Origin of the sequence: Mucilaginibacter terrigena (assembly GCF_004168255.1) — a bacterium.
GTDB classification, from domain to species: domain Bacteria; phylum Bacteroidota; class Bacteroidia; order Sphingobacteriales; family Sphingobacteriaceae; genus Mucilaginibacter; species Mucilaginibacter terrigena.
Genome location: NZ_SEWG01000001.1, coordinates 288,358 through 346,028 on the forward strand (window position 1 = coordinate 288,358; position 57,671 = coordinate 346,028).

The 57,671-nt window shown below is 45.8% G+C and carries 42 protein-coding genes (2 of these 42 only partly in view); 29 read left to right on the forward strand and 13 right to left on the reverse strand.

Translation table 11 applies throughout. The features are described 5' to 3' along the window. Nucleotides 1-64, reverse strand: the start of a protein-coding gene (locus EWM62_RS01230) for a M20/M25/M40 family metallo-hydrolase (protein WP_129874823.1). The gene continues 1,487 nt to the left of window position 1, outside the view; the window shows 64 of its 1,551 coding nt (coding positions 1-64); its start codon is at nucleotides 62-64; its stop codon lies beyond the left edge, outside the window. A gap of 212 nt (nucleotides 65-276) precedes the next feature. Here EWM62_RS01230 and EWM62_RS01235 point away from each other — a divergent pair, with 212 nt between their 5' ends. After that, entirely contained in the window at nucleotides 277-930 is a 654-nt protein-coding gene (locus EWM62_RS01235) for an OmpA family protein (protein ID WP_129874824.1), read from the forward strand. Nucleotides 931-946: 16 nt separating this feature from the next. After that, nucleotides 947-1,435, forward strand: a complete 489-nt coding sequence (locus tag EWM62_RS01240) for a PRC-barrel domain-containing protein (protein ID WP_129874825.1) — start codon at nucleotides 947-949, stop codon at nucleotides 1,433-1,435. A gap of 131 nt (nucleotides 1,436-1,566) precedes the next feature. On the opposite strand, the gene EWM62_RS01245 is transcribed toward EWM62_RS01240, so the two are convergent. Both EWM62_RS01245 and EWM62_RS01250 read right to left on the reverse strand, forming a co-directional pair. Next, nucleotides 1,567-2,145 carry a cysteine hydrolase family protein gene (locus EWM62_RS01245; protein ID WP_203234954.1) on the reverse strand — a complete coding sequence of 193 codons (579 nt, stop codon included), beginning with the start codon at nucleotides 2,143-2,145 and terminating at the stop codon, nucleotides 1,567-1,569. Nucleotides 2,146-2,255: 110 nt separating this feature from the next. Continuing rightward, nucleotides 2,256-4,415: an FUSC family protein gene (locus tag EWM62_RS01250; RefSeq protein ID WP_129874826.1), complete on the reverse strand. Its 2,160-nt coding sequence runs from the start codon at nucleotides 4,413-4,415 to the stop codon at nucleotides 2,256-2,258. A 189-nt stretch (nucleotides 4,416-4,604) separates the two neighbouring features. Between EWM62_RS01250 and EWM62_RS01255 the strand changes: the two genes are divergently transcribed. Beyond that, a complete protein-coding gene (locus EWM62_RS01255; RefSeq protein WP_129874827.1) occupies nucleotides 4,605-7,178 on the forward strand; it encodes a phosphoenolpyruvate carboxylase in 2,574 nt (857 codons plus the stop codon). A 293-nt stretch (nucleotides 7,179-7,471) separates the two neighbouring features. Continuing rightward, entirely contained in the window at nucleotides 7,472-7,996 is a 525-nt protein-coding gene (locus EWM62_RS01260; protein WP_129874828.1) for a DUF4142 domain-containing protein, read from the forward strand. On the opposite strand, the gene EWM62_RS01265 is transcribed toward EWM62_RS01260, so the two are convergent. From EWM62_RS01265 to EWM62_RS01275, 3 genes are all read right to left on the reverse strand, one after another. Beyond that, a complete protein-coding gene (locus EWM62_RS01265; RefSeq protein WP_129874829.1) occupies nucleotides 7,988-9,190 on the reverse strand; it encodes a DUF763 domain-containing protein in 1,203 nt (400 codons plus the stop codon). The two genes, EWM62_RS01260 and EWM62_RS01265, sit on opposite strands and share 9 nt — an antisense overlap. A 184-nt stretch (nucleotides 9,191-9,374) precedes the next feature. After that, nucleotides 9,375-9,830, reverse strand: coding sequence for a DUF4268 domain-containing protein (locus EWM62_RS01270; RefSeq protein ID WP_129874830.1), 456 nt, complete (start codon nucleotides 9,828-9,830; stop codon nucleotides 9,375-9,377). A gap of 127 nt (nucleotides 9,831-9,957) precedes the next feature. After that, nucleotides 9,958-12,108, reverse strand: coding sequence for a glycoside hydrolase family 3 N-terminal domain-containing protein (locus EWM62_RS01275; RefSeq protein WP_129874831.1), 2,151 nt, complete (start codon nucleotides 12,106-12,108; stop codon nucleotides 9,958-9,960). Between the two features lie 135 nt (nucleotides 12,109-12,243). On the opposite strand from EWM62_RS01275, the gene EWM62_RS01280 reads away from it, so the two are divergent. After that, nucleotides 12,244-13,770: an alpha-L-fucosidase gene (locus tag EWM62_RS01280; RefSeq protein WP_129874832.1), complete on the forward strand. Its 1,527-nt coding sequence runs from the start codon at nucleotides 12,244-12,246 to the stop codon at nucleotides 13,768-13,770. Then, entirely contained in the window at nucleotides 13,770-14,666 is an 897-nt protein-coding gene (locus EWM62_RS01285) for an SMP-30/gluconolactonase/LRE family protein (protein WP_238989252.1), read from the forward strand. Before EWM62_RS01280 ends, EWM62_RS01285 begins: the two co-directional genes overlap by 1 nt. Nucleotides 14,667-14,751: 85 nt before the next feature. On the opposite strand, the gene EWM62_RS01290 is transcribed toward EWM62_RS01285, so the two are convergent. Both EWM62_RS01290 and EWM62_RS01295 read right to left on the reverse strand, forming a co-directional pair. Then, nucleotides 14,752-15,927 carry a glycosyltransferase family 2 protein gene (locus tag EWM62_RS01290; RefSeq protein WP_129874834.1) on the reverse strand — a complete coding sequence of 392 codons (1,176 nt, stop codon included), beginning with the start codon at nucleotides 15,925-15,927 and terminating at the stop codon, nucleotides 14,752-14,754. Then, on the reverse strand, nucleotides 15,924-16,847 hold the full coding sequence (locus EWM62_RS01295; protein ID WP_129874835.1) for a glycosyltransferase family 2 protein: 924 nt from the start codon (nucleotides 16,845-16,847) through the stop codon (nucleotides 15,924-15,926). The genes EWM62_RS01290 and EWM62_RS01295 overlap by 4 nt, the downstream gene beginning before the upstream one ends. Nucleotides 16,848-16,905: 58 nt before the next feature. On the opposite strand from EWM62_RS01295, the gene EWM62_RS01300 reads away from it, so the two are divergent. The 6 genes from EWM62_RS01300 to EWM62_RS01325 all read left to right on the forward strand — a co-directional run bounded on the left by EWM62_RS01300 (nucleotide 16,906) and on the right by EWM62_RS01325 (nucleotide 20,619). After that, entirely contained in the window at nucleotides 16,906-17,406 is a 501-nt protein-coding gene (locus EWM62_RS01300) for a hypothetical protein (protein WP_129874836.1), read from the forward strand. A gap of 9 nt (nucleotides 17,407-17,415) precedes the next feature. After that, nucleotides 17,416-18,549, forward strand: coding sequence for a fused response regulator/phosphatase (locus EWM62_RS01305; protein WP_129874837.1), 1,134 nt, complete (start codon nucleotides 17,416-17,418; stop codon nucleotides 18,547-18,549). Continuing rightward, nucleotides 18,549-18,890, forward strand: coding sequence for an STAS domain-containing protein (locus EWM62_RS01310; RefSeq protein WP_129874838.1), 342 nt, complete (start codon nucleotides 18,549-18,551; stop codon nucleotides 18,888-18,890). The genes EWM62_RS01305 and EWM62_RS01310 overlap by 1 nt, the downstream gene beginning before the upstream one ends. Before the next feature lies 1 nt (nucleotide 18,891). Continuing rightward, entirely contained in the window at nucleotides 18,892-19,428 is a 537-nt protein-coding gene (locus tag EWM62_RS01315; RefSeq protein WP_129874839.1) for an ATP-binding protein, read from the forward strand. A 65-nt stretch (nucleotides 19,429-19,493) separates the two neighbouring features. Then, nucleotides 19,494-19,964 (forward strand): response regulator transcription factor, encoded by a 471-nt coding sequence (locus EWM62_RS01320; RefSeq protein WP_129874840.1) that lies wholly within the window; start codon nucleotides 19,494-19,496, stop codon nucleotides 19,962-19,964. A 115-nt stretch (nucleotides 19,965-20,079) separates the two neighbouring features. Next, a complete protein-coding gene (locus tag EWM62_RS01325; RefSeq protein ID WP_129874841.1) occupies nucleotides 20,080-20,619 on the forward strand; it encodes a DUF4199 domain-containing protein in 540 nt (179 codons plus the stop codon). A 55-nt stretch (nucleotides 20,620-20,674) separates the two neighbouring features. Here the strand turns inward: EWM62_RS01325 and EWM62_RS01330 are convergent, their stop codons facing one another. Continuing rightward, the gene (locus tag EWM62_RS01330) at nucleotides 20,675-21,655 is read right to left on the reverse strand and encodes a phytanoyl-CoA dioxygenase family protein (protein WP_129874842.1); all 981 of its coding nucleotides are present in this window, start codon (nucleotides 21,653-21,655) and stop codon (nucleotides 20,675-20,677) included. A gap of 122 nt (nucleotides 21,656-21,777) precedes the next feature. Here EWM62_RS01330 and EWM62_RS01335 point away from each other — a divergent pair, with 122 nt between their 5' ends. The 6 genes from EWM62_RS01335 (at nucleotide 21,778) to EWM62_RS01360 (ending at nucleotide 32,899) form a co-directional block, all read left to right on the forward strand. Next, nucleotides 21,778-22,635, forward strand: a complete 858-nt coding sequence (locus EWM62_RS01335; protein ID WP_129874843.1) for a helix-turn-helix domain-containing protein — start codon at nucleotides 21,778-21,780, stop codon at nucleotides 22,633-22,635. A gap of 128 nt (nucleotides 22,636-22,763) precedes the next feature. Next, nucleotides 22,764-24,260, forward strand: a complete 1,497-nt coding sequence (locus EWM62_RS01340; protein WP_129874844.1) for a glycoside hydrolase — start codon at nucleotides 22,764-22,766, stop codon at nucleotides 24,258-24,260. A gap of 114 nt (nucleotides 24,261-24,374) precedes the next feature. After that, the gene (locus EWM62_RS01345) at nucleotides 24,375-25,937 is read left to right on the forward strand and encodes a cellulase family glycosylhydrolase (RefSeq protein WP_129874845.1); all 1,563 of its coding nucleotides are present in this window, start codon (nucleotides 24,375-24,377) and stop codon (nucleotides 25,935-25,937) included. 266 nt (nucleotides 25,938-26,203) lie between these two features. Continuing rightward, nucleotides 26,204-29,461, forward strand: coding sequence for a SusC/RagA family TonB-linked outer membrane protein (locus EWM62_RS01350; RefSeq protein ID WP_129874846.1), 3,258 nt, complete (start codon nucleotides 26,204-26,206; stop codon nucleotides 29,459-29,461). A gap of 21 nt (nucleotides 29,462-29,482) precedes the next feature. Then, complete coding sequence (locus EWM62_RS01355) at nucleotides 29,483-31,003, forward strand: RagB/SusD family nutrient uptake outer membrane protein (protein WP_129874847.1); 1,521 nt, start codon at nucleotides 29,483-29,485, stop codon at nucleotides 31,001-31,003. 144 nt (nucleotides 31,004-31,147) lie between these two features. After that, nucleotides 31,148-32,899 carry a putative Ig domain-containing protein gene (locus tag EWM62_RS01360; RefSeq protein ID WP_129874848.1) on the forward strand — a complete coding sequence of 584 codons (1,752 nt, stop codon included), beginning with the start codon at nucleotides 31,148-31,150 and terminating at the stop codon, nucleotides 32,897-32,899. Between the two features lie 16 nt (nucleotides 32,900-32,915). On the opposite strand, the gene EWM62_RS01365 is transcribed toward EWM62_RS01360, so the two are convergent. Then, nucleotides 32,916-33,935 (reverse strand): GntR family transcriptional regulator, encoded by a 1,020-nt coding sequence (locus tag EWM62_RS01365; protein ID WP_129874849.1) that lies wholly within the window; start codon nucleotides 33,933-33,935, stop codon nucleotides 32,916-32,918. Nucleotides 33,936-34,283: 348 nt separating this feature from the next. Between EWM62_RS01365 and EWM62_RS01370 the strand changes: the two genes are divergently transcribed. Next, the gene (locus tag EWM62_RS01370) at nucleotides 34,284-36,401 is read left to right on the forward strand and encodes a bifunctional aldolase/short-chain dehydrogenase (RefSeq protein ID WP_129874850.1); all 2,118 of its coding nucleotides are present in this window, start codon (nucleotides 34,284-34,286) and stop codon (nucleotides 36,399-36,401) included. 48 nt (nucleotides 36,402-36,449) lie between these two features. On the opposite strand, the gene EWM62_RS01375 is transcribed toward EWM62_RS01370, so the two are convergent. Continuing rightward, complete coding sequence (locus EWM62_RS01375; RefSeq protein WP_129874851.1) at nucleotides 36,450-37,064, reverse strand: RNA polymerase sigma-70 factor; 615 nt, start codon at nucleotides 37,062-37,064, stop codon at nucleotides 36,450-36,452. Between the two features lie 136 nt (nucleotides 37,065-37,200). Between EWM62_RS01375 and EWM62_RS01380 the strand changes: the two genes are divergently transcribed. The 10 genes from EWM62_RS01380 (at nucleotide 37,201) to EWM62_RS01425 (ending at nucleotide 54,017) form a co-directional block, all read left to right on the forward strand. Then, nucleotides 37,201-38,352, forward strand: coding sequence for a FecR family protein (locus EWM62_RS01380; protein ID WP_129874852.1), 1,152 nt, complete (start codon nucleotides 37,201-37,203; stop codon nucleotides 38,350-38,352). A gap of 266 nt (nucleotides 38,353-38,618) precedes the next feature. Next, on the forward strand, nucleotides 38,619-41,981 hold the full coding sequence (locus EWM62_RS01385; RefSeq protein ID WP_162499760.1) for a SusC/RagA family TonB-linked outer membrane protein: 3,363 nt from the start codon (nucleotides 38,619-38,621) through the stop codon (nucleotides 41,979-41,981). A 25-nt stretch (nucleotides 41,982-42,006) separates the two neighbouring features. Further along, nucleotides 42,007-43,569: a SusD/RagB family nutrient-binding outer membrane lipoprotein gene (locus EWM62_RS01390; protein WP_162499761.1), complete on the forward strand. Its 1,563-nt coding sequence runs from the start codon at nucleotides 42,007-42,009 to the stop codon at nucleotides 43,567-43,569. Nucleotides 43,570-43,681: 112 nt separating this feature from the next. Continuing rightward, the gene (locus EWM62_RS01395; protein ID WP_129874855.1) at nucleotides 43,682-46,258 is read left to right on the forward strand and encodes a GH116 family glycosyl-hydrolase; all 2,577 of its coding nucleotides are present in this window, start codon (nucleotides 43,682-43,684) and stop codon (nucleotides 46,256-46,258) included. A gap of 127 nt (nucleotides 46,259-46,385) precedes the next feature. Continuing rightward, complete coding sequence (locus EWM62_RS01400; RefSeq protein ID WP_129874856.1) at nucleotides 46,386-46,817, forward strand: GNAT family N-acetyltransferase; 432 nt, start codon at nucleotides 46,386-46,388, stop codon at nucleotides 46,815-46,817. 26 nt (nucleotides 46,818-46,843) lie between these two features. Then, a complete protein-coding gene (locus EWM62_RS01405; protein ID WP_203234955.1) occupies nucleotides 46,844-48,079 on the forward strand; it encodes a glycoside hydrolase family 172 protein in 1,236 nt (411 codons plus the stop codon). A gap of 151 nt (nucleotides 48,080-48,230) precedes the next feature. Next, entirely contained in the window at nucleotides 48,231-49,406 is a 1,176-nt protein-coding gene (locus EWM62_RS01410; protein WP_129874857.1) for a glycoside hydrolase family 27 protein, read from the forward strand. A gap of 50 nt (nucleotides 49,407-49,456) precedes the next feature. Then, nucleotides 49,457-51,619 carry an outer membrane protein assembly factor BamB family protein gene (locus EWM62_RS01415; RefSeq protein WP_129874858.1) on the forward strand — a complete coding sequence of 721 codons (2,163 nt, stop codon included), beginning with the start codon at nucleotides 49,457-49,459 and terminating at the stop codon, nucleotides 51,617-51,619. Nucleotides 51,620-51,625: 6 nt separating this feature from the next. After that, nucleotides 51,626-52,975, forward strand: a complete 1,350-nt coding sequence (locus EWM62_RS01420) for a glycoside hydrolase family 140 protein (protein ID WP_129874859.1) — start codon at nucleotides 51,626-51,628, stop codon at nucleotides 52,973-52,975. Between the two features lie 10 nt (nucleotides 52,976-52,985). Beyond that, a complete protein-coding gene (locus EWM62_RS01425; RefSeq protein ID WP_129874860.1) occupies nucleotides 52,986-54,017 on the forward strand; it encodes a polysaccharide deacetylase family protein in 1,032 nt (343 codons plus the stop codon). On the opposite strand, the gene EWM62_RS01430 is transcribed toward EWM62_RS01425, so the two are convergent. Next, nucleotides 54,018-56,240 carry an NHL domain-containing protein gene (locus EWM62_RS01430; RefSeq protein WP_129874861.1) on the reverse strand — a complete coding sequence of 741 codons (2,223 nt, stop codon included), beginning with the start codon at nucleotides 56,238-56,240 and terminating at the stop codon, nucleotides 54,018-54,020. Nucleotides 56,241-56,304: 64 nt separating this feature from the next. Beyond that, nucleotides 56,305-57,671: the 3' portion of a glycoside hydrolase family 95 protein gene (locus tag EWM62_RS01435; protein ID WP_129874862.1), read on the reverse strand. The gene runs 1,111 nt beyond the window's last position; only the last 1,367 of its 2,478 coding nucleotides appear in the window; the start codon falls outside the window, past its right edge; its stop codon occupies nucleotides 56,305-56,307.

The window sequence follows — 57,671 nt, forward strand, 5'->3', positions numbered from 1 at the left end:
GCGCGAAGGCTGTACTACCGGTAAATAATGCCGATGCAATGAGTAATCTGGTAAAGTTTTTCATATCAGTTTGATATAGGGCTTGGTTAATATAGCGAATGTATAAAATGCCGGGCTTAAAACATATTTATAGATGACAGGCTGGTGTAACATTCCTGTTGTACTTACAATGTTTTAGTATTTTGATAACAATAACCCGGTGTATAAAAAATCTAAATTTAAAACTAATTGGCCTGATTAATGCTTGATACAATGTACTTAATATCAAAATATAAAATGGCACAATTAGATGTTCAACCCAAACGCAGGCGCTCGATATGGATGTGGCTTATATTTTTTGTTCTGGCTATAGGCGTAGCGGTTTTATTATACCGTGGCTGTAACAGGTCGGCCCCGCTAAAAGTTGCCACAACTGATACCACGGCAACAGATAGCACCAAGGTGGATACCAATGTAATTGTGACCACGCAACCCGACTGGAACGCAGTAGACTTTAGCATCCCCAAAGCATCGTACGATGAGGTTACCGATACGGCAATAATTGTACGGGGTAATGATAAATATACCATTTACAGCATGGGCGAAAATATCCTTTTCGCGGCCAATGAAAGCACCTTACAGCCATCGGCCGAAGCAAAGCTAAAACAGGTGGCAACATCTTTGGCCAAAAGGTATAAAACGGCGGCCATAGCTATTTATGGGCATACGGATTCTATTGGTTCGGCAGGTGATAATAGAGCGCTTGGAAAACAACGGGCCAATGCCGTTAAGGATTGGCTGCTTACCGAGGGTGGCCTGGACAACAGCAAGCTATCAGTACACTCTTTGGGCGAAAAACAGCCGGTAGCTACCAATGCAACGCAGAAAGGCCGCGCGCAAAACCGAAGCGTAGAGATAGTGGCTTTTACCGAAGGTGAAAAGAATAATTAAGATTCAATTTAAGATAATGGCTTCAGATAATAATACAGCAGATTATGATAACCTGCAGGAATTAAGCGAAAGTGATTTTGAGATCGTAGACGGGCAGCCCGAGATATTTGGCTGGGATGTGTGCGATATCCACAAGAACAAAGTAGGCGAGGTATACGAACTGCTATTTGATCCTAAAAGACGAAAGGTGCGCTATATTATAGTAGATATGGAAAGCAACGACGTTGACCTGGAAGAGGGGCGCGTGTTAGTGCCAATAGAAATAGCCGAATTTGACCTGGACAAGGATACCGTAAAATTACCCGGCGTAAGCGTTACCAATTTACTTGCCTTGCCGCTCTACGAAAAAGGCCGTGTCATTAATGAAGATACCGACGATGAGATCCGCATTGCGCTTGCAAAGGCCGAAAAAGACGCGCCTATCCCGCCGGGTTCACTAAATGTGGGGCAAACAAAATTTTATCTCAAAAATGAGGGTTTTATAGCGGGCGATGATAATGCTTAGCTAAGATCAAACCCTGTCATCCCGGTCCGTTGATTAACAGACCGGCATCTCTCAATTATACTGATCTTATTGCTGAGAGATCCCGAAATAATTTTCAGGGTAGACATTGGTTCTATGTTTACAAAAGCTCATTACTGCCTTATGTTTTTCGCCTGTTCTGTTGTAATTATGGTAGCAAATTCGTCCTTCAAGGTTGCTAACGATACGGCATGTATAGTATCTGCACTAAAATGTTCCCCGTTTACACCACTCCTGGCAAAGCTCACCGTAGCATCGGCAATAACATAGGTATTGTAGCCTAAGTTGGCAGCCATCCGGGTGGTGGTAGAAACACAATGTTCTGTAATAAACCCCGCTATTATAACCGATTTTATACCCTGTTCATCTAAAAGTTGCTTTAAGTTAGTGCCGATAAATGCGCTGTTAACACTTTTGGGTATAATAGTTTCTCCACCAAAAGGCATTGCAGCGGCCATAAAAGCATTACCGGGACTGTTTGCCGATAGCAGCGAACCGGGCTGGGTGGAGTTGTGTTTTACGTGAAACAGCGGCAGTTTATTTTCGCGCCAATGTTTAAGTAAAGCGGAAATATTTTGCTCGGCGCCGGGGTTATTCCTGCTGCCGCCCCAATAGGCTAAATTGTTAAAAGCGGTTTGTACATCAATAAGTATAAGTGCCGGCGGGGTTTGTTTTGCGGGTGTGTTCATCATATTTATTTATGCAGCAAATATGATACTTAAGTGGGTGGGGCAAATAGTCCATTTTGTTTAATTGAGATAGGCCAGTTTTAAAGGGCTTGTTTAGTTTGCAGGGTGCTTGTTTACCTCAATATATTATCGGTAACCTTTGCTATATCAAGTGTTATTTTATTGATAAAGCCCAACTGCTCCTTCATCAAAAGGTCGTCGGCAGTTAAGGGTACCGCTACGGTTTCGGGCTTTGGCAAAGTATCTGTTTTTGGTGTTTCCGGCGGCATGGCAATGGTTTCGCCACTCAATTTTTTATCTGTTTCTTTCAAAACGGCGATACCTCGTTTTACCAATTTTAACATGTCCGGGTGAGGGGGGATCTGCCCTGATCTTATCAATGCCGAAGCTATATTGGCTGTATACGATGTTAAAATGTGATTAAGCACCACAAACTTATGGATATCTTTAATACTGCGCTGTTTGCTTTTTGGCTCGGATGTCATACGCTCGAAAGCCGCCGATAAGTTTGCCGAGTTTACATATACATCTTTACGGGCAAGCTTATACTCGGTTGTTTCAACCACTTTACCCGAAATGCTTTCAGATACCTTTCGCAGATAGTTGACATTGGCCGTTATAACAGACCGCAGCGTTTGGTTGATCTGCTCAAACTCCCATGTAGGGAACAAAACATAGCTGGCAATAAACGCGATCCCCGACCCAATAAGCGTGTCGATAATACGCTCCTGCGCAACGTTAATAAGCCCTAAGCCCAAAAACTTAAATAGTATCAACACATACGGCGTGGTAAAAATTACAGCAACAATGTAGTTTAAACGCAAAAAGCTGTACGTACCTATCATAAAAACAATGAGGATAATAAACTGCGCCGTTTTATCCGGGACAAAGTTCAGCACCAGGATACCAATGGCCCCGCCTGCAATGGTGCCTATCAAACGCTGGTAATTACGTTGTTTTGAAAGGCTGAACCCCGGCTTAAGTATTACAATAATGGTAAGCAGTACCCAATAGCTGTGGCCGCCAAGCGATACATTTTTGGCCGTAATAAAACCAACCAAACAAACAATTGCCACCCTTAAGGCGTGTTTAAACGCGCCCGAGTTTAGCGTAAAGTTATCCCAGAAAATATGCGGCGCGTAATCCTGGTGGGTTACAAATTTAGAATACTCTACATCTGTGGGGCTTTGCACCAAACCCTCTGATGCTTTGGAGTGATAATATTTATAAATATTGGAGATACTCTTGCTCAGGTCGCGCAGGTTTATCAATATCTTTTTCAGTACCAGGTTACTGGTTTCCTTATCATCGGTACCAACAGCATCAATTTTTAGCTTCAATTGTTCCAGCCGCAGTTCCAGGTTGCTTAGTTTTTCGGGCCTGTCGTTGGCCAGTATGGCGTAGCCGATGTTATCCAGGTCATCGGCAACATGATGCAAAAAACCGGCTATTTCGTTTAAAACCCCCGTTTTTTCAAACCTTACGCGGATAGATTCATAATCATAGTGGGTGGCCATTATCTGCTCAAACATATCCACCAGGTCGATGAAAGTTAGTATGATGATGCGGCTGGCCGGGGTAGATTCCTTCACCATTAAGCGGCTCTTAAATAGTATCTCGCGCACGGCGTCCTGGTGGTTGCTCACCTGTATCTGCTGCAATACCAGCTTGCGGTAATTAGCATCAATATCGGTGGTGTGAATATAAAAATCGGCCTTTATGCGCAAAAAACGGGCAATATCGGCAACGTTCTCGCCCAGTATCTGCTGCGCCGCGCGATAAGGCCTAAGCCCTACAAACACCAGGCTAAAAACCATATACCACAAGCCGCCGCCCACAAGCGTGGCACAAAAGGCAGGCAGTTGTGGCGGGGGCACTTCCTTATCCATCATCAGTATCATAATAAGCAAGGCCGATGTGCCTATTGATGCCGTCCTGTTGCCATAAACCGTAAACATCGAAAACAGGAAGGAAGCTAATGTGATTTCCAGGCCCAGGGTATAAACGTTAAGCCTTGCAAAGCCGGTAATAATAGCTACCGCCAGCATACATAAATTACCCGCTGCCATGGCATTACGTTTGTGCGATACCGGACCGGGGCCGTCAACTGTGCATATGCAGAGCGCGCCAAGCGACATGGTTAACCCCATGCTAAAATCGCCCAGTTGTATCATTACCAAGGTGGGTATCAAAATACCCGCAGACATGCGCAACCCGTCAGAAAAATACTGGCTGTAAAAAAAGCTTTTTATTTCTCTTTTATGGTTGTTCATCTACTTATTATTGGGCAGTTGTTTCAATAAGCGAAATTAAACAAATAAAATGTTTACTGTTTTGTAATAACAATTATTGCATTAAAATGTATAAACTGTTATTAATTTTTTATTTTTTTCCCTATTTTAATTTTAGATAGTTAAATTACGCCGTTAATACCCCTGTAAATTTTATAAACATCTTCAATTATGCCAGCTACCTTAAGGCTCAGTCAAAAAGAATCGATATTTAACCACGAAGTTGTAAAGCGCTTTGAGCTATACAACAGCTTGTTTCAAACATTGCCTTTTTACCAGGTTAAGGACACGGGTATATTGCTGCCGTTTTTCAGCTCGCATTGCGATAAGGGGACGGTAAGCCAGCTATCACCAACAGAAATTATAGAGTCGTTCTTTAAAAAATATGTGCCTGGTATCGATCAGCGCGAGCAGATAAACCGCTTATTCAGGTTTATACAATATATTGAGCGCCAGGTGGTTTTGTTTGATGCCATTGAAGATTCGTCGTTCAGCAAAATAGGCCGGGTTGATGATACGGGTACCCTGCAAAGTATGGTGCAGCAGGCATCGCAAAGCGAGCAGGCCAGGGCAAACATCAGCAAACAGCTTAAAGATTTTTCGTTAAGGCTGGTGCTTACCGCGCACCCTACGCAGTTTTACCCCGGTACGGTACTGGGTATTATGACAGACCTGATAGAGGCGCTTAAAACAAACGATATCCCGTCAATTGATGTTTTATTACAGCAATTGGGTAAAACGCCGTTCTTTAATAAAACTTCGCCAACACCGGTTGACGAAGCAGCCAGCCTGGTTTGGTTCCTGGAGAATATATTTTACCACGCTTTATCGGGTATCCAGTCAAAGCTGGAGGATGAGTTTGATATAGAGGGTAACCAGCAGGTACTTGAGCTTGGCTTTTGGCCCGGCGGCGACCGCGACGGTAACCCTAACGTAACTACCGAAACTACGCTGTCGGTATCGTCAATGTTAAGGCAGGTGATATACCGCTGTTATTACCGCGATTTCAGGAACCTGAAACGCCGTATCACTTTCCGTGGCTTTGCCGATAATATTAGCCAGCTGGAAAAACTGCTTTATACCAATGCCTTTGGCACACCCAACAACCCGAAAGACCTGCAACCCGAACTGCTGAAACTCCTGAAATCAATGCGGCAAACGCTGGTAACCGAGCACGACAGCCTGTTTTTAAATATAGTAGATAACCTGATCCAAAAGGTGCAGCTTTTCGGCTCGTACTTCGCAACGCTGGATATAAGGCAGGATAGCCGTGTGCTGCGCGATGTATTTAAATACACTACCGAAAAAGTTTATACCGGCGTGCCAAAAAATTATGCCGATATGGGCGAGGAAGCCAAAATCAAAAGCCTTCCGTTTAACCAGGCCGATTTTAAATGCCCCGCAAACGCCGAACCGCTGATCCGCGATACGCTGGATACCATCAGGCTGATGAAACAGATCCAGCATACCAATGGCGAAAAGGGGTGTCAGCGCTTTATCATCAGCAATTGCCAGGAAGCATCAGATATTTTACAGCTTATAGCATTGTTTTTGTGGAGTGGCTGGGAAAAAGATAAACTGAGCGTTGATTTTATGCCCTTGTTTGAAACCGTTAACGATCTGAAACAGGCCAGCGAAGTGATGGAGAAATTATACACACACCCGTTCTATAAATCGCACCTTAAAAAACGTGGTAACAGGCAAACTATTATGCTTGGCTTTAGCGACAGTACCAAGGATGGCGGCTACCTGATGGCCAACTGGAGCATATACAAAGCCAAGGTGGAGCTAACCGCCATGGCCCGTAAACATAACATAGACCTGGCCTTTTTTGACGGCCGCGGCGGCCCGCCGGCACGTGGCGGCGGTAAAACACACCGTTTTTACGCGTCGATGGGGAAAGAGATAGCAAACGACCATATTCAGCTGACCATACAGGGGCAAACCGTAAGTTCGCAATATGGGTCGGTAGAAACGGCGAGGTTCAATACCGGGCAATTGATCAATGCCGGTATCATCAGCGCCCTGCACCCCAACCATAACGACCTGCTGGATAACCGCCACAAGGCCCTGATAGCCGAAATGGCCGAAGAAAGCCACGGATTGTTCCTGGCCCTGCGCGAACACCCGCTGTTCATGGAATATTTGGAAAACTACAGTCCGCTGAAATTGCTGTCGCATATCAACATCAGCAGCAGGCCAACCAAACGTAATGCCGATGCCAAACTAAAGCTGGAGGATCTGCGCGCCATCAGTTTTGTAACCTCGTGGAGCCAGCTAAAACAAAACATACCGGGCTTTTACGGTGTGGGCACCGCTTTAAAAAAGATGAAAGATAACGGCAGCTGGGACGAAGTAAAAGAGCTTTACCAAAACTCGGGATTTTTTAAAACCATGCTGGATAACTGTATGATGTCGATGTCGAAATCTGATTTCAGGGTTACGGCTTATATGGAAAAGGATAAAAAGTTTGGCCCTTTCTGGAAAGGCCTGAAAGCCGAATACGAGCTTACCCTGAAGATGCTGCTGGAACTCACCGAAACGAAAGTGCTGATGGAAGAGTTCCCGGTCGACCGCCGTTCTATCGCCATCCGCGAAAAAATAGTGTTGCCGCTGGTTATTATTCAGCATTACGCCCTGCAGTGCCTTAAGCATACCAAAGACGAAGAACTGACCGGTATTTACAATAAGCTGGTGATACGTACCGTATACGGTATTGTAAACGCGGGACGGAATTTGGCGTAAAAGCCAATAACTCCCTCCCCACGGGAGGGCAGGGAGGGGTTAATGAATTTATAACACGCTAAACCCCTCCCTGCTACCACACATTCCATCGCACCCCTCCCAAGGGATGGAATTGAATTTGCTGCCGCGAGGCTGTGCCTCGTGGTATTGCATGGCTTCAGCTTTCAGCTAAAACATTCTCTAAATTTTACCAAAACGACAATTTGTAAACCAATTGTAAATTAAAATTCCGTTATTGTAAACAGGATAGGCTTAAACTTGTTAACTAAGTATTATAAGCTTAACATTTTACGATGAAAAGAACATTTGGTATAGCATTAACATTAATTGTACTTGTACTTACGCAAGCTTGTAATAACCGTAAAGCAAAAAATTATAACAAGATAAGCCAGGCAAACGAAGAGGGTATCTCTTTTGTACAAAGCGCGCTTGAATCCGGCGCAGCCGAAATAAAGGTGTCGCAACTGGCATTAACCAACTCTAAAAATGCCGAAGTACTGGAGTTTGCAAAGATGATAATTGCCGACCATACCAACTCGGATGCCGAACTGAAGAAGATCTCGGGCAGTAAGCCTGTAAATGACACAATCACTGTTGCCCACGAGCAATTATTAGCCAGCTTAGCCAAAAAAACAGGGCACGAATTTGATAAAGAATACATGCAGGTAATGGTTAACGACCATGAGAACGCCATAAAGGTTTTTAAAATCGGCGAAACCAATACCGATAAAAAGCTAAAAGATTTTGCCGACAAAACATTGCCAAAGCTACAGGAGCACCTGAAACAGGCAAATGCGATATGCCTTGGCCTAAAATAGTTTTAACTGTTGCTGCACAGGCGGCTTAGCTTTACCAAAAACTGTACGCCCGCCGTACTTCCACGAATCATTTCTTTCTTTTTCTATCACCTTATCAAAGTTGGCGTTGGGGATAAAATCCTTTTCAGCAGCTTGCGCGATGCTGGTGAGGCGTTTGATGGCCTCGCTTTTATCACTGTTGCCCAGTTTGGCTTTGTGGATGGCTGTTTGCAACACGCCAATGGTTTCGTCATAAACTTTTGTAGGTACCGGGAAGGGGTGCCCATCCTTGCCGCCATGCGCGAACGAGAACCTTGCCGGGTCCTTAAACCTTGATGGCGTGCCATGGATCACCTCGCTTACCAATGCCAGCGATTGCAGCGTACGCGGCCCAAGGCCTTGCAATAATAATAGATCTTCAAAATCTTTAGGCTGCTTCTCTTGTGCCAGCCAAAGTACCGCCCCCAGGCGCTTCAGGTCTATATCCTTTGCTGTAACCTCGTGGTGGTTTGGCATCACCAGTTTGCTGATCTCTTTCAGCATCCGGTCGGGCTGTTCGGCGGCAATCTGCATTACGCCACTGCGCGAGGTGTTTGCCAGCTTATCAGCCATGTTTAAGATCAATCCGTTGTTTTGGCCGTGGATGGCGGTATGCGGGTCTTCCACAAATGAGGTTAGCTGTTCCGAATGCCAGTGGTAGCGCCGGGCGGTGCGGCTCAGGTCGCTCATGCCTTGCTGCACAACGGCCCATTTACCGGTATCGCTTAAAATAAAATTGTGGGTATATAGCTGAAAGCCGTCCTGTATGGCGGTGTTATCAACCTTAGCACTTAGCTTGCTGCATTTCACCAGGTAGTTGCCATCAAGCCCGGTGGTGTTGCAAACCTTATAGAGTTCCTCGGGTGTTTTGGTAGAGTGTTTGCCCTTGCCACCACAAATATAAATGCCCAACTCGCGGCTGTGTGGGTTTACCGCGCGTTTTAAAGCGCCCATTACCGACGTAGTAATACCCGACGAATGCCAGTCCATACCCATTACCGCGCCCAGGCTCTGGAACCAGAAAGGATCGCTCAGGCGGCGCAACACTTCGTCCTTGCCATAATCCATCACAATAGTTTCCATTACGGCCAGGCCCAGCTTTGCCATCCGCTCGGCAAGCCAAACAGGCACATAACCATAATGCAATGGCAGATCGGCACTCCCGGAACGCTTCATGCTAACAAAGTTAGCAATTAATTTAGATTTTAAAGTTATAAAACTGTGTCATTGCGAGGCACTGTAGGGAAAGGAGCGGTGGTGTGCCGCGGCAACCTCGTAGATGGGATAGGGGTAATGCACTGGCTACGAGGTTGCTTCGTCGCTACGCTTCTCGCAATGACATGGTGGAGAGAAACGGGTCTTATACCTCAAACGCCACCTTCACATCGTTCCAAAACTCATCAAGCGCTATGATCCGCGGTTTAAAAAACGAGATCAGCTTTGGCCAGTCTTCTTTTTGGAATATGCTGACAGGCAAGATCCCGGTATAAATACGACTGACGGTTTTGCCATGTTCGTCGGTGGTATGTAGCTGCCAATCCCATTCTTCGCCAAGCGTACTGTGCAACATGGTTTTATAAGTAGCAAATTGCTCAAAAAATAATTGCTGTAATTCTTTATCCGGATGGGTGATGTCTATAGAGATATTGGCCCTTTTATTATCAGCCTGCATCCTGAAAAAGATGTGCTTTACCCCGGTTTTATAATTGATCCAGTTAGTGCGCAGCCCTTCGGCCGAAAGCACCGGCCCCATGTACTGCCCGAACACTGTCCAAAATGCCTGCTTTAACTGTGTTGCCTGATCTTTTGAGTACATAGAATGGTTAAAAAGTCGCTGTCATTTCGAGGGAAGCGCAGCGACGAGAAATCTTGTTCATGATGCAAAGTTCACCGCCTGTCATTGAACAAGATTTCTCCTCGTACCTCGTTCGAAATGACTTTTGCTAATCGATAGTAAACATCAAACCCACCTTTTCCTCCTGCGAATTACTGCCCAATACAAGCTTATACTCGCCCGGATAGATCTTCCATTTGTTGGCAGTCAGGTCCCATTTTTGCAACTCCCTAACCGGGATGCGGATGGTTGCTGTTTGCTGCGCTCCTTTAATTACACTCACCCGTTTAAAAGCTTTCATTTCCTTTACGGGCATCCGGTCAATTTTGGGGTATTGGATGTAAGCCTGCACCACCTCGTCACCATTATAACCACCTGTGTTTTTTATATCTATGCTTACGCTGATGGTATCAGCAGCTTTGTAGGTGGTTTTAAAGTCGCCGATGGTGGCATAATCAAATTTGGTATAGCTCATGCCAAAACCAAAGGGGTATTGCACCGGGCCGCTGTAATAGCGATAGGTGTGACCCTGCATATTATAATCCTTATAATCGGGCAGGTTGCTCAGCGCTTTATAAAAAGTAACCGGCAAATGCCCCGATGGCGATACATCGCCAAACAGGATATCGGCCAGCGCGTTGCCGCCCTGTTCGCCGGGGTACCAGGCCAGTATTACGGCATCGGCATAAGGGGCAATAGCTTCTACATCTATGTCGCTGCCCGCGGTTATTACAGCGATGATGGGTTTCTTAACATCCCTACGCAGGCGCTTTAAAAAAGCGATATGGCTGGCAGGTAAACTGATATCCAGCCGGTCGCCGCCGCCAGGTGCCAGGAACGCGTCGCCTTCTTCGCCCTCGTTAACCGGCGAAAGGCCAAGCACCGCTACGGTTACATCGGCATTGCCGGCCGCCCAGATGCCGCCAAAATGGGTGGTGTCACGGTTATCGGCCCCAAGGTCATACTCCACGCGGGCAGCAGGGCCAAGTGCGGCGGTAATGCCTTCTACAAAGTTTACAACTTTGCCGGTACCGTGGTAATTACCTATCAGGGCATCGTATGATGTGGCGTTTGGCCCAATAACCATATAGCTGCTGTATTTGCTTTTGCTAAGCGGCAGTATATTATTATTGTTTTTTAATAGCACCATACTTTGCTGCGCAACTTTACGGGCAAGCGCTATGTGCTGCGGATTGTGAACACTATCGGCACCGTAACCATGGTATGGGTTAAGCGAGGCATCATCATAAAAACCAAGCTTAAACTGGGTACGTAAAGTGGCAGATAAGGCTTTATCCACATCACTAACTTTTAGCAATTTGCGTTTTACGGCTTTCATTACATCGTTTTGCAGCAGGGTGGAGCAGTCCAGATCTACACCGGCTTTTATGGCTTCAGCAGCTACGATAACCTGGTCGGGCTGGGTTTTATGGCGAAGGTAAATATCATCCAATGCGCCGCAATCGGTCACCACGTGGCCTTTGAATTTCCATTCAGTCATCAATATATCTTTCAGTAAAGTATTGCTTGTGCAGCATGGCTCGTCGTTAACGCGGTTGTACGCGCACATAATGCTTTCCACGCCCCCATCAACAAGGTATTTAAACGAGTAGAGGTAAGTTTCGCGCAGGTCTTTCTGGTCGATAATGGCGTTAAACTCGTGCCGGCCCGCTTCGGGGCCACTGTGCACGGCGTAATGTTTAGCTGTGGCGCTGGCCTTTAAGTAACGCGGGTCGTCGCCCTGCAAGCCTTTTACAAACGCGCTGCCCATGCGCGATGTAAGAAAGGGGTCTTCACCATAGGTTTCCTGTCCCCGGCCCCAGCGCGGGTCGCGGAAGATATTGATGTTGGGTGTCCAAAAGGTGAGCCCCATATATTGCAGCCGCCTTCCCATCCCGGTGGAAAGGTTATACTTTGCCCTGGCTTCGGTTGATATTACGGTTGAGACCTGTTTTAGCAGATCATCGTTAAAAGTTGCCGCCATGCCGATAGCCTGGGGGAATATGGTTGCTTCGCCCGCCCGGGCCACACCATGCAGGGCCTCGTTCCACCAGTTGTATGCCGGGATGCCCAGCCGCGGCACAGCTTTGCTTTGATAACCCAAAAGGGCGATCTTTTCTTCCAGGGTTAAACGTGATACCAGGTCTTTTACGCGGGCATCCAAAGGTTGTTTACTGTCTTTATAAATTGTTTTTTGCTGCGCGGATGCTATTATCGGCACAAAAAATAAAGCAAGCAGATAACAAAAGCGAGTTTTCATACAGGCAGGATAAAGGGAATGCTAACTTAAAAGAAATAGGCCGCTCTGCCAATTATTTTGTGTTGAAATGTTAGATTTGATTTCGAATTTCGGATTTTCAATTTCGAATTTATTGCCTTATATAGAAGTAACCCTATGAAACGTTTATCGCTGCTTTTTACGCTATCAGTGTTAACCTTATGCGCTTTTGCACAGCCCGCACCAAAACCTTATGGGCCATTGCCTACCCAAGGCCAGTTAAACTGGCAGGAAACGGGCATGTATTGCATTATTCATTGGGGGGTAGATACTTATACCGATAAGGAGTGGGGCTATGGCGATGAAGGCCCCAAGCTGATCAATCCGTCAAATTTTAGCGCTATGCAGATTGTGGGCGCGGCCAAGGCAGGCGGCTTTAAGGGCGTTGTTGTAGTAGCCAAACACCACGACGGCTTTTGCCTATGGCCGACCAAAACTACCAAGCATAATATCAGTAATAGTCCGTACAAAAACGGCAAAGGCGACATTTTACGCGAATACCGCGAGGCCTGCGACAAACTGGGCATGAAGATGGGCGTTTATTGCTCGCCCTGGGACAGGAACAGTCCGCTGTATAGCAAGCCGGAATACGTAACACAGGTTTATCGCGAGCAACTGAAGGAATTGTACAGCAATTACGGCCCGCTGTTCATCTCGTGGCACGATGGCGCCAACGGTGGCGATGGCTTTTACGGCGGCGCGCGCGAGGAACGTAAGATAGACCGCTCTGTTTACTACGGCTGGGACGAGACATGGGGCATCACCCGCAAAATGCAGCCCAACGCTGTGATTTTTGGCGATGTTGGCCCGGATGTGCGCTGGGTAGGTAACGAACGCGGACAAGCCGGCGAAACCAGCTGGGCCACTTATACGCCCCATGCACCCGACGAAGGCAAAAAACCGGGTAACGGCTATGTGAAAGATTATGAAGGCACCGACGGCCACCGCGATGGCCAATACTGGATGCCCGCTGAGTGTGATGTTTCGCTAAGGCCGGGCTGGTTTTACCACAAACGGCAGGACGATTCAGTGAAAACACCGCAAGCTTTATTGAACCTGTACTATCAAAGCGTTGGCCGCGGCGCGGCGCTTGACCTTGGTTTATCGCCGGACAGGACGGGGCAATTATTTGAAAATGATGTGAAGTCCCTTAAAGCATTTGGCGATATACTAAAACAAACTTTTGCAGTTAATTTGGCTATGGGCGCAACCCTAACCGCAAGTAATACAAGGGGCAATAACAAGGTGAAATTTGGCGCGACAAACCTGCTGGATAACGACAGGTACAGCTACTGGGCTACTGACGATAAGGTGAAAACGCCGCAATTGGTATTGAACCTGCATCAGCCAAAAACATTTGATGTGATACGCCTGCGCGAGAACATTAAACTGGGCCAGCGGATAGAAGAAATAGCCGTTGATGCCTGGCAGGATGGTAAATGGCAGCAGATCGCTAAAGCTACAAGTATTGGTGGCAACAGGCTGATAAAATTAGCGCAGGCAGTTAAAACCAATAAGGTGCGGCTGCGTATTACCAGGTCGCCGGTGTGTATCGCGCTGAGCGATTTCGGGCTTTATAAAGAGGGTAAGTTAAACGATGTTGCATCGTTAATGGATAACCAATCGGGTAAAGCTTTTAAATGATGAATTACAGGATAATCACAGTTGTTCTTTGGACGATCTTTGGCGTTTCGGGTGCGGTTTTTGGGCAGGAAAAGCCGCTTTTTAACGCTAATGAGAAACCGCAACTTATCTCCAAACAATTCGCTTTTACCGAAGGCCCGGCAGTGGATAAAGCGGGCAATGTATTTTTCACCGATCAGCCTAATAACAAAATCTGGAAGTATGGTATCGATGGCAAGCTATCCATATTTATGGATAACGCCGGCCGGCCAAACGGGATGTATTTTGACCATAAGGGCAACTTAATTGTTTGTGCCGACGAACATAACCAGCTTTGGCGGGTTAGCGCCGATGGTAAGGTAAAAGTGCTGCTAAAGGAACTCAACGGCAAACTGCTTAACGGCCCTAATGACCTGTGGGTTGATAAGAAGGGCGGCGTTTACTTTACCGACCCATACTACAAGCGCGATTACTGGAAACGTACACAACCTGAACTGGAAGGGCAGAAGGTTTACTACTTATCCAACAGTTCGTTACAGCCCGAGATAGTGGATGAAACCCTGAAGAAGCCAAACGGTATCGTAGGCACACCCGATGGCAATTACCTGTACGTGGCCGATATTGGCGATAACAAGATCTACAAGTTCAATATAGATACCGACGGCACTTTAGACGACCGCCAGGTGTTTGCCGAACAAACCGCCGATGGCATCACCCTTGATGAACAGGGCAACCTGTATGCCGCCGGTAATGGCGTCACCATCTACAACCCCAAAGGCCGGAAGATAGCCCATATCGATATCCCTGAACCGTGGACGGCCAACGTTTGCTTTGGCGGCATGAACAGGGATGTGCTGTTCATCACCGCTTCAAAAGCGATCTATACGATGAAGATGAATGTGAAAGGGGTGGAGTAAACTTTTAAAACTGTGCAAACGCACAATGCATGTCGTCGATTAGATGCTTCACTATCGTTCAGCATGACAAATATGGCTACCCCGGTTAAATTTTCCTCTGCGCCTTCTCCCAAACCGAACTTTGCCGGGTAGTGAAGTAGCGGACGATACCCGCTATCACCGCGTAATTCATTACACAAAAATAATAGGGGATAAACAATATTTTAATACGGATGTGGCGCTCTTCCATAATGTAGCCAAGGATGGCTAACGAATAAAACAGCACCTGCCCGCCAAATAATACTTCGTAAATAACGCCCTTGCCTGCAAACGCTATAGCAAAGTTGGTAATGAATGCTAATATCAGGAAGAAGGGCGTAACCGTCCACCGCAGCACGCGGTGACTCACATATTGGAACGACAATACCGGGAACTTAAACGGCAGCAGCAAGGCCTTTAAACGCAGGATAGACTGGATGCCCCCGGCCGCAATGCGAATTTTCCGTTTTAACTCTTCCGATACATTTTCGGATGCGGTTTCCAGCGCGTAGGCTTCGGGTTCGTAAATAATGCGGTAGCCTTTGGCGGCTATCAGCATCGATATCATAAAATCATCCAGCACGGTATCGGCGGGTACATCCTGGTATAGGCTGCGCCTAACGCTGAACAGTTCGCCCGCGGCACCCACCACAGAGTACAGTTCCGAATCCCATTTCTTCAGCGCCGACTCATACTTCCAGTAAAAACCTTCGCCCGCTGCACTGGCATCGGCGCTGGCATCTATCTGTACCCGTTTTTCGCCCGCCACAGCGCCAACGGTTTTATCGCTGTAATGGCGGCAAATGCGGGTAATGGCTTCGGGGTTTAAAAAAGTATTGGCGTCGGTAAATACCACCACTTCGGTATCAACATATTCCATTGCGCGGTGTACGGCGGCTATTTTGCCGGCGCGTTCCGGGCGGTGCAGCAATTGAATCTGCGGGTGTTGTGCAATTATTTCAGCTGTACGGTCGGACGAGCCATCAGTCACAAAGACAAACTTCAGCTTGCCTTCGGGATAGTTTAGCTGCAGGCTGTTGGCAATTTTCTGCGCTATAAAATGCTCTTCGTTGTAAGCGGCAACCACAAGGGTGCAGGTAGGTAGCTCATCATCGGCAACAACCGGTAAAACAGGCTTGCCTTTAATAGCCCGTTTTATCTTAATGATAAAATACAGCAGGAAGCCATAGCCAACAAAGGTGTAAGCAGCAATAAAAAGGCTTATCCAAAAAGCAATTATCATGAAACTTTATTGATAGTAAAACCCAGTTCGGTACTGTGCTTGCTATGGGTCATGTTCCACCAAATGGCACGGAACAGGATGTTGATAAAATTGTATTTCTTCTCTTTTACATAGCGCAGCAAATTACGCGGCACTACCATCAATACAAAATAAATATAGAAAACGAATGCCTTAAAAGCAGGCGCGTTATGGCGGATGAACAGGATGCGGTTGCGGTTCATAAAGTACTCTTTAAATGCGCTGTTCTTGCCCACCGTCATCGATTCTTTGTGGTAAATAACCGCATCGCCACGAACCCAGGCCTGGTAACCCGATCTGTTGATGCGTTCGCCCCAGTCAACTTCCTCGTAATAAATAAAAAAGTTATCGGCCATTAATCCGGCTTTTTCGCAAGTCTCTTTTTTTACCATCATGGCGCCGCCGTGGCAGTAACCGGTTTGGCCAAGCAGATTATCGTACTGTCCAACATCCTTTTCATTTTTGCCGACAGCCCGGTTACGGCAGGTATAATAATCAACCTGGGTAAAGCCAACGTACTGTATAATGCTCCTGTCGAAATCGTAAACCAGTTTTGGCGATATAATGCCAACATGGGGGTGTGTATCTAAAATATCAACCAGTTTTTGCACCAGGCCGGGGCTAAATTCGGTATCGTTGTTCACCAAAAAATAATACTCGCCTGTGGCTTGCGCAATGCCAATGTTATTACCGCCCGAGAAACCCAAATTGCTTTCTGAACGTATAAACTTAACATCGGGATATTTACCTGTCCACAGTGGGATGGGGTTTACAGTGCTGCCGTTGTCAACTACAATTACCTCAAGGTTTTCGTAAGTATTTGTTGCGGCTATTGATATTAAAAGCTCTTCTGTGATTTTATCCTGGTTGAAATTTATGGTTACAACAGATACTTTTTTCATGCAGTATATTTTAATGCCATAATATTAGTAAAAGTTACGCATTTATAATCATTTAAAGTTGAAGGATAAAGCAGTTATTAACGAAGCCGCGTTACTTGATCAAAAAGCTGATGAGTTAGTAGCTTTGCTTCAGCATAGGGTTATTAATGCCCGGCAGGCAAAAGCTATACAGCACAAAATAAACAAAGCCCTTGACGAGGCATCGCTGCCAAAAACCATCGGGGCCTTTGCCGAACTGGATACCGACCGCGACCGGCTCGACCTGCTGAACGATTTTGAACTCCTGCTGTCGCAGCACCAGCTGGATACCGATGATTCAAAAAAATACCTTACCCACGAGCGGGTTAAAAAATCGGTTGTTGTAATTATAGGGATAGTAATGATAACGCTGGGTATGGCCATGATAATTATGCCCGCGCCGCCTTATTTTGAAATGTTTACAGTGTTTTATTTTAACGATAACGACGGCGTTACCCTGATGGACCTGATAGCATTGCTTATTGTATTTACAGGTGTATATTTGTTTTTAAGCTCGCTGCTAAAAAAACGTACCGCATAACCCTTACACATGCCCGTATCAAAAAAGATCCTGTTGGTTGATGATAACCCCTTTGTTTTAGAGATGATGGGTAGGGCCTTAAGTAAAGAAGGGTTTTACTGCATGAAGGCCATATCGGCAACCGCCGCGATGGAAATATTAACGCAGGAGCGGCCGGATATTATCTTGTCTGATTATCACATGCCCGATATCGACGGTTTCGCGTTCAGGCAAAGCCTGATAGCTACGCCGGAGTTTAAGGATATCCCTTTTATGTTCCTTACATCGGAGGTTGATAATGATGTGATGCTGGAGGGGATAAACCTGGAAGCGGTAGATTACATACTGAAGGACACCCCGCTGCCCGTAGTGGTATCAAAAGTAAACAACTTTTTAAACACCGTGCGCGAGCAGCACGAGCGAACCCTGAAGGAACTTAGCGTAGCCGCTATGGCGCTTAACCTGCATTCGGTGCCGCAAAAGCTGCCTGTTATAAATGGTTTCGGGGTTGATTTCTGGCATAAATCATTTCAGAACTACCCCGGTGGTGATTTTATAGATTTTATTACCATTGATGAGCGCTGCACCTTTGTAGTTTTGGGCGATGTGATGGGGAAGAAGTGGGGCGCCTGGTATTTCTCGTTCGGGTTTTTAAGTTATATCCGGGCGGCGGTGCGTATCTGCATCTCCGAAGGTAACTTCTCTACCAAAAACATCCTGCAAAAAATAAACGCCGTGGTATACCATGACCCTGTGGTGAATGATGTGCTTTCGAGCCTGTCGTTGCTGATGATAGATACCAATAAATCAACGATCACCTATTCGGGTGCGGGCGACCTGCCATTGCTGTATTACAACAATGCGGGCGAAAGCCTTGAACAGGTCAAATCTTCGGGCATGTTGCTTGGCCTGATGCCCAATGGCGATTTTGATGAAATAACCTTAAAATTAAAAAAAGGCGACAGCCTGTATATTTTTACCGATGGTATTATTGATTTTGAAGGCGGGGAAGGTAAAAAAACCGATTATAACACTTTTACACAAGCTATAGAACCATACCTGAACAAGCCCTTTGCCGATTTTAAAAACAGCGTGTTTATAAAGGAGAAAACGGCCGCGCATATTGACGATTGCAGCTTAATTTATTTACAAAAAACAAGTTAATGATATTAGTAACCAACACACATAAGGATGCTCTGATAGCCGGTATACAGGTAAAGGAAGCGAATTTAACCGTATCAGATGGCTTTAAAAACGAAATGACCGCGCTGATAGACCAGGACAATAAATACATTGTGGTGGATTTTGAACAGGTAATATACGTGGATAGCTCGTTTTTGGGTGCATTGGTGTCGGCGCTTAAATATGCCATTGCTAATAAAGCCGAGATAGTAGTGGCAGGGTTAAATAAAGATGTTAGCGGCCTGTTCCAGCTGATACGGCTGGACAAGGCATTTAAGATCTATGTGTCTGCAGCAGAGGCCGCTGATAACAAAGCACAATAATATGCCCGGTACTGTATCAAAAAAATATGTTTTCAATAATAATGCTGATGGTATGTACCCATTGGTTCTTACCATTATTGAAGATCTGGGCCAGATCAATGAGCATACCGCCTTCAAAGTTAAAATGATATTGGTAGAACTGATCACAAATTCGCTCAAGCATTCCGGGCAGGGCGATACTACTATAGCCATAACTGCATCAGGCAATATCATCACCATTAAAAAAACAGATACAGGCAACGGCCTCGCCGTGCGTTGCGGCAATAATTTATTAGAGTGGCCCTTGCCCGGCAAGCACCACGCCGGTAAAATTATTACTGTTTACAACGATAGCAGCGCTGTTTTGAAGGCAAAGCTGCATAATAATTGTATGCTGCTATTTTTTATAGAAGAAACCGAAGAAACCGACCCAATTGATATCAATAGCCTGGCCGAACATTTTGGGTTGATGATCATTACAAGGGCGTGTGATAAGTTTGAGTACGGGTTTGATATCGATACATGTACAAACTCTTTTACGGTTAGCCTCACCGTCTGATTTAAATATCACCTTTTGAAATGCGCGTTAAATTGTCTTATTTTAAAGATACAAACAGAGCGTAAATGACTTTGAACTTTTGGGCGCGAAACCGATCGGTAATATTATATGGCGTATCGCTGGCCATTCTATTATTTTTAATGAAATGGCTGGAGTGGCGGTTCATAATTGTCGACTATGCGTTTGAATTATACGCAGGTGCGCTGGCCGTTATATTCACCGCCCTTGGTATCTGGCTTGCCACCAAATTAACAAAGCCAAAAACCAATACCATTATTGTAGAAAAAGAAGTAATGGTAACAAACGGTGATTTTGTTTTGGATGAAAAGCAACTTGCCGGACTGGGCATAAGCAAACGCGAACTTGAAGTGCTGCAGTTAATGGCCGAAGGCTTAAGCAACCACCAGATAGCAGGGCGTTTATTTGTATCGCTTAATACCATTAAAACCCACTCATCAAAAGTATTTGAAAAGCTGGAAGTACAGCGCCGCACCCAGGCGGTTGATAAGGCCAGGAGGTTAAACCTTATTCCCTGATATTTTCATGCTTTAGTATGAAAGGTGGTGTTATTGGTAAAATCACCCTAAAGTATGAGCTAAAAAAGAAAGCATTGGGCCAATTTTGAACCATAAACTTAAAACCAATATTTCGATGAAAAAAAATGTAATTAAGTATGGCTTATTGGCCGGCCTGATAGTATCGGTATGGATGCTGGGCAGCATAGCATATTGCTACTCTACCGGTAAGTTCGAGGGCAGTATGATATTGGGCTTTGCCTCTATGATCATCGCATTCGCGGTAATGTACCCCGCTATAAAAAACTATCGCGATAAGCAAAATGGGGGTGTAATAAGCTTTGGCAGCGCTTTTAAAATGGCACTGCTTATCGCCTTTATAGGGTCCACCATATACGTAGCTGTTTGGCTGGTAGATTATTACCTGTTTATACCCGATTTTATGGAAAGGTACAGCGCCCACATTATTGAAAAGGCGCAAAACAGCGGGGCAAGCGCAACAGAAATTGCCGCCAAAGTAAAAGAGATAAACTCCATGAAGGGTTGGTACGATTCATTTATCGGGGTTGTACTGATGACCTATATGGAAATATTCCCGATAGGTGTTGTAGTATCGCTGATAACGGCACTTATATTAAAACGGAAAGCAAACAACGGCAGTGTGGCAGTTGCCTGATCTGTAGATACACATAAAATAAAAGGCCCGGACAAAATGCTCCGGGCCTTTTATTCTACCATCTATCCAACCCAAGTAACTTCCTGCCCAATGGCGAAAGCGTTGCAACCGGGTTCTTTTTCTCGCGTTCCATCGGGTCGCCGGGGAAAGCGTAGCCCTGCATGGCCTCTCGGCTTTGCCAGCTGTTTATGCGCCATTGCCTTAGCTCTTCGTTATCTTCCTGCGCAGGCATCATGGCAATATATTGGGCAATACGTACTTTATTACCACTGGTATTGGCGCGGATGCCGTGTGGCTCCAGGCTGTTAAATATCAGCAGGTCGCCGGCTTCCAGTTTTACTTTTTCGATATTAAAGCCGGCGGTATCGGGCTTGTAATGGTCGCGGTCATCCGGTTGGGTAAGTTTCCATGTATCGTAAGTGCGGTATAATTCTGGCACGCACTGAAAACCGCCCATGGCTTCGTCGGTCTGGTCGGCCAGGGCCAGTACCCCCTGTACATTTTGCGGGCGGCTCTCGGGATCGTAATCCCAGTGGATAAAGCCTTTATACTCAAAGCCCGGCCTTAACGGGAAATTTAAGTTGGCGCGGTCTATGGTTACCCAAAGTTTTTCGGTGCCCCAAACGTCGGCAAATGCCTGGTGCACCTTCTCCATCTGTCGGTTATCCCACATAAACTGGTGGTTATAGATCTCAACCATGCCGGTATTGTTAAGCTCGGCCATTTGCATTTGGGCGTTGGGTTTTTTATACCAGGTCTCTATATCGTTGGCATCTTTACCTTCGTACTCCCAAAGGTAACCGGCCAGCTTTTTAACTTGTTCTTTAGGTACGGCGTTTTTGATGATCACATAGCCATTATCAACCCAAAACTGCCAGTCAGCCTCGCTTAATACCTGCAGTGGTTTACCGTTGCTGCGGTCGTTCAGTTTTATCTGGCTGCTTGTAGCGGTTGATGGGTTGCCGGGTATAACTTTATGCGCCTCGTTGGCTTTCATGGCCGGTGCCATAGTTGGTGTCATAGTTTCAGCTCTCATAATATTTATTGGTTTGATATAACAAATGTACACGTGTAAATAGAAACGGATATCCTGTGCAATGACAGTTATTTGCTCTGTATTGATATAATAATTAACTTTATCAATATATTTAACACAATATGGCGACGAATGAGATCCAGTTAGAACGAGTGGAGTTTGAACCGGGAAAATCCTTCAAGCTGTTTTCGCCGCGCTTGCGTAATACCTTTCTGTGGCATTACCATCCCGAAATAGAATTGGTTTATGTAGAAGCCGATGCGGGGATCCGCCATGTGGGCACGCACATTTCCACCTATACGCAAAGCGACCTGGTTTTTATCGGCGGCAACATCCCGCACCTTAATTTTGATTACCGGCTGCGGAGCGATTATCACCAGATAGTGATACAACTGCGTACCGATTTTTTAGGGGCGGCTATTGGCACATCGCCGGAGTTTGCCGCGCTGCACCGCTTATTTAAACAGGCCGACCGTGGTATTGCCTTTACCGGCGAAACCAAAGCTATTGTTGCAAAGCGCCTGAAACAGCTGAATGGCCTGAACTCGTACCGGCAACTAATAGAGCTGATAGATATTTTTAACCTGCTTGCCCATTCGGCAGATACCGAGATACTGAACACCGACCAAAGCAGCAAAGCGTTCATCCTGAAGGATAAGATTAGGATGGGCGCTATTTATGAATATATAGATGCCAATTACCATAAAAAGCCCGATGTAAATGTAGTGGCAGCCAGGGTTAACCTTACCACAGCCGCTTTTTGCCGCTATTTTAAAAGGCAAACAAACATAACCTTTACCGATTTTGTGAACCAGTACCGCATAGAACGGGCAAAAAATTTACTGATGCAAGGCAGCAACATTACCGAAACCTGCTATGCGGTAGGGTTGGAGAGCATATCGTACTTTAATAAATTGTTCAATAAAATTGTGGGGCAAAACCCCTCAGGCTTTAAAAAAGACTGGCTAAATATCCAGTAGCCATAGTGGCATGATCCATCAACACAGCATAGGGATACCAACACAGTATAGCACAGGATACCCGGGTTACTGATAGTCAATAGGTTTGTTAAAGTGTACTAACGACATTTTATAAACCTGCATACACTATGATCAGAGCTTTTAAAAACTCCCGGCCTATCTTTGCCGGCTGTGTACTTATTTTCATACTTTTTGCATCCATACTTAGTGCGTGCAGCAAAAAGGATGTTAAACCTGCCCCGCCGGGCGTAACAGGTACCAAACCCGTAGTAGTGGTAGTTAAAGACACTACCGTTTCAATCTCTATAGATCGCAGCCAAAAATTACAGCAGATTGATGGCTTTGGCTTTTTTGGCGGCAGGGCACCCTGGTGGGCAGATGCAAGTGAAATATACAGTGATGATTGGGCCAACCAGGTAATAAACGACCTGGGTATCACCATTTGGCGAAACGAACTGTACTCTGATTCCCCTGACCAAGACGCTACATGGGATAAGCAAAGGCCGGTTGTAGAAGGCCTTAACAAAGTTGCTAAAGCAGCTAAAGTACCGCTTAAGTTTATTTTTACGGTATGGTCGCCGCCGGCAAATTTAAAATGTAAAATAGGGGCTGATAATAAACCTATATCCGGTACTCCAAACCCAACAGGCACCAAAAACGGTGGCGCGCTCGATCCTGCAAAATATACCGAGTATGGCAATTATTTAGCCAATGGCTTACAGCTTTACAAGGACGCGGGCGTAAATGTGTACGCGATAAGTCCGCAAAACGAACCGCTTTTTGTAGAACCGTACAATTCCTGCGTTTATAACAATATGGATGGTTCGTATGCCGCCATGCTTGCCAATGTGATACCTGTGGTAAAATCTAAATTTCCCGGGGTAAAAGTTTTTGGCGCCGAAAATATGCTGGATATGGAGGGAGGTAAAGACCGGCAATACTTTTACAATACCAGCATCAAAAACAGTCCGGACGCTTTAAAAAATATTGATATATGGGCGATGCACGGATACACAGAAGGTATCAATCCGTCGTCGGGCAGCGTGTTGGAAGGACTTTGGAATACCGTAAAAACAGAGTACATAACACCTACTCAAAAGCCCGCATGGATGACAGAAACATCCGGTTATGATGATAATTGGCTTAAAACAGGTAAATCGCCGGGCGCTATGGACCTTGCCTCAGATATCCAGTCGGCATTGTATTACGGGCAGGCATCGGCGTGGGTATGGTGGGAAGCCAGCGATAAGAATATCAACGAATACACGCTAATGGCTGCTAACATAAAAGGTAAAAAGTATTACGCATCTAAACACTTTTACAGGTTTATCCGCCCCGGCGCCAGAATGGTAAAGTTAAACTTCAAAAGTACTGACCATGTTACCGCTACCGCGTTCGAGAATACACAGATGAACTCATTTACCATTGTGCTTATCAATTCATCAGCCAATAATGTTAAGCTCGATTTGAACGGCGATAACCTGCCTGATAATTATGATTACTACTACACCACATCGGCAGTGGGCGATAACTGTAAAAAGAAAGATGGCAGGGTGAAAAAGACAGACATTGTTTTGCCACCATACAGTGTGGTTACCCTGGTAAACGGTAACGTGTTTGAGTAAACGGAAGTTAAATAAAAAGCCCTGGCAATACAGCATAGCACAGGATACCCGCGTTGCTGATTGTCGATAGGTTTGTATAAACGTACCAACGACATTTTATAACCTACATACACTATGATCAGAACTTTTAGAAACTGCCGGCCGGTTTTCGTCGGCTACGCAATTATTTTTATGCTATTTGCATCCGTAATAAGCGCCTGCAGTAAAAAAGATGTAAAGCCAAAATCAACTCCTACTGGTGGTGGCGAAATAGTGGACCCACCTGTTGTTAAAAAAGTATTTACGATAAAGGATTCCCGGATCATCGGGCCCGATGGCAACGAATTTATCCCCATTGGTATAAATGTGAACGGGCCGTACTGGCCGTGGCAACACCCAACTATTCCTGATGTACCCCTGATTGCCGACACCTGGAAATTTAATTCGGTAAGGCTTAATTGCTGGCCCGAGTTTAGCACCATAAACCAGAACAATACCGATATGGACGGCATTATAAAAGCCTTTACCGATAAAAAGGTTGTTGTAATGATTGAAGAACATAACTGGACAGGTAAATACCCTACATCTTCAGAACTTGCTACACTATCGGCCTGGTATAAAGATCTTGCCGTTAAGTATAAAGATAACCCTTATGTGTGGTTCAATATCATGAACGAGCCCGGCCAAAGCGGAGGAGATGTGCCTGCCGAATGGTTAAGCGACCACGAAACAGTTATCAAAACCATCAGGGATGCCGGTAACGATAACATTATTGTGTGCGATGAGCATGGTTACGGACAGGGCAACGGCTATAATGGCGGAACCGCAAAAAGCGGGATCCTGACCTACGGCCCAACCCTTACAAGTAAATACAAAAACATTATGTTTTCGGTGCATGCTTACGAACTGTGGGTATATGGCGACCAAAGGATGAACGACTATATTAATGATGTTACTGCAAAAAAGCTTGCCCTGATGGTTGGCGAATTTGGTGTTGGCAGCGATATAGCAAGCGCGGTAGCTACCACTGTTTACAAAAATGTTGTAGCTAAAAAAATTGGCCGCTTAGGCTGGCAGTGGGATGGCGTAGATATTCATAAACTAACCACTACAGGCGGTGGCGGCGGTTATGATATAGATAACACATCGGGTGCTAAGCCGGGTAATTTAAGCTTTGTGGGCAACCTGCTTTGGCTTGATACCCACGGGGGCGTTAATATCAACGGCCCCGAAGTTGTACCGCCCGCGGTATTAGCTTCCAATCTGGATTTTGAGGATGGCAGCCCAACAAACAACGCATCGTTAAACACCAGCTGGATAAACTTTGGCACCGCCAAACTTGATAATACCGCGGCCAATGTTAATCATGGCGCATACTCTGCCAAAATACCTTCGGGCAGCGCGGGTGGGGCAGGGCAGGTAATTTACCTGCAACCGGGCGCTACTTACAAAATTACTGCGTGGGGCAAAAACAGCGCTGCTGCAAGCAGCCCAAGCAGCCTTGGTATAAAAACCACCAGCACACAAGGTGGCGCCGAAACCCAAATCGTATCTCTTGATTTTACCGCAGCGGCAGGCGAAACCAAAACAGCCACATTTACCGCCCCGGCCACGCTGGCAAGCGTATTTATGTTTATTTACAAGAACGATACTGGTGTAGATTTCTGGCTGGATAACATATCAATAGTAAAGCAATAATATATTAACCAACAAAGAATTTTAGTGGTATTTGATAAAGTTGACCTGATTTAAGACGAATGTGTCCCGGGGTGAGATACGGGGCGCATTTTAAAATCACCAAAACAACATGGTGCAGCCCGGTATCAAATATAAACAAGCACTTGTAAAACAGTACAGCATAGGACAGTACAGAAACCGGAGAAGCTATCCTTATCCTTGACATAGTATAGTACAGTTAAAAAGAACTTACATAAACCAACCAACAACTTAATTAATCAAACGTTATGAGTAAAAATTTACTTCATCCATCCTGCTACAGGAAAATTTTAATGCTATGCCTTGCATTCATGTTTTCTGCAGCGGCTGTTATGGCCCAGGGAACGTCTGTTACCGGTAAGGTAACGGATAATACAACTAAAGAACCGTTACCCGGTGTTTCAGTTGCTGTAAAAAGCAGCAACGGCCGTGTAGGTACAATTACCGATGCAAACGGTAACTTTACAATAAACGCCGCGCAGAACGATGTACTGATAGCTACCAGCGTTGGTTATGCACGCGCCGAGGTAACCGTAACCGGCAGTACCGTTAACATAACCCTTAATTCAGAATCAAAAGCGCTGAGCGATGTAGTGGTTATTGGTTTTGGTTCGCGTAAAAAGAAAGACATAACCAGTGCAATATCCACAGTAGGATCTGCTGATATTGATAAAAGCACGGCACTAAGCCCCGAACTTGCCCTGCAAGGACAGGCCGCGGGTGTTAACGTAACATCGGCAGGCAGCGACCCAAGCGCACGCCCTACCGTACGTATCCGCGGTATATCTACATTTAACGCTGCCGATCCTTTATATGTAATTGACGGTATCCCGTTATTAGAAGGCGGCGCCGGCGCCCTGGTTGACCCAACCAACGGTCCTACACTGCGCGGTACGGTTAATATCTATAACATTATTAACCCAAATGATATCGAATCGATCTCGGTGTTAAAGGATGCTGCGGCAGCTGCCATTTATGGTGTACGCGCTGCAAATGGTGTAATTTTGATTACTACCAAACGCGGTAAAAAAGGTACCCTTCGCATTGATTTTGATGCCCAGGCGGGTAAACTTAGCGTACCGAAAACGTACGATGTTTTAACCACCCAGCAATACACCAAATACTATACCGATGCTTATAATGCTTATCCGCAATTAACCGGCACAACACCGGTGCCTATCGGCAATTCAGATTATTTTGGTGCTTTCTTTGACCCTGCAAGCCCTAAATACATTGGCAACATGCCTACCTACGATTGGCAGAACGAGCTACAGAACAAAAACGCCAGCCTGGTTGATTATAACGTAAGGGCAAGCGGTGGTTCTGATAATACCACCTACAATTTATCTGCCGGTTACAGCCGTAACGATGGCGCTTTTAAAGGCGTAACGGCAAACCGCTACACCGTAGCAAGTAACGTCGACTCAAAATTTGGTAAGTATATCGAGGTAGGTTTAAACTTACGCCTGATACAAGGTAAATCGTACACCGGTGCGCTTGATGGTACTACCAATAATTTGGGTGTATATAAAGCTGCCCCGTTCCAGCCAATATATGGTAATGGCCCTAATGGTTATGCGCCTTTATATACTGTAAATGCGCCTATTACACCCTCAACTTTTAATATCTCTAAAATTTATGGCGTACAGTCAACTGCTATAAATAATTACCTGGGTATGCTGTCGCTAAACACGGCTACAAACAATAACCAGTCGGTAATAGGTACAGCGTTTGTACAAATAACACCTGTAAAAGACCTGCGGATACGGGGTACGTATAGTGGCACACAGTTCCGGGTAGGCCAGGAAAGCTATCGTGATTTTAACTCATGGCAATTTAGCGAAACACCTAAAAACCCATATGATGGCTTTGCAAATCCACCGCTTGGTTCTACACCAAACGCATTGGGTATGATCAATAGCGTATCAACCAGTATACAAAAAACCATTAACGTTAATTATTTGCGCAGCTTTGGCGAGCATAATTTTGATATAACCTTTGATGCTTCGCAACAAAGTTTAAAATGGACATCAAACGGCCAAAACGGATCAATTTATACAACCGACCCGGCACTACGTTATTATGGTACCAGCCCCGATAGCAAAAGCTATTACAGTAATAATGCAAACAACGTGGTAATTGGCCTTTTAGGAAGAATTAGCTACAACTACAAAAGCAAGTATTATATAGATGCGGTTTACCGTAACGACAGGTCATCAAAATTTGACCTCGACCATAATGTTTCTAACAACTACGGTATATCCGGTGCATGGCGCATAACATCCGAGGATTTTATGAAGGGTGTAACTTGGCTTAACGATTTAAAATTACGCGCGGGTTACGGTGGTTTAGGTAACGATCAAACCACCGCAGGCTGGCAATTTCAATCAAACGCGGGTACACCGATACCATCGTATAACTTAGGCGATGTACAGGCAAGCAACCCCGGTATTGCGTTTGTAAGCTTCCCTAATAAAACCCTTACCTGGGAAAATAAATATACAACCAACGTTGGTTTCGACGCGGTGATGTTTAACAACTCGTTTAACTTAACTGTTGAATATTACAGGGCAGTAACCAAAGGTATAATTCAGAGCTTTGGATTGAACCCGATCACCGGTATACAAAGGCCTGTTGATGATAACCTTGCGGATGTATTGAACCGTGGTTTTGAAGTTTCGGCAGGGTATAATAAAACCATAGGTAAAGTTGGCTTTAATGTTTCTGGTAACTTAACAACTGTACACAACGAAGTACTGAAATTAGCGGATAACAATGCGATAAGGGGTAGTGGATACTCGCTTGAAGTAGGGCAGCCAATTGGTTATTTATACGGTTATAAAGTTGGCGGTATTTTCCAGAACCAGGCTGATATAGATGCTTACACTGCAACAACTACCGATCAAAGCACCAAGCAGCAAAAACCGGGCGATATTTACTTTCAGGACCTGTACGGGTCGCCCGCAGTTGGCAGTACCGCGCAAAATCCTGAAAAAGACGGCCTGGTAAACTCAAACGACCAAACAAACATCGGTAACGTGATACCTACATTTTACTATGGCTTTACCCTGGGCCTTAACTATGCAGGCTTTGATGTTTCCGCGTTCTTCCAGGGTAAGGGTGGTTTCAAAAAATATAATTACGCACGTGCTGCCGGCGAGACCGCAGGATATGGGCGTAACTTATTTTCATCGGTATTAAACGCCTGGACACCATCTAACACCAACACAGATGTGCCCAGGGCTGTATACCAGGACCCTAACGCGAACGGGCGTTTCTCTGATCGTTTTGTTGAAAGCGGCGCATACCTGCGTTTCCAGAACCTGACTGTTGGTTACACTGTACCAAAGGCATTCCTTAGCAAAACCAATTTAATACAAAATTTAAGAATTGCGTTTACAGGCATTAATTTACTTACTGTTACCGATTATACCGGTGTTGACCCTGAAAATGATTTTTCACCAAGTACGCGTCAGTTCCTGTTAAGTTTAAGAGCATCATTTTAATCATATAAATAAAAGTATATCATGAAATCAAAAAATATAAAGTATGCAGTTGCAACATGTGTAGTGTTAGCATGCACATACATTGCCTGTAAAAAGGTTCTCGATATCCCGCCGCCAACACAAAGCGAAGAAACGTATTTTAAAACCGAAGGTGAGTTTAGGACAGCCATTTTAGGCGCCTATGCTTCATTGACCGATTTTTATAGTTCGGCCGCGCCCGGCGCCGGTGGTAACGCAGTGTTAAAATCTTTTTATCTCCCCGGCGATGATCTTACCATGAGCTCATCTAACAGCTACGAGATATTTAAAGGCCTAAACTCAAGCGATGGCGACCTGAGCGTGTTTTTCAGGAGTAATTACATCATGATAGGCCGTGCAAACAAGGTGCTTGAAAAGGTAGAAAGTGCGGGGGATGGTGTTTTCACAACACCTGGTACAAAAGATGCCATTAAAGGCGAAGCGCTGTTTTTACGTTCATACGCGTATTATCAATTGTGGAACGCGTTTGGTACTGCACCTGTGGTTACCGAAACACTTAAGTCGTTAGATGAATTGGATAAGCCAAGTTCAACCGGTACCCAGTTACTCGATCAGGCAGTTACAGACCTTACCGCGGCGGCCACGTTGCTTCCAGCAACATGGAGCGCATCTGACAGGGGCAGGGTAACCGCAAACAGCGCTAACGGCTTATTAGGAAAAGTGCTTGTTTTTAGGGCATCGGCAAATAAAAGCGCTGCAGATTATAACGCTGCAATTGCGGCATTCAATAAAATAACCGGTGCATCGCTGGTTACCAATTTTGAAGATAACTTCGATTATCGTAAAGAAAACAACGCTGAATCGATATTTGAATACCAGGCCGGGAGCGCTTTGGTTGGCGCCGGTGGTATGAACGCATGGCTGGCTAACGATGCCTGCGATTGCGGTACTGCGGGCTCGTACTACCTGATGTTTACAACCGATGGCAACAATTACATGGGTGGCGGTTTGTATACCCCAACTGCAAAATTTGTTAACGCATTTGAAGCAAATGACCCGCGCCTGCCGTTCACATTTACAAGTGATAAAAGCAAGGTTGTTAAATATGTGCTTAATAATCAGTTAGATGGCGGTGTAAACTCTATTAATAACTACCGTGTTTTACGTTATGCCGATATATTGCTGCTGAAGGCCGAGGCCACTTTACAAGGCGGCGGCAGCACAGCAGATGCAATAGGGTTAATAAACCAGGTGCGTACACGCGCGCGCAACATGGTTGCCGGCGGTACAGTGCCAGCTAATTTCAACACTACCGAAACAAACAAAACAACCATTATGAACTGGATAATGGACGAGCGTTTGCGCGAACTTGGTGCCGAAGGTAACCGTTGGTGGGATATCAGGCGCTGGGCCATTGGTGGTACTATAACGCTTGATAACGCTTACTTTAGCTCGAACCTTACGGATATAATTAAATACGATGCCCACTTCCTGTATTTCCCCATACCGGATAGCGAAAAAAGCTTAAATCCCAATATCGTTCAAAACCCGGGTTATAATTAATCAATTAATTTTCGGTTATAGTTTAATATTCAGGGAGGGCCATTTGGCCCTCCCTGTTTTGTTATCATACAATTTTTAGCAGTACAGGGCAGTACACAACAGGTGTTGCATCGGTTTACATTTACCGGTATCAACTGTAAACCAATGAAATTTAAATTAACCGCGTTAGCAGCATTATTAACCGTTTTTACAATTGTAAACCTGCATGCCCAGGATATCGATTACAAAGGCCTTCCCGAGTGGACATGGCACAAAGAAGGCAATACCGAATATTACCTGTACACCCCTAAAAATATGGAAACCGGCAAAAAGTACCCGCTGGCATTGTTCCTGCATGGCTGCTGCGGTGTTGATGACCACGCCACCATGAAAAACCTGGTAGATGCCCCCGCGCGCATGTGGCATAACTTTGCCGCCAATACACAGCGTATCCCAACCTACATTGTAGTGCCGGCAACTTCACGCGGCTGGTCGCAGCATATTCCGGATATCAAAAAAGTGATAGATAGCCTGGTTGCAAAACGGGATGCCGATGCAAAACGCTTATACATCTGCGGCTTTTCGATGGGGGCACAGGGAACATTCACGTTCATCAACCAATATCCCGATTATTTTGCCGCGGCCATAACCATGGGTATGAAATTCAGCGGCGACTCGTTAAAGGTTAAAGATATCCCCATGTGGGTAAACCAGGGCGAAACGGATTATTTTAGCAGGGCCTTGCGCAAGCAGGTAAAAGCATTCCGTGCCCTTAACGGCAACCCCGCCGATACCGGCAGTACCTGGAACACGGGCGTAAACCCTCGTTATTCAAATTTTAAAGATAAAGGCCACGTGATACTTTGGGAGGCGCCTACCGAGCAGGACATGCTAAGCTGGGCCTATGCAAAGGTTAACGACGGCAATAAATATCCAAACATATTTTTTAATACGCCAAATTATGGCAGCACGGTAAAACAAGCCCCCCTTAAATTGGATATCAGCGCGGCCGACCCCGATGGCACCATTGCAAAAGTTAATGTATATGTAAACCATATATTGGTTAAAACTTTAACAGCTGCGCCATACTTGGTAACAGTTACACTCAAACCGGGCCATAATTTTATCGAGGCTACGGCTATAGATGATAAGGGTAAGGTAAAATCGGCCACGCTGGTAGTAAACACGCGGGCACCGCTTAAATTAAATACAACAGCATTACCTGTAGCTGCCGCGGGCAAATATTATAAGGTAAAGCTAAGTGCCGCCGGGTATGGTGTGGCTCATTTTTTGGCAACAGCATCGCTGCCCGCGGGACTGCAGCTATTTACCGATGGTACGTTGCAGGGCGTGCCTGTAACTAAAGGTACTTACCCGGTTATTATTACTGTGGCAGATAGCACAAGTAAAGTAAGTAAAAGATTTATGCTTACAGTAAAACCTAAGCCTATGAGCGAAGTATTGGTAACAGATGCTAAAAACCCGGATGGCGTAGCCTATAAGGTATCTAAGCTAATGAAAGGGGAGGTCCCCAACTTTAACAGCAAGGATACCGCGCCCACAACGTTACTACAGGAAATAAACTTCAGTAACCTGGATAAGTATGCCGGTTTAACATACATTAAAGGCGATGTAAACGATACAAGCCGCACGGAGCAAAATTTTCTATCGTTTAATGTGGATGAGAATGTAACTGTTTATGTAGCATACGAGGTGCACGATCTTAAATACCATTCAACCGTACCGGCCTGGCTAAACGACTTTGAAAAACAGCCGGGGCAAATAGTGGCGCAGTATCGTTACTTTAATGTTTACGCCAAAAAGTATCCAAAAGGAAAAATTACTTTGCCGGGTGGTAATACCAGGCGCAATGGTGTAAGCACCAATTATTTTGTAATAGTAAAAAAGCAGCTTTAAAAGCTGCTTTTTTTACTTATAACGATTCGCGGATAATAAGTTTAAAGGGGTTCTTGATCTTTTCGCGGCGGTTACCCATAATAAGCAACGCTGCGGTTTCGCCCATCTGGCTATGGTCTGTTGATACCACGGTTATACCATCCAGCAGTATCTCTTTTAAAGGGGTATCGTTATAGGATATGATGCCCACATCTTCGCCTATAACCAGTTTTTTATTACGGCATATCTTTATCAGGCTCACCAGGTCGGTTTCTTCAATAATAATGTAAGCCTCCTGCGCATCAACAAAGGTATCCTGGGCAATTTCGGGTATTACCGAATATTCAAAATTGTGCTGGATGCAAAACTTTTTAAAGCCCAGGGCTATCTCGTTAGGGTAGTGGGTTATTTTAGGGAACACCAATACCAGTTTGCGGTATTTAATAAGCAAATGCTTGCCCGATTCTAACGCGGTAATAATATCCGTTTTAAAATCCTGGTAAACAGCAGCACAGTTTTCGTTGGTATCGTCAAGTTCTTTATCTAATAATATCAGCTTATCTGCAGGGATCTTTTTTATGATCTTAAATGCATCATCGGCATTCTCATAAAAATGAGGCATCACTACATAATAGTCGTAATCATTTTTATAAGTATCCATCAGGTTTTCAAAGATCTTCCCGCTGCTGTGGTGTATCTTGATATCTACAACGGCATCTTTACCCAAAGTTTCAACAAACGAATTATAAACCAGCTTTTTGTAATTGCTTATTTTGTTAAATAACAGCAGCACACGGTACGATCCTGTAACATCGGTACGGTTTATATAAAAACCTTTGCCCCTTACCGGTAAAATTATGCCCCGGTCTTCCAATAAATCGTAGGCTTTTTGTACGGTGTCCCTTGATAAATAGAATGCGGCGCTTAGCTCGTTTATCGATAAAATGCGGTCGCCTTTTTTAAGCTTACCCTGTTTTATCGACTTGGTGACAGAGTTTATGATCTGTATATATTTGGGCGTTTTGCGCTCGCAATCAATTTCAAATATTTGGTCCATAAAGTAGGCTAATTGGTTTACTATTGGTATAATACAATTACAAAACCCTTTAGCCGTGCCGTACCCTACTGCTTTTTTTAATTTTTGGCAAATTTAATTTGCTAAAACAATTTAGTTGGTAATTAAAATTATTACAAATGCAACAGCACAGGGCGTGACAGTTTCGCTTTAAGTGGCGTTTACCTTGCGTTAGCAAATGAAAAAACATTCAACAGCTTACTCCGTCTTTTCAGACAAATTTATATTGGTAGAACAAGTGCCCGGGTGCCCATCCGGGCCTGTTCATTTTATAAATGCCTGAGTAGGTGTATCGTTAATCCGGATAATTATTAAATAATATTATACAAAATGCCTGGTGTTAAAGTATTTAAGCATGTAAACTATTTATGGGATGATGTGGTTGCCGATAAACTGGCCGGCGATGAAGTGTCCCTGCTTATCTATCGGTCTAATTTATTAGGTGCCGACCTGCGCCTAACCAATTATGGTGGCGGCAACACATCCTGCAAAGTAATTGAAACCGATCCGCTAAACGGCGAAGAAACAGAAGTGATGTGGGTTAAAGGATCGGGAGGCGACCTGGGCAGCCTTAAAAAGAGCGGCCTTGCAGCGCTGTATACGGATAAGCTGCATTCGCTAAAAAAAATATATCGCGGTGTTGAGTTTGAAGATAAAATGGTGGGTTTATTCGATCATTGTATTTTCGACCCCGATTCAAAAGCTCCATCTATCGATACACCCCTGCATGCCTTTTTGCCCTTTAAACATATCGACCACCTGCACCCCGACGCGGCTATTGCCATCGCGGCAGCAAAAGATGGCAAGCAAATTACGCACAGCCTTTTTAATGGAACAATAGGGTGGGTAGATTGGCAGCGCCCCGGTTTCGACCTGGGTTTAAAATTGGCCGCCTGCCTAAACGAGAACCCTGGCATCAGGGGGATCATGCTTGGTTCGCATGGGTTATTTACCTGGGGCGATACCGCTTACGAAAGCTACATGAACACCCTTGAGGTGGTTGAAATGTGTGCCGATTACCTGGAGCAAAACTATGGTAAAAAAGGCCCCGTGTTTGGCGGCCAGCGTATTCAAAGCCTTGATGTGCAAAAACGCAGGGAGCAAGCTGCCGCAATAGCGCCGGTGTTGCGTGGCTATTGCTCGTCAGAAACGCTTATGATAGGCCACTTTACTGATGATGCTCGCGTACTGGAATTTATAAATTCCAAAGATTTGGAACGCCTTGCACCTATGGGTACCAGCTGCCCCGATCATTTTTTGCGTACCAAGATAAGTCCGCTGGTTTTGAACTTGCAACCGGGGCAAGACCTGTCTGACTTAGCGGCGCTTAAACAACAGCTTGCCCCATTATTCGAAAAATATCGCGAAGGTTATGCGGCGTATTACGATACCTGCAAGCACCCCAATAGCCCCGCCATACGCGATGCCAACCCGGTAGTTATATTGTACCCTGGGGTAGGTATGTTTGCCTTTGCCAAAAACAAGCAAACAGCAAGGGTTGCCGCCGAATTTTACACCAATGCCATCAATGTGATGAAAGGTGCGGAAGCAATTTCAACCTACACCGCATTGCCAAGGCAGGAAGCTTTTAATATTGAGTACTGGCTTTTAGAAGAAGCCAAACTGCAGCGCATGCCAAAGCCAAAGCCGCTTACCGGTAAGGTTGTGTTAGTAACAGGCAGCGCCGGTGGTATAGGCAAGGCCATTGCGCGTAAATTTATTGAAGAAGGCGCTGTTGCCTTATTGAACGATAATGACGTTGAGCGGCTAAACAGGGCAGCTGCGGATTTTGGCAACTTGTTTACCAAAGATGATTTTGTTACTGCCAGGTTAGATGTAACCAGCGATGCTGATATTCAAACGGCTTTTGATGCTGCCTGTATTAACTTTGGCGGTGTAGATATCGTTGTAAATTGTGCTGGCCTATCCATCTCTAAACCATTGGAAGACCACACAGACGCTGACTGGGACATATTATATGATGTATTGGTAAAAGGCCAGTTTAAGGTTACCCAAAAGGGTGTCGAGGTTATGCGAAAGCAAAACACCGGTGGCGATGTTATAAATATTGTGAGTAAGAATGCACTGGTATCAGGCCCTAACAACGCTGGATACGGCTCGGCAAAGGCGGCGCAGCTGCATTTAAGCAGGCTAAACGCCGCCGAGTTAGGCGCTGATAAGATCCGCGTTAATGTAGTAAACCCCGATGCGGTGATATTTGAAAGCAAGATATGGGAAGGTTCGTGGGCCGAAGGCAGGGCGAAAGCTTATGGCGTAAGCACACAGGAGTTACCGGCATATTACGCCCGCCGTACACTATTAAATGAAATAATATTACCAAAAGATGTTGCGCTGGCCTGTTTCGCCTTTGTTAGTGGGTTGCTTGGCAAATCAACGGGTAATATTATAAATGTAGATGGGGGTGTGGCCACGGCCTTTGTGCGTTAAAGCGGATAGATTTTAAATGCCAATAAGAGCCGCAGCAAATTTGTAACCTTACCAGAACAGGATATTACCAAGCCATGCAATTAATAAAAAGGGACTGATCAGCAGCCTGCGGGTAACCAGTTCCCGCCTCATTATTTTTAAAGCGCTGGTTATATGCTTCTCAATAGCTTTAAGCGAAACCTGCAATTTATCCGCTATATCTTTATTGCTTAAATGCTGCTCGCGGCTCAGCAAAAACACCTCGCGGCTGCGGCCGCTCAACTGGCTGAGCGCTTTTTTATACTGTTGTTCTAAAACATGCAGGTCGTAACTATCGTAGGTTTGGGTTACGGCAGTAGTTTTCAATGCCATTTGTTCGTGGTGGCGCAAGTGCAGTTGTTCGTTGCGGATCTCGTTTAAGATACGGTTACGCAGGCATGCATAAAGCCAGCCTTTTAGTTCGGTAATGTGGCCTAAATTATGCCTGTTATTGTAAAGTGATACAAAAACTTCCTGCACCAGGTCCTGTGCTATAACTTCGTTATTAAGGCGACCGGTTGCCGTGCGGTACAGGTAAGAAGCATACCTGTTATACAAGATCTTAAACGCCATATCGTTATCCTGTGCAAGTAATTGCAAAAGCTCATTATCAGCAAAGTGTGAATGATCTTTCAGGAGTTTCATAACATCATAAATGGTATATGAAAATACGGAATTTATATAATAGTAGGTATATGATTATTACTTTTTTCATAAAAATAAATAATTATATATATAAAAATGGTAGGGTTTATTGTAACATTTGTGTTTTATAACAAGTATGCCCGAAGATAAATTATCCGCCCTGTTAAAAAAGTATGCCGATGGCACCTGCACCGATGAAGAGCGGAAGCTGGTCGAACGCCTGTACGAGGAAAATAACGATCCTAAACAGGAACAAAAAATAACCCACAACCAGCAGGACAATATGTATAATAACATTATACAAAAACTGCAGGAGCAGGGCGAGCCGGCGGAAGAAGTGTATATAAGGCAATTGAATATTGGCCGCTGGGTGGCTGCTGCAAGTATTTTGTTATTTGTAGCGGTTGGTGGTAGTATTTGGTTAAAATACAACAAAAAGGAACCCGGAGCTGCCCCAAAAATTGCCGCAATAGCTTATAAAAACGATATTGCCCCGGGCCGTAATAAAGCCACATTAACCCTTGCCGATGGGTCCGTCATCGTATTGAACGATGTAAAAAAAGGTGAACTGGCAAGGCAAGGCGCCGCAAATATTATAAAGCTTGACGATGGCAGGTTGGCATACAATGCGGCGCACGATAATGATACCGCCCCAATGCTAAATACTATAAGCACACCGCTTGGCGGACAGTACCAAATAATACTGCCCGATGGTACGCATGTGTGGCTTAACGCAGGTTCATCGCTGCAATTTCCGGTGGCATTTACGGGCGATCAGCGTAATGTAACCCTTAAAGGCGAGGCTTACTTTGAAGTAGCCAAAAACAAGCGAAAACCATTTATAGTAGCTGCAAACAATGTAAATGTACAGGTATTGGGCACCCACTTTAATGTAATGGCGTACGGTAACGAGCCGTCTGTAAAAACAACTTTATTAGAAGGTTCGGTAATGGTAACCACCCCCCGTTCATCGGGTTTGCTGCATCCTAATCAAATGGCAGATGTTGCTGCCGGTGGCGATATTGTACAGGTAAGGGAGGCCGACATTGATAAGGAAATGGCTTGGAAGAATAATCTGTTCTGGTTTAATTCGGCTGATATACATTATATAATGAAACAGGTTGCGCGCTGGTACGATGTGGACATCAAATACGAAGGAACGGTTTCCAAAGAGTTTTCGGGAACATTGCCGCGTAACCTCAGCGCTATTAAATTGCTTAAAATGTTAGAACAAACTGGTGGCGTTCACTTTAAAATAGACGGAAGAATTATTACTGTAATGCCATGATAAATAACCAATAACCCTAACCAATTGCGTATGAAAGAAAAAAGATTTTACTAACCCTGTCATTCCCGTTCGCCCATAAAAAAACCGGAAGTGTTGGCGCACTCCCGGCTAAAATGTAAATGAGGCGGGCCATAACAATTTGTGAGAACTGCTTATTAACTAACCCCAAAACATACAAAAATATGCTTTTGACATTTAATTATGTAAAAAATAGAAGCAAATTACTTCAACAGCTAAACGCAACTGTAAAACAAACGTTTTTAATAATGAAAATTACTGCCTTTATACTCCTGGTAGCCTGTTTACATGTTAGCGCTGTAAGTATTGCTCAAAAAATCACCCTCAGGCAAAAAGATGCTTCGCTCGAGAAGGTGTTTAACCAGATAAGGAAGCAAAGCAACTACAATTTTATTTACACTACCGATGCTATAAACAAAGCTAAAGCGGTAACCATTGACGTGCAGAACGCGAGTATAGAAACCGTTCTGTCGTTATGTTTTAAAGATCAGCCTTTAAATTATTCGGTAGTAGATAATGTGGTTATTGTAAAAGAAATTCCCCCGGCAAATAAGGGTATAGCGGCGGTTGTCCCCGATAAAATAAGTGGAAAGGTGATTGACGAAAAGGGCCAGCCGGTAGCCGGGGCAAGCGTATCTGTTAAAGGTACAACCCGTGGCGTTATCAGCGATGCTAACGGAGGTTTTACCATCGACGCTGTAAAAGGTGAGGTGTTGCTAATCTCGTTTATCGGCCTCGAATCCAAAGAAATAACTATTACGGATACCAACCCGCTGCAGGTAACCCTTTCCGAATCAACCAAGCAGCTTAACCAGGTAGTGGTAACCGCCCTCGGTATCAAAAAAGAAAAACGTGCCATCGGTTACTCAACCACCGAGCTTGGCGGCGAAAAATTCACCCAATCGCGCGAAACTAATATTGGTAACGCGCTTACAGGCCAGGTAGCGGGTGTAAGTGTGGCGGGTATTTCTACCGGCCCATCAGGCAGCAGCCGTGTTATTATCCGTGGTAATTCATCGTTAAAGGGCCGCAACCAGCCGCTTTATGTGGTAGATGGTATCCCGCTGGATAATACCAACCAGGGCTTTGCCGGCGCTTACGGCGGGTCTGATTTTGGTGATGGCCTATCAACCATAAACCCCGATGATATTTTAAGCATACAGGTTTTAAAAGGTGTGGCTGCCTCGGCGCTTTACGGTTACCGCGGTGGTAACGGCGCTATCCTGATCACTACCAAGTCGGGCTCAAAAACGGGCGGCATAGGCGTGGAACTGAACAACAACCTAACGTTCAATTCTGTTGTAGACCTTCGCGATGATATCCAGTACGAATACGGCCAGGGGTATAACGGTGTTAAACCAACTACCGCGGGCGCATCGTCGGGCGGTTCGTTGGCCAGTTGGGGCGCTAAAATAGATAATTCGCCCTTTGTTGATTTTGACGGTAATCCGCGCACCTATTCGGCGCAACGGGATAATTACAAAAACTTCTTTAAAACCGGTATAACCAATCAAACATCTGTAGCTGTAAGTGGTGGAAATGATAAAGGGCATTTTAGGTTAGGCTTGTCTAACCTGTATTTAACCCAGGTGCTGCCAAACTCTAACATGAAACAGCAGGGCATCAACTACAACAGCGAATATAATGTTACACCAAGGTTAACCGTTAGTTTAAACGCCAACTATGTATTTGAGCAGGTAAAGAACAGGCCGTCGTTTTCAGATTCGCCGGGTAATGCTATCGCGACTTTAAACTATCTGGGTTCTACCTTTGATGTGCGCTGGTTAAAAGATGCCGTTGACGCAAACGGCAACGAAAAAATACCTAATACTGACGACCAGTACACCAATAACCCGTATTTTGTTACCCAATATTTTCAAAACAAAACAGCGCGTAACCGCTTAACCGGCGGCTTAACCCTGAAGTATAAATTTACCGACTGGCTATCCTTACAGGGGCAGGTAACCCGCGATGGTTACGTGCTCGATCGTACCGAAATTACCCCAACAGGTACAGCGTTCATGTTTGGCGACAACGGCTTTTTAACCCAGATAAAGACCGATTACCACGAACTGAACTATAACTTCCTGTTCGACCTGAATAAGACCATCGGTAACTTTAAGCTGCATGGTAACCTGGGCGGTAACTCGCAGGATAACGTGAGCAGCACAGGTGGTATATATGGCGCCGGCCCGTTCCAGGTGCCGTATTTTTACAGCCCCAGCAATATTGTTAACAAGCCGTTTAACTACAATTACTACAGGTATAAGGTAAATTCGTTCTTTGGGAGTTTTGATATTGGCTATAAAAGCTGGCTTTATTTAACCGTAACCGGCCGTAACGACTGGTTCTCGACCTTAAGCCCGCAATCAAACAACTACTTCTACCCGTCGGTAAGCGGTAGCTTTGTATTCTCTGACGCGCTGAAGATGCCATCGTGGGTAAGCTTTGGTAAGTTACGTGCCAGCTATGCTAACTCATCAAACGGTACCGACCCATACCAAAACCTGCTTACTTACCATCTGGAAGGCTACGGGATAAATGGCCAGCCAATTGCCAATATCAATCAAACCAAGATCCCGAACAAAAATTTAAGGCCGGTTGAAATAAGCGAGAAGGAAATAGGGCTGAACATGCAGTTTGCAAACAACCGTTTCGGTTTTGATGTGGCAGTTTATGATAAACGCACCACTAACGATATCCTCGACGTTGCCGTAAGCTCCGCAAGCAGTTACTTAAGCAACGTGGTAAATATTGGCAAGCTGCGTAATCGTGGCGTGGAGTTATTATTGAATGCTACGCCTGTACGCTCAGAAACTTTTAGCTGGAATACATCATTCAATATAGCAGTTAACGACAATAAGGTGCTGGCATTAACCCCGCCCGATAACAACCCCGTACCTGTTAACGATGATAACTATGCCCGCTGGGGCGATGCCGTTAGCATCCAGCACATTGTTGGCCTGCCTTATGGCCAGATAGTGGGCAACGCGTACAAGCGCGATGCACAGGGCAATATCGTTTACGATGCCGATGGTTTCCCGCTGGCAAGCAGCGATACACCGGTGCCATTAGGTTCGGCCATATACAAAACTACGGGTGGTTTTAACAACGATGTACGGTACAAAAATGTAACGCTGTCCTTCCTGTTCGATTTTAAGTATGGCGCTAAAATATACTCTGGTACCAACGTACTATACTACAGCAACGGGCAGCATGTTAAAACCCTGCAGGGCCGCGAAGAAGGCTATGTTGGGCCGGGTGTAACAGAAAGCGGGCAGCCAAATACAAAGGCCGTGCGCCCGCAGGATTATTTTTACCAGATAACCACCGGCGACCACCAGATCTCGGAAGAGTTTGTGTACGATGCCAGCTTTATTAAGCTGCGCTCGGTATCGCTTGGTTTTGCAGTGCCACAAAAATGGCTGCAAAACAGCTTTGTTAAAAGCATGAATGTATCTGTTGTAGGCCGTAACCTGGCTATCCTGATGAAGCATACGCCAAACATCGACCCCGAATCAAACCTGAACAATACCAACGCGCAGGGGCTGGAACTATCCGGCTACCCATCTGTGCGTAGCATTGGCTTTAACCTGAATGCAAAATTTTAATGGTATGACACTAATTGCAAAAAAAATGAAACCAACCTTAAATATAATTTGCTGCATGCTGTTATTGTTAATGCTTACAGCCTGCGATAAAAATTTTGAAAAAATAAACACCGACCCAACCCAGCTTAGCCAGGGGACGATCAAATTTGAATACGTATTTACCAGCGCCCAGCTTGATGCAAACGGTAACCCCGATGGGTATGCAAACGGTATCTTTCAAAGTAACCTGGCGTATGCATCAACCATGATGCAGCACCTGTCGAGCACAAACCCGGCCTGGTATGGCGATAAGTATATTTATAATGCCAACTACAACGGTGTTTACTGGACCACCTTTTACAGCACCGGTATCAAAAATGTGATTGACGTTATTGAAAATACCCGCGATAAGCCCGAAAAAGCAAACCTGTATAATATCGCCCGGATCTTAAAGGTGTGGTACTTTCAGCAAATGACAGACCTTTATGGGGATATCCCATACTCGGAAGCTGGCTTAGGCTTTAGCAAGGGCATAACTAACCCCAGGTATGATACCCAGGAAGCTATCTATGCCGACCTGCTGAACGAATTGCAGGATGCCGCATCAAAACTAAACCCCGACGATGCCGCAAACACGCTGGGCAGCGCCGACCTTTTTTACGAGGGTAATACCGATAAATGGAAAAAGTTTGCTTACTCCGAAATGCTGCGTATTGCTATGCGCATGAGCAAAGTAGCGCCCGATAAGGCGAGCGATTGGGCAAAAAAAGCTGTTGCCGGCGGCGTAATGCAAAGCAATGATGATAACGCCCTTACCCCGCACGAAGACCAAAGCACCAGGCCGGTAAGTAACCCGGTAGGGCTGGAGCTGCATTCGCGCGAACCAAATGGTTACAGGCTAAGCCTTACCTTTGTTAACTTTTTGAAAACAAATAACGACCCGCGCTTACGCTATATAGGCACCGTGATAGAAGACCCCACAAACACCGACGACCTGGGCAATGATGACCCTGACGCACAATTGGGCCAGCCAAACGGTTACGACAGGACAGAAGGTGCCAAAGATATCTCTAACGCGCCAAACTGGCCCGGCGACCAGAACATGTACTCGGTTGTTAACCGTACCACGTTCTCGCGCGAGAGTGCGCCTACGTTTATTTTAACCTATGCCGAAACAGCTTTACTGCAAGCCGAGGCCGCGCAACGCGGCTGGATAACCGGCAGTGCGGCAACATTCTACAACAACGGGGTGCACGCGGCTATTATGCAGCTTAACCAAACCGGTGCTAATATCAGCGATGGCGACGCATCAAATTATGTAAGTGCCCACCCATTAGTTAGCGCTACGGCCTTGCAGCAAATAAACGAGCAGTATTGGGTGGCCACCTTTAGCGATTGGCTGGAAACCTGGGCCAACTGGCGCAGAAGCGGTTTCCCGGTGCTCACACCGGTTAATTACCAGGGTAATTCAACCAACGGCACCATACCGCGCCGCTTTGTGTACCCGCTTGATGAAGCCAGCGTAAACCCTGCTAATTACAGCACCGCCGCAGGCCGTATAACCGGTGGCGATAAGCTAACATCACGCGTTTGGTGGGATAAGGAATAAAACTTTTGATTGATAATATTGCGACCCATACTTAGGTGTGGGTCGCTTTTTTTTAACGTTCAGAACTGTACGCTTTAAGTAAGCAAAACCCTATTTTAGAAAAAACTAAATTATGCGCCTTACCTGTTTATTATTACTACTAACCGGGGTTTCTGCAAGCGCCCAAACCTGGCCGGTATTAAAGCATTACCAGGGTCAGCAAACCTATAAAATTGCCATGCCCATCGGCGGCATTGGCACAGGCAATATCTCTGTTGGCGGCAACGGCCAGTGGCGCGATGTTGAAATTATGAACAAACCCGGCATCGGTTTCTACGGTGCTGTTACGCCAAAGCAAGCGCCGTGCTTTTTGATATTTACACAGGATGCAAAGGGCGTTAAAAGATCAAAGGCGCTCTTGGGCCCAATCCCCCCAAATGAATATGCAGGGTCGGAGGGAAGCAACACACCAAGCCACGGCTTGCCGCGCTTTAGCACGTCCAGCTTTGATGCAGCCTATCCGTTTGCTACCGTAAACCTGCAGGATAATGATATGCCGGTTATTGTAAAATTGAAAACCTTTAACCCGTTCATTCCCGGCGATGCTGATGCAAGCGGGATCCCTGTCGCGGTTATCCGTTACCAGGTTACCAACACCACCAATGGACTTTTAGATATCGCGATTGCAGGCTCTATGGATAACTTCATCGGCATGGATGGTTATAGAGCTGAGTTCAGTTTATTCAATCGCTCGGTAGTTCCCCTCGGCACAAACAAAAACCGCAATACTTTTAAAAACACACCCAAGCTGGCCGGTATTTACATGACTTCAGACAGTGTGGATAAGGATGCTTCTACCTACGGCACCATCGCCTTAACTACAAGCAATGCTAACAAGGACAGGCAGATCTCGTATCGTACCGAAATGGATACCCGTGGCTGGGGCTCGAACATCGCCGATATGTGGAATGATTTTACCGATGATGGCATTTATCAAAACAAAACATTCCCCGATAAAATAAACGATCCTCGCGGCGCGCTGGCTGTAAAACTGAAATTAAAACCACACGAAACTAAAGAGATAGAATTCCTGCTTACCTGGAATTTCCCTAATCGTAAAGATTGGGAAGATAAAGTAACCATAGGCAATTACTATTCAAACAATTATACCGATGCCTGGGATGTGGCCGAAAAAACGTTGCCAAAACTACCCCAACTGGAAAGAAAAACGCTCGATTTTGTAAACACACTGGTTAACAGCAGCTATCCGCTTGCGGTAAAAGAAGCCGCTCTGTTTAACGCTTCAACGCTGCGGTCGCAAACCACGTTCCGCAATAAGGAGGGCTACTTTTTTGGGTGGGAAGGCGTGTTTAATAATGTGGGGTCGTGTTACGGCAATTGCACACACGTATGGAACTATGAGTTTGCATCGCCCTTCCTGTTCGGCGACCTGGCCAAACGCATGCGCGAGGTAGAGTACAAATACGCACTTTGGAACGACGGTTTAATGAGCTTTAGGGTAAGTCTGCCCCTAAAGCAAGAAAGTAATTGGAAAGGCGCCGCCGCCGATGGGCAAATGGGAAGTATAATGCGGGTGTACCGCGAGTGGCAGCTAAGTGGCGATGACAATTTTTTAAAGGATACGTGGCCCGGCGTTAAAAAGGCGCTTGCCTTTGCCTGGATAAACGGCGGCTGGGATGCCGATAAAGATGGCGTGATGGAGGGATGCCAGCACAATACGATGGATATTGAATATTACGGCCCTAATCCCGAGATAGAATTTTGGTACTTGGGGGCATTAAAGGCATCCGCTGCTATGGCCAGTTATTTAAAGGACAGCGAGTTTGAAAAAACCTGCAACAGCCTTTTCGAAAACGGCAGCAAATGGACGGATGCCAACTTGTTTAACGGTAAGTATTATATTCAAAAAGTACAGCCGGTTAACAGCGAAAAAGACATTGCCACTGGACTGAAGATAGGGATGGGTGCCAAAGATCTGAAGAACCCCGATTTCCAGATAGGCGAGGGCTGCCTGGTTGACCAACTGGCCGGGCAAAATATGGCTTTGGTTTGCGGCTTGGGTTATTTGGCGAATCCCGATCATATTAAAACAGCGCTGAAAAGCATCATTCAATATAATTCAGTAAAGACATTTGGCGACAGGTTTAACAATATGCGCTCTTATGCTTTGGGTAACGAGCCTGGATTGCTGATCACAGCATACCCCGATCTTTCTAAGCGCCCTGCTATCCCGTTATCCTACGGTGACGAAGCCTGGACAGGGCTTGAGTACACTGCCGCTACAGGTTTGTATTACCAGGACATGGATACTGAAGCATTGAAAGTAATAAGCGATGTTCGCGGCCGGTACGATGGTTATAAGCGCAACCCATTTAACGAAGAAGAGTGCGGCAACCACTATGTACGGGCCATGGCAAGCTGGTCGGCTATACCGGCTATCAGCAAATTTCAATATTCTGCAGTCGATGGCAGCTTTGCTATCACTTCAAAACCGGGTACTTATTTTTGGTCGAACGGGTATGCCTGGGGCAGCGCGGTGGTAAGCTTGAAGAATAAAACCCGGTCGGTAATAATTAAGGTTCACCATGGCGATATTAAACTAAATACAATTGCTTTGGCAAGCGGCAGCAAGTTGCCGGGTACAGGGTTATTAACCGAGGGCCAGCAGAAAAGCTTTGTGTTTAATTGAGGTGTTTATCTGGACTAAACCATTTATATTTATTGGACTATTTAGCTCATTTGCAGAATTATAAAATTTGAACATCGCCCCAAAAGCGGGTGTTCAATCATAATTTAAACAATTAAACCCTACAACAATGTCCATTTCACAAATTGTATTTCAACGCGAACTAACACTTAACGCAGATGAGTTTATTGATGTACTAAGCCGCAGCACCCTTGCCGAGCGCCGCCCGATTAATGATGCAGAACGCATAAATGATATGCTGCAGAATGCAAACCTGATTGTAACCGCGCGTTTGGATAATAAACTAATAGGTGTATCGCGCGCACTTACAGATTTTAGTTTTTGCACCTACCTGTCAGACCTGGCGGTGGATGAGGCTTATCAAAAAATGGGTATCGGCGTACGCTTGATAGCCGAAACCAAAAAGCTTTCGCCAAAGGCTAAGCTGATATTGCTTGCCGCGCCCGCAGCGGTAAATTATTATCCAAAAACCGGCATGACCCAATTTAGCCATTGCTTTTTGCTTGATAATGTAGATGATTTGATCATAAAAGAGAAATAACATATTAATTACCTAACCCCTGTTGTATGAGAATACCTTTTAAAGCTTACTTATTGCCTGCCTGCATGGCATTTGTAGCATGTACATCGTCATGCTCAAATTCGAAACAAGGAAACAAACTTTACCAGTTTGACGAGAATGCCGACACGCGCTGGAGCAGCCCCGAAAACCTGAATGGCGAAAAGGGACAAGGTGGTAAGGAAAACAACACAGCCAAAGGCCATCCCAGCGATTCGATCCCGGCAGGCAGGTCAAAGGCATTATTGGATATACAGGGGCAGGGTGTCATCGACCGTATCTGGATCACCATAAACGACCGTTCGCCCGAAATGCTGCGCTCACTTAAAATAGAAATGTTTTGGGATGGCGAGACAAAACCGGCGGTATCGGTACCGTTTGGCGATTTCTTTGGTAACGGCCTGGCGAAAACAGCGGCTTTTGAGAACGAGCTTTTTGTAAGCGGCGAGGGGCGCTCGTTTAGCTGTTTTATACCGATGCCATTTAAAAAAGGGGCCAAAATTGTGGTGACCAACGAGTCGGGTAAATCCCTGCACGACCTTTATTTTGATGTGAATTATACGCTTTCACCTATAACTGACAATAGCCTTTACTTCCATGCCTTTTGGCATCGTGATACTTCAACCGTATTGGCTAAAGATTTTGAACTGCTGCCCAATGTTAGGGGCAATGGTCGTTTCCTGGGGGTAAATATCGGTGTAAACGCCAACCCGCAATACCGTAAATCGTGGTTTGGCGAGGGTGAGGTAAAGTATTATATGGATAGCGATGATAAATACCCAACGCTGAACGGCACAGGTACCGAAGATTACATTGGCACCGGGTGGGGGCAGGGTAAATTTATAAACCGTTTTGCCGGCTGTACCATCGCTAACGATACGTTGCTGCAATGGGCGTTCTATCGTTATCACATTAAAGACCCCATCTTTTTTAAGAATAATTTAAGGGTAGCTATGCAGCAAATTGGCGGTGCCGAAACTGATAGCGTAGCCGCTTACCTGAAAGAAGGCGCACCGCTGATTGCGGTTACCACACAGGATGGCAAGCTGCATCCGTTCTATAACAACACAGAAAAGTTCGATCCATCCAAACCCGGTTCGCCAAAAGGCTGGACAAACTTTTACCGCCGCGATGATATTTCGGCCACAGCCTACTTTTACCTGGATAAACCGTCGAGTGATTTGCCGGCATTACAGCCTGTTGCTATCCGTAAAACGCAATTGCGGGATAAGAAAATTAAATAACCTCAAACCCATAGTATCGAAGCCGCCGAAAGGCGGCTTTTGGTTTCCTGACACTTATTTCCTGGTTACTGCTTCTTTATCAATCCACATACAACAGCACAGTTATTAATTGTTAAATTGGTTGTTTGCAACCGTTATTCCAATTAAACCAATGAGAAGATTTTTTACACTACTATTCATCATTATTTCGCCTGCCGTATTCGCCCAAAAGTTTAAAGACCTGGCCATGACGCCGCCAATGGGCTGGAACAGCTGGAACAAATTTGCCTGCGATGGCATCAGCGAAAAGGCTATCCGCGATGTTGCCGACGCCATGGCAAGCTCGGGCATGAAGGAAGCCGGTTACCAATATATTGTTATTGACGATTGCTGGCAGGTAGGCCGCGATAACCTTGGCAACATTATGGCCGACGATAATAAATTTCCATCGGGCATAAAGGCCCTTGCTGATTATATTCATAGTAAAGGCTTAAAGTTTGGCATCTATTCGTGCGCGGGCCGGTTAACCTGTGCAGGCCGCCCCGGCAGCCGCGGTTACGAGTACCAGGACGCACGCACCTACGCCAAATGGGGTGTCGATTACCTGAAACTGGATTGGTGCAACAGCGATGGCCAAACCACCAAAGAAGCCTATACTTTGATGCGTGATGCCTTGTACAAGGCCGGTCGCCCTATAGTTTTCAGCATTTGCGAATGGGGCAACAGCAAACCATGGTACTGGGCAACGGATGTTGGGCATTTATGGCGCACCACCGGCGATATCGAAAACCAATGGGGTAAGGTAAAAGCCGTTGAAGGTAAAGTTTGGGGCGGCAGTGTGGTAGCTATTTTAGATATGCAGGCCGGGTTGGAGAAATTTGCCGGCCCCGGCCACTGGAACGATCCTGATATGCTTGAAGTTGGCAACGGAGGTTTGAGCATCGAAGAAGAACGCGCGCATTTTAGCCTTTGGTGTATGATAGCCGCGCCGCTTGTTGCCGGTAACGATCTCAGTAAAATGACTAAATCAACTATAGAGATATTGACCAATAAAGATGTAATTGCTGTTGACCAGGATACGCTGGGCAAGCAGGGCTATAAGATACTGGACGGTGTGGATTTTGAAATCTACCTAAAACCACTGTCAGACGGCGATACCGCTATTTGCCTGTTTAACCGCAGCAGTAAAACCATGAACGTAGACGTAGACTGGGCCAAATACAAAATAGCCAATAACTTTAAAATTACTGACCTGTGGGCGCATAAAGCAGCGGGCACAACGGCTGCTAACTTTAAAGCCAACATAGCCAGTCACGATGTGAAAATGTTGCGATTGAGCAAACGGTAACCTGCAGCCCGAAAATTATATTTAACTTGATTTTGCCAAACCAATTATAAATGAAAAAAATTACCGGTCTGCCAGTTTTGGCTGCTGTTTTAGTATTGCTAAGCGCCTGCGATCAAAATAAGGATTACAAATCCTGGCCGCAATACAAAGGTTCAAACGAAAATATTCATTACTCATCATTAACCGAGGTTGATACCACCAACGTTAACCAACTGCAGGTTGCCTGGACGTACCATACCCGCGATGCCGATTCGGCAAACCACTCGCAGATTCAATGTAACCCCATTGTCATTGATGGCGTTATGTATGGCACCACGCCAAAAATGAAATTGTTTGCAATTGATGCCACCACAGGGCAGGAGAAATGGCAGTTTAATCCGTTCGATTCGCTGGCTAAGGACAAAAAGATGTTCTTTATCCTGAATAACTGCCGGGGCGTAGCTTACTGGGCCGATGGGGATGATAAACGCATTTACTATACCGCCGGGCCATACCTGTATGCTATAAACGCGCAAACCGGTAAAACCGTTAACGCCTTTGGCGATAAAGGGAAGTTGGACCTGCACAACGGTCTTAACCGCGATGTAAAGGACCTGTTTGTTACGGCTACCTCACCGCCAATTATACATGGCGATATCATGGTGATGGGCACGCGTGTTGATGAGGGCGCTCATGCCGCGCCGGGCCATATCCGCGCGTTTAACGTGCGTACAGGCGAACAACGCTGGATCTTTCACACTATCCCGCAGCCGGGCGAACAGGGCTACGAATCGTGGGAGGATAAGAATGCCTGGAAATTTATTGGCGGAGCAAACGCCTGGGGCGGTTTTAGCCTGGATGAAAAGCGCGGCATTGTTTACGGTTGCACGGGCTCGGCATCTTACGATTGGTACGGCGGCAAACGACTTGGTAACAACCTGTATGCCGATTGCCTTTTGGCGCTCGATATCAATACCGGTAAGTTAAAATGGCACTTCCAGGATATCCACCACGATGTGTGGGACCGCGACCTGCCAACAGCTCCTGCATTGGTCACCATCAAAAAAGATGGCAAAAATATTGATGCCGTTGCGTTAACCACTAAAACAGGCTTTATATTTACTTTCGACAGAGAAACCGGTAAACCGGTTTACGATATTGTAGAAAAACCGGTACCAACCTTTACCGACCTGGTAGGCGAGAAGCTATCGCCGACGCAACCATACCCAACCGCACCGGCGCCGTTTATGCGCCAGCTGGTAACCGAGCAGGAATTGAATCCATATTTACCGGATAGTTCGCGTAAAGCGGTTTTGGCAGCCTTTAAAAGCTACCGTAACGATCATATGTTTAACGCGCCAACGCTGGGCGGCATCGTAGAATTCCCGGGGCTGGATGGCGGCGGTGAGTGGGGCGGCCCGTCGTACGATCCGGAGACCGGTATCCTTTATGTAAACGCCAACGAAATGGCCTGGGCTATCCGTGCGATGAAGGTGGAAGTACACGGCGATGCCAACGAAACCAACCTGCTTGCGGGCCAAAGGCTTTTCAGCTCGTATTGTATGACCTGCCACGGCGCCGACAGAAAAGGCAGCGGCACGTTCCCTTCGCTGATCAATATCAACAAAAAATATAACGCCTTGCAGTTTGATACGCTGATCCAATCGGGCCGCAGGATGATGCCGGCTTTCAGACAGTTGAAGCCGAATGAACGCAAGGCGATAGCCTCATTTGTGCTCAATATCAAAGCAGATCAGTCCAAACCATTTGTGGATGAAATTAAAAAGGACGACGAGTATTATCGCCTGCCTTACGCCATGGCGGGGTACAATAAATTTGTAAGCAAGGAAGGCTATCCCGGCATTAAACCACCATGGGGCACCTTAAATGCTATCGATTTGAACACCGGTAAATTTGTCTGGAAAAAGGCTTTAGGTAACGATCCTGAATTTCCGCATGGCAAAGAGGATTCGGGTACCGAAAACTACGGCGCATCGGTAATAACCAAAGGCGGCTTGCTGTTCATCGCGGCAACTAAAGATGGTAAGTTCCGTGCGTTCAATAAAAAAACAGGCAAACTCCTTTGGGAAGTTACCCTACCTGCGCCTGGCTATGCTACACCGGCAGTTTATGAACTTAATGGCAAGCAATATATTGTAATTGCCTGCGGCGGTGGTAAAATGAATACCAAATCGGGCGATAGTTATGTAGCTTTTGCGTTGCCTTCAAAATAATCTGACATGAAGAAATATAGTTTACTTATTATTTTCATCGCGATAGCACACCTGGCTTCGGCGCAGTTTAGCGTGAGCCCGGATAAGCATTATATCCTTAAAGCCGGCAAACCCTTTTTTTGGATGGGGGATACCGCGTGGGAACTGTTCCACCGTCTTAACCGCGAGGACGCAGATAAGTACCTGAAAAAACGCAGCGAACAGGGCTTTACCGTTGTTCAGGCCGTTGCATTGGCCGAACTGGATGGCATTCGCGACCCGAATGCTTATGGCGAAAAGCCCCTGATAAACGAAGATCTGACCAAACCGAACGAGAAGTATTTTGAACACGTAGACTGGATCATTAATAAAGCGGCAGAATATGGTATCAGCATTGGTTTCCTGCCAACCTGGGCCGATAAACTGGACGCCGGTACCTGGGGCAAAGGCCCGGAAATATTGAATGAGAAAGATGCCGCCGTTTATGCTACCTGGCTGGCAAACAGATATAAAAACAAAACCAACATCATCTGGATATTGGGCGGCGACCGCCAGCCCCGGGGCGAAAAGGATATCGCCGTGTGGCGTGTCATGGGCAAGGCCATTATGAAGGTAACAGGCAACAAAGCCATTATTACTTATCACTGCCAGCCAAACCAGTTAGGTTCGGCAGAGTGGTTCAGGAACGAGGATTGGTTTACGTTTAATATGTTCCAGACCGGGCATTGCCGCGATACCCCGGTTTATGATAGGATCAACGCATCGTATAATGCCACACCAACAAAACCTACTATCGACGGGGAACCAATTTATGAAGATCATCCGGTTTGCTTTAATGCAAAAGATCTGGGTACTTCAAGTGCCTATGATGTGCGAAAGGCGGCCTATTTGGACCTTTTGTCGGGTGCTTTCGGACATACTTATGGCTGTCATGATATCTGGCAGATGTATTCGGCTAAACACGAACCATTGAATGGCCCTCATATGTTTTGGGACGAAGCCGTAAACCTGCCCGGCGCCAACCAAATGCGCCACGTTCGCAAACTGATGGAATCGCACCCTATGCTGGACAGGGTACCCGACCAATCAGTAATAGTGGAAGGTAACCAGCCCGCGCCAGAGCGCATCCAGGCTGCACGAGGTAAAGATTACCTGTTTGTTTACTCGGCAGAGGGAAGGCCGTTTACAGTGCTTGCAAACAAGATCTCGGGCAGCAATTTAAACGCTTACTGGTTTAACCCAAGAGATGGTAAAACCAAGGATGCCGGTTCGGTTTCAAATAAACAGGACAATAAATTCAACCCTCCGTCAAAGGGTTACGGGCAGGATTGGGTGTTGGTTTTAGACGATGCTGCTAAACAATATAACAAGTTATAAATAATTGGTAATGAAATATTTATGCTGCATTATATTAAGTGTATTTGTAAGCTTAAATGGTTTCGCCCAAAAAGCTAACAAGCTTGATTATACCATTGCGCCCTGGTTTAATAACAAAAAGGCAGCGGTTACCCTTACGTTTGACGATGGCCCCCGCGGGCAATACTACGTGGCGCTGCCTTTGCTGATAGAACATGGTTTTAAGTCGACATTTTTTGTTACCGTAAAAACCATTGAAGACCATTTGAAAAACTGGGACAAGGTGAACGAGGCGGCGCTGGCCGGTAACGAAATAGCTAACCACTGTGTAACCCATCCGCATTTTAAGAACATGCCGCTGGATAGCATCGCCATAGAAAGCATTCAATCTAATAAGCTGATCAACGGATATGTGCCGTTGCAAAAAGTAATTACACATGCCTATCCCTTTGGCGAGGGCGGCGGCAATACCGAAAAGGATAAGGGCATCAGGCAAACCATCAGCAAACTTTTTATAGGGGCAAGGGCCACGCAAAACAAACCTTATGCCTATAACAAATATAACTTCGCCCAAACTAACGACGACTATTACAATGTGAACAGCATAATGATTGCCGACTCGGCCAGTATGAATGATTTTGGTAAATATATAGACCAAACCATCACCGAAGGCGGATGGTTCTGCCCAACTTACCACGGCGTTGCCGATGGCTGGATCATCACCCCCGAAACGGTATTCAAAAAGCACTTAGCCGAACTGGAACAGCGTAAAGCGAATATCTGGATAGCGCCGTTTAAAAATGTGATCCAATACCACAAGGAACGTAACTGCGCTAAATTAACTGCTGTCAATCGCACCACAAAAAGCTGGAAACTTTTACTGACAGACACCCTAAGTAACCGCCAAAACTTTGACCAGCCGCTCACCATTAACTTGAATGTAAATGGCCGCAAGGTTACGTCCGTCACTCAAAAAGAAAAACGTATCGACTTTGTGATGGATAAAAACACATTAGTGTTTAATGCTGTACCTGGCAATGATAAAATTATTATAGCTTTTTGATCAGCGAATTACGCTCACATAACCGGTAAGCGGCGTACTGTTGTTTTTTAAGCGGATAATGTAATAATAAACCCCCGCAGATAAGCTGCCGCCTTTGTTGCCGTCCCAGGGTTTGCCGTAGCCAATCGAATGGTAAACAGCGCTGCCATAACGGGTAAAAACATCTACCACACAACCATCCTGTCCGGCTAAAAAGGGAAGTTTCCAGTAATCATTTATGCCATCGCCATTGGGGGTAAAGGCATTTGGTATTTTGGTAATGATATTTACTGTTACATTAGCATACACATCGCAGCCACCTACCGATACCACATGTAGCTGGTATGTTGTGTTTTCTACCGGGCTTGCAATGGGGTTTTGAACGTTGGGGTTGCTTAACCCGGCAGTCGGCAACCAGCTATAACTAAGCACATCACCGCTGATTTGCGGGCTTAACTGCACGTTACCGCCGGGCAATATCACTTCGTTGTTTGCAAAGGTAATAACCGGCAATTCTTTAATTGTTACAGTGCTTTCGTTACTTAAAACCGGCACCACACAGCCTTCGCCGCCGCTAACCGCTACGCTTACCTTATCACCGTTTTTAAGATCGGTGCTTGCATATACAGGACTATTTGTGCCCACGTTTACATTGTTTAACAACCATTGATAAGTAGTAATAGCTACGTTATTTTGCGGGGTTGCTGTAAACGTGATGTTGGTGCCCGGGCATACATCATTAACATCCGGCGCTACGATCACATGCGGCTGCTCCGCCTGGTCGCTTACCAATTGTACATTAAAGGTAGTGGTAGCAGTACCACCCCAATTATCTTTGGCTGTTAGTGTTACCACAATAGGCGCACTGCCGGATATGGTACTGCCCGCCGAGGGGCTTTGGGTAATGGTAAGCGGGGTAATGCAGGCGTTCGTTACCGTGTTTTGCGCCATCGCCACATAATCGGGCATAATGCCCTGGCAAGTATTATTCGCTATTACCTGCTGGGTATTCATAACGGCGAAAACCGGGGTGCTTGCCACGATCACTTCAATATCTTTGTTGTCTGACGCATCGCCGTCATTACTGAAAAGCGAGGTTACCACATTGCCGGCGCTAATTTTCCTGATCTTACCACTGTCGTGATCTACAATATAGATAAGCCCGGATGGAGTAGTGGTAATACCCTGCGGTTTACTGAATTTAGCCAGTATACCAATACCGTCTACCGAGTCGTTCTCGCCGTCGCCGGCAATGGTAGTAACCAAACCCGCAGGTGTTATCCTGCGAATGCGGTTATTGTAGGAATCGGCCACCAGTAAATTTCCGTTCGCTTCAATTTCGATGCTCATGGGTGAGTAAAAGCTCGCGGCGGCACCCAGCCCGTCGGCCGAACCGGGCGTGCCATTACCCGCAAAATTACTTACCACGCCATTAGCTGCAATTTTAGTGATGCGGTTGGCGCCATAATCGGTGGCGTATATATTGCCGGCGGCATCTATGGCCACATCTGTAACGTCTGTAAAACTGACACCCGCTATGGTCGTCACGATCCCCGCGGTACTTATCTTGCGGATGAGCGAATTATCGGCCACATAAAAATTACCGGCCTGGTCTATGGTGATACCCCAGGGCCTGGAAAATTTAGCCTCGGCAAGCGGCCCGTCAGCAGCGCCACGGCCATTATCTGATACAAAATTACTGGTTACGCCGGCCGGTGTAATTTTGCGGATGGTATTGTACTGGTAATCTGTTACGTAAACATTCCCATCGGCATCACATACAATACCCTGGCATTCGCCAAAACTGGCCGCCGACCCTGTGCCGTTAACATTCCCCGGCGAGCCGCTGCCGGCCAAAACCTCCAACGTGCCATCAGTCCTTAACCTTTTTATCAGGTAATGCCCCTGGTCAATAATATAGATGTTGCCTGCTGCATCATGGGTAAGCGCAACGGGCCTGTCAAAACGTATCAGCGCGTTATTATTCTCTGCAAATACGTGTATAGTTTGCTGGCCAAGGTCGGCACAGGAAAGCGCTTGCGGCGTGATGTTTACCGAAGTGGCATTGGTAATACTACTTGTTAATTCATTTATGTTGATGGTATGATTACCCGAAGCATCCAATTTTAATATGATCGGGCCGGCCTTTGGGGTTATAACCGGGTTTTGCGCACAGGCAGATCTTAACCCTGCAATAAAAAACAGGGTAACGAGGAATATGCATGAAATTTTAATGCCTGGCACAGATCTTAATATTGGTAATTAAACCTATACATACTTAAAACCTTATGTGTACTGTTGTGTACTGTTAGATGACCCTGATGCTGTACCGCTTGCCCTTTTCCGTTTTAAAAGAATACAGGGTGCCAATTTTATTTAGCTTAACCAGCCTGTTACCATCATAAATTTTAATAGACGATACTGTGCGTAAACTACAGCTATTACCCAGCTTTGAATAGAGTGTAGCTTGTACCAGTTTATTGTTTTTCCATGCGATATTGACTTCAAAACCTCCGCGGGCGCAGACACCATCGATGCTACCTGCGCCAAATATTGAAGGCAAAGCAGGCAATAGTTCTATTTCGCCTTCGCGCGATTGGATGATCATCTCCGTCATCACCGCCGTGGCGCAGCCGTTACCGTTCATGATCACATCACGGCCGTCAGAATTAAAAAAATTCGGATAAAGTCCGTAATTATTTACAGGCGAAGTGCTTAACGGACTCACATAACGCAGTTGTTCCTGCCATGTGGTCCAGGCGCTGTCCGCCTCGCCAAGGCGGGCCCAAGCCGCAGCTTTAAGCACAAAGCCCCAGGTACAGTTTGTTTTGGCGCGCAGGGCCAGGGCTTTTTTCGCGGCATTAGCTAAGCGCGGATTGTTATAAGGTGAGATCTCATTCCCCGGAAAAACAGGGTACATGTGCGTTAAGTGCCTGTGCGATGGATCTACCGGCTGCCATTCCTGTTCCCATTCCAGCAGTTGACCTTTTGAGCCTATTTTGTATGGAGGAAGTTTTTTTAATGCGGATATCAACCTGTTTTTAAACGCGTTATCTACATTTAGTATAGTGGCAGTTTTAATGCAGTTGCTGAACAGTTCGCGCATCAGCGCGATATCACCGGTAGTGTTTACGCTCAACTCGGCAGTATCGCCTTTGGCGGTTATAAAAGTATTTTCGGGAGATGCCGATGGAGCAGAGGCCAGTTTACCATTTTTTCCCATCACCAACCAGCCAAGGCAAAACTCGGCTGCGCCCTTCATTACGGGCCATGCCTGTTTACGCAGGAATACCTTGTCGCCCGTAAACAGGTAGTGGTCGAACATATGCGCGCTTAACCAGGGGCCGCTCATGTTCCAGTTGGCCCAGTGCGGGTTGCCCTGGCCCCAATTGCCAACCGGGCCGGTTTGCCGCCATATATCGGTATTGTGGTGGGCGCACCAGCCGGGCAGGCCGTAATTTATCTCAGCTGTTTTGCGGCCGTTTTTAGATAAGTCTGTAATAAAATCCAAAAATGGCTGGTGCATTTCAGATAGCCCGTTTGTTTCGGCAGCGTAATAAAACATCTGCGCATCATGGTCTATACACCAGTTAGAGCTATACTCAGGCCTTACCCGGTCGTTCCAGATCCCTTTTAAATTAACCGGCAAGCCACCGGGGCGCGAGCCCGCAATAA

Coding starts and splice junctions, on each gene's coding strand:
- EWM62_RS01360 (WP_129874848.1), top strand. CDS start 31,148: ATGAAATTTAAATTAACCGCGTTAGCAGCATTATTAACCGTTTTTACA.
- EWM62_RS01420 (WP_129874859.1), top strand. CDS start 51,626: ATGAAGAAATATAGTTTACTTATTATTTTCATCGCGATAGCACACCTG.
- EWM62_RS01400 (WP_129874856.1), top strand. CDS start 46,386: ATGTCCATTTCACAAATTGTATTTCAACGCGAACTAACACTTAACGCA.
- EWM62_RS01310 (WP_129874838.1), top strand. CDS start 18,549: ATGATATTAGTAACCAACACACATAAGGATGCTCTGATAGCCGGTATA.
- EWM62_RS01295 (WP_129874835.1), bottom strand. CDS start 16,847: ATGAAAAAAGTATCTGTTGTAACCATAAATTTCAACCAGGATAAAATC.
- EWM62_RS01260 (WP_129874828.1), top strand. CDS start 7,472: ATGAAAAGAACATTTGGTATAGCATTAACATTAATTGTACTTGTACTT.
- EWM62_RS01370 (WP_129874850.1), top strand. CDS start 34,284: ATGCCTGGTGTTAAAGTATTTAAGCATGTAAACTATTTATGGGATGAT.
- EWM62_RS01335 (WP_129874843.1), top strand. CDS start 21,778: ATGGCGACGAATGAGATCCAGTTAGAACGAGTGGAGTTTGAACCGGGA.
- EWM62_RS01325 (WP_129874841.1), top strand. CDS start 20,080: ATGAAAAAAAATGTAATTAAGTATGGCTTATTGGCCGGCCTGATAGTA.
- EWM62_RS01330 (WP_129874842.1), bottom strand. CDS start 21,655: ATGAGAGCTGAAACTATGACACCAACTATGGCACCGGCCATGAAAGCC.
- EWM62_RS01345 (WP_129874845.1), top strand. CDS start 24,375: ATGATCAGAACTTTTAGAAACTGCCGGCCGGTTTTCGTCGGCTACGCA.
- EWM62_RS01270 (WP_129874830.1), bottom strand. CDS start 9,830: ATGTACTCAAAAGATCAGGCAACACAGTTAAAGCAGGCATTTTGGACA.
- EWM62_RS01235 (WP_129874824.1), top strand. CDS start 277: ATGGCACAATTAGATGTTCAACCCAAACGCAGGCGCTCGATATGGATG.
- EWM62_RS01355 (WP_129874847.1), top strand. CDS start 29,483: ATGAAATCAAAAAATATAAAGTATGCAGTTGCAACATGTGTAGTGTTA.
- EWM62_RS01375 (WP_129874851.1), bottom strand. CDS start 37,064: ATGAAACTCCTGAAAGATCATTCACACTTTGCTGATAATGAGCTTTTG.
- EWM62_RS01390 (WP_162499761.1), top strand. CDS start 42,007: ATGAAACCAACCTTAAATATAATTTGCTGCATGCTGTTATTGTTAATG.
- EWM62_RS01245 (WP_203234954.1), bottom strand. CDS start 2,145: ATGATGAACACACCCGCAAAACAAACCCCGCCGGCACTTATACTTATT.
- EWM62_RS01265 (WP_129874829.1), bottom strand. CDS start 9,190: ATGAAGCGTTCCGGGAGTGCCGATCTGCCATTGCATTATGGTTATGTG.
- EWM62_RS01240 (WP_129874825.1), top strand. CDS start 947: ATGGCTTCAGATAATAATACAGCAGATTATGATAACCTGCAGGAATTA.
- EWM62_RS01280 (WP_129874832.1), top strand. CDS start 12,244: ATGAAACGTTTATCGCTGCTTTTTACGCTATCAGTGTTAACCTTATGC.
- EWM62_RS01380 (WP_129874852.1), top strand. CDS start 37,201: ATGCCCGAAGATAAATTATCCGCCCTGTTAAAAAAGTATGCCGATGGC.
- EWM62_RS01275 (WP_129874831.1), bottom strand. CDS start 12,108: ATGAAAACTCGCTTTTGTTATCTGCTTGCTTTATTTTTTGTGCCGATA.
- EWM62_RS01305 (WP_129874837.1), top strand. CDS start 17,416: ATGCCCGTATCAAAAAAGATCCTGTTGGTTGATGATAACCCCTTTGTT.
- EWM62_RS01255 (WP_129874827.1), top strand. CDS start 4,605: ATGCCAGCTACCTTAAGGCTCAGTCAAAAAGAATCGATATTTAACCAC.
- EWM62_RS01425 (WP_129874860.1), top strand. CDS start 52,986: ATGAAATATTTATGCTGCATTATATTAAGTGTATTTGTAAGCTTAAAT.
- EWM62_RS01385 (WP_162499760.1), top strand. CDS start 38,619: ATGAAAATTACTGCCTTTATACTCCTGGTAGCCTGTTTACATGTTAGC.
- EWM62_RS01250 (WP_129874826.1), bottom strand. CDS start 4,415: ATGAACAACCATAAAAGAGAAATAAAAAGCTTTTTTTACAGCCAGTAT.
- EWM62_RS01340 (WP_129874844.1), top strand. CDS start 22,764: ATGATCAGAGCTTTTAAAAACTCCCGGCCTATCTTTGCCGGCTGTGTA.
- EWM62_RS01320 (WP_129874840.1), top strand. CDS start 19,494: ATGACTTTGAACTTTTGGGCGCGAAACCGATCGGTAATATTATATGGC.
- EWM62_RS01395 (WP_129874855.1), top strand. CDS start 43,682: ATGCGCCTTACCTGTTTATTATTACTACTAACCGGGGTTTCTGCAAGC.
- EWM62_RS01410 (WP_129874857.1), top strand. CDS start 48,231: ATGAGAAGATTTTTTACACTACTATTCATCATTATTTCGCCTGCCGTA.
- EWM62_RS01315 (WP_129874839.1), top strand. CDS start 18,892: ATGCCCGGTACTGTATCAAAAAAATATGTTTTCAATAATAATGCTGAT.
- EWM62_RS01290 (WP_129874834.1), bottom strand. CDS start 15,927: ATGATAATTGCTTTTTGGATAAGCCTTTTTATTGCTGCTTACACCTTT.
- EWM62_RS01415 (WP_129874858.1), top strand. CDS start 49,457: ATGAAAAAAATTACCGGTCTGCCAGTTTTGGCTGCTGTTTTAGTATTG.
- EWM62_RS01365 (WP_129874849.1), bottom strand. CDS start 33,935: ATGGACCAAATATTTGAAATTGATTGCGAGCGCAAAACGCCCAAATAT.
- EWM62_RS01285 (WP_238989252.1), top strand. CDS start 13,770: ATGAATTACAGGATAATCACAGTTGTTCTTTGGACGATCTTTGGCGTT.
- EWM62_RS01405 (WP_203234955.1), top strand. CDS start 46,844: ATGAGAATACCTTTTAAAGCTTACTTATTGCCTGCCTGCATGGCATTT.
- EWM62_RS01350 (WP_129874846.1), top strand. CDS start 26,204: ATGAGTAAAAATTTACTTCATCCATCCTGCTACAGGAAAATTTTAATG.